This window comes from uncultured Maritalea sp., from assembly GCF_937139385.1.
GTDB classification, from domain to species: domain Bacteria; phylum Pseudomonadota; class Alphaproteobacteria; order Rhizobiales; family Devosiaceae; genus Maritalea; species Maritalea porphyrae_A.
The window spans coordinates 1-50,033 of the sequence record NZ_CAKZPW010000154.1; the positions used below are offsets into that span (position 1 = coordinate 1).

39 protein-coding genes and 2 pseudogenes are annotated in these 50,033 nt (G+C 50.0%); 7 read left to right on the plus strand and 34 right to left on the minus strand.

Translation table 11 applies throughout. From position 1 onward, the window contains the following. From Q0231_RS06340 to Q0231_RS06430, 19 genes and pseudogenes are all read right to left on the minus strand, one after another. Positions 1 to 244: pseudogene (locus Q0231_RS06340) on the minus strand (hypothetical protein); the annotation flags it as partial. Further along, positions 237 to 1,781, minus strand: a complete 1,545-nt coding sequence (locus Q0231_RS06345) for a hydantoinase/oxoprolinase family protein (protein WP_299346464.1) — start codon at positions 1,779 to 1,781, stop codon at positions 237 to 239. The pseudogene Q0231_RS06340 and the gene Q0231_RS06345, both read right to left, overlap by 8 nt. A gap of 2 nt (positions 1,782 to 1,783) precedes the next feature. Next, on the minus strand, positions 1,784 to 3,490 hold the full coding sequence (locus Q0231_RS06350) for an ABC transporter ATP-binding protein (RefSeq protein ID WP_299346467.1): 1,707 nt from the start codon (positions 3,488 to 3,490) through the stop codon (positions 1,784 to 1,786). Next, positions 3,487 to 4,371 carry an ABC transporter permease gene (locus Q0231_RS06355; protein ID WP_299346469.1) on the minus strand — a complete coding sequence of 295 codons (885 nt, stop codon included), beginning with the start codon at positions 4,369 to 4,371 and terminating at the stop codon, positions 3,487 to 3,489. The genes Q0231_RS06350 and Q0231_RS06355 overlap by 4 nt, the downstream gene beginning before the upstream one ends. Beyond that, on the minus strand, positions 4,368 to 5,390 hold the full coding sequence (locus Q0231_RS06360; protein WP_299346472.1) for an ABC transporter permease: 1,023 nt from the start codon (positions 5,388 to 5,390) through the stop codon (positions 4,368 to 4,370). Before Q0231_RS06360 ends, Q0231_RS06355 begins: the two co-directional genes overlap by 4 nt. Positions 5,391 to 5,469: 79 nt before the next feature. After that, positions 5,470 to 7,011: a LuxR C-terminal-related transcriptional regulator gene (locus Q0231_RS06365; protein ID WP_299346475.1), complete on the minus strand. Its 1,542-nt coding sequence runs from the start codon at positions 7,009 to 7,011 to the stop codon at positions 5,470 to 5,472. A 289-nt stretch (positions 7,012 to 7,300) separates the two neighbouring features. Continuing rightward, a complete protein-coding gene (locus Q0231_RS06370) occupies positions 7,301 to 8,851 on the minus strand; it encodes a hydantoinase B/oxoprolinase family protein (protein WP_299346478.1) in 1,551 nt (516 codons plus the stop codon). Positions 8,852 to 9,059: 208 nt separating this feature from the next. After that, positions 9,060 to 9,866 (minus strand): aspartate/glutamate racemase family protein, encoded by an 807-nt coding sequence (locus tag Q0231_RS06375; RefSeq protein WP_299346481.1) that lies wholly within the window; start codon positions 9,864 to 9,866, stop codon positions 9,060 to 9,062. Then, positions 9,859 to 10,677 (minus strand): aspartate/glutamate racemase family protein, encoded by an 819-nt coding sequence (locus Q0231_RS06380; RefSeq protein ID WP_299346484.1) that lies wholly within the window; start codon positions 10,675 to 10,677, stop codon positions 9,859 to 9,861. The genes Q0231_RS06375 and Q0231_RS06380 overlap by 8 nt, the downstream gene beginning before the upstream one ends. A 4-nt stretch (positions 10,678 to 10,681) precedes the next feature. After that, entirely contained in the window at positions 10,682 to 12,349 is a 1,668-nt protein-coding gene (locus Q0231_RS06385) for a hydantoinase B/oxoprolinase family protein (RefSeq protein WP_299346487.1), read from the minus strand. Further along, a complete protein-coding gene (locus Q0231_RS06390) occupies positions 12,346 to 14,430 on the minus strand; it encodes a hydantoinase/oxoprolinase family protein (protein WP_299346490.1) in 2,085 nt (694 codons plus the stop codon). The genes Q0231_RS06385 and Q0231_RS06390 overlap by 4 nt, the downstream gene beginning before the upstream one ends. Further along, positions 14,427 to 14,921 carry a GAF domain-containing protein gene (locus Q0231_RS06395; protein WP_299346493.1) on the minus strand — a complete coding sequence of 165 codons (495 nt, stop codon included), beginning with the start codon at positions 14,919 to 14,921 and terminating at the stop codon, positions 14,427 to 14,429. Before Q0231_RS06395 ends, Q0231_RS06390 begins: the two co-directional genes overlap by 4 nt. Next, positions 14,918 to 15,724, minus strand: coding sequence for an ABC transporter ATP-binding protein (locus Q0231_RS06400; RefSeq protein WP_299346496.1), 807 nt, complete (start codon positions 15,722 to 15,724; stop codon positions 14,918 to 14,920). Before Q0231_RS06400 ends, Q0231_RS06395 begins: the two co-directional genes overlap by 4 nt. Next, positions 15,721 to 16,593 carry an ABC transporter ATP-binding protein gene (locus tag Q0231_RS06405; protein ID WP_299346498.1) on the minus strand — a complete coding sequence of 291 codons (873 nt, stop codon included), beginning with the start codon at positions 16,591 to 16,593 and terminating at the stop codon, positions 15,721 to 15,723. Before Q0231_RS06405 ends, Q0231_RS06400 begins: the two co-directional genes overlap by 4 nt. Further along, the gene (locus Q0231_RS06410) at positions 16,590 to 17,423 is read right to left on the minus strand and encodes an ABC transporter permease (RefSeq protein ID WP_299346501.1); all 834 of its coding nucleotides are present in this window, start codon (positions 17,421 to 17,423) and stop codon (positions 16,590 to 16,592) included. Before Q0231_RS06410 ends, Q0231_RS06405 begins: the two co-directional genes overlap by 4 nt. Then, a complete protein-coding gene (locus tag Q0231_RS06415) occupies positions 17,420 to 18,448 on the minus strand; it encodes an ABC transporter permease (RefSeq protein WP_299346504.1) in 1,029 nt (342 codons plus the stop codon). Before Q0231_RS06415 ends, Q0231_RS06410 begins: the two co-directional genes overlap by 4 nt. Positions 18,449 to 18,520: 72 nt before the next feature. Further along, positions 18,521 to 20,104: an ABC transporter substrate-binding protein gene (locus Q0231_RS06420; protein ID WP_299346507.1), complete on the minus strand. Its 1,584-nt coding sequence runs from the start codon at positions 20,102 to 20,104 to the stop codon at positions 18,521 to 18,523. A 23-nt stretch (positions 20,105 to 20,127) separates the two neighbouring features. Then, positions 20,128 to 20,745 carry a cupin domain-containing protein gene (locus tag Q0231_RS06425; protein WP_299346510.1) on the minus strand — a complete coding sequence of 206 codons (618 nt, stop codon included), beginning with the start codon at positions 20,743 to 20,745 and terminating at the stop codon, positions 20,128 to 20,130. Positions 20,746 to 21,068: 323 nt separating this feature from the next. After that, positions 21,069 to 21,443 (minus strand): annotated as a pseudogene (locus Q0231_RS06430) (ATP-binding protein); the annotation flags it as partial. Between the two features lie 547 nt (positions 21,444 to 21,990). On the opposite strand from Q0231_RS06430, the gene Q0231_RS06435 reads away from it, so the two are divergent. After that, the gene (locus Q0231_RS06435; protein WP_299346513.1) at positions 21,991 to 24,417 is read left to right on the plus strand and encodes a DUF4238 domain-containing protein; all 2,427 of its coding nucleotides are present in this window, start codon (positions 21,991 to 21,993) and stop codon (positions 24,415 to 24,417) included. Between the two features lie 187 nt (positions 24,418 to 24,604). Here Q0231_RS06435 and Q0231_RS06440 read toward each other — a convergent pair whose 3' ends face one another. Next, positions 24,605 to 24,748: a hypothetical protein gene (locus tag Q0231_RS06440; protein WP_299346516.1), complete on the minus strand. Its 144-nt coding sequence runs from the start codon at positions 24,746 to 24,748 to the stop codon at positions 24,605 to 24,607. A 176-nt stretch (positions 24,749 to 24,924) separates the two neighbouring features. Here Q0231_RS06440 and Q0231_RS06445 point away from each other — a divergent pair, with 176 nt between their 5' ends. After that, the gene (locus Q0231_RS06445; RefSeq protein WP_299346519.1) at positions 24,925 to 26,439 is read left to right on the plus strand and encodes an ATP-binding protein; all 1,515 of its coding nucleotides are present in this window, start codon (positions 24,925 to 24,927) and stop codon (positions 26,437 to 26,439) included. Positions 26,440 to 26,445: 6 nt separating this feature from the next. On the opposite strand, the gene cobT is transcribed toward Q0231_RS06445, so the two are convergent. Further along, positions 26,446 to 27,477 carry a nicotinate-nucleotide--dimethylbenzimidazole phosphoribosyltransferase gene (cobT, locus tag Q0231_RS06450; protein ID WP_269392184.1) on the minus strand — a complete coding sequence of 344 codons (1,032 nt, stop codon included), beginning with the start codon at positions 27,475 to 27,477 and terminating at the stop codon, positions 26,446 to 26,448. Positions 27,478 to 27,541: 64 nt separating this feature from the next. Here cobT and Q0231_RS06455 point away from each other — a divergent pair, with 64 nt between their 5' ends. Both Q0231_RS06455 and Q0231_RS06460 read left to right on the plus strand, forming a co-directional pair. Next, a complete protein-coding gene (locus tag Q0231_RS06455) occupies positions 27,542 to 28,390 on the plus strand; it encodes an adenosylcobinamide-GDP ribazoletransferase (RefSeq protein WP_299346522.1) in 849 nt (282 codons plus the stop codon). Between the two features lie 28 nt (positions 28,391 to 28,418). Continuing rightward, complete coding sequence (locus Q0231_RS06460) at positions 28,419 to 29,108, plus strand: TIGR02281 family clan AA aspartic protease (RefSeq protein WP_299346525.1); 690 nt, start codon at positions 28,419 to 28,421, stop codon at positions 29,106 to 29,108. On the opposite strand, the gene dusA is transcribed toward Q0231_RS06460, so the two are convergent. After that, entirely contained in the window at positions 29,105 to 30,103 is a 999-nt protein-coding gene (dusA, locus tag Q0231_RS06465; protein ID WP_299346528.1) for a tRNA dihydrouridine(20/20a) synthase DusA, read from the minus strand. The two genes, Q0231_RS06460 and dusA, sit on opposite strands and share 4 nt — an antisense overlap. 109 nt (positions 30,104 to 30,212) lie before the next feature. Between dusA and Q0231_RS06470 the strand changes: the two genes are divergently transcribed. Next, positions 30,213 to 31,322 (plus strand): DUF4147 domain-containing protein, encoded by a 1,110-nt coding sequence (locus Q0231_RS06470; RefSeq protein WP_299346530.1) that lies wholly within the window; start codon positions 30,213 to 30,215, stop codon positions 31,320 to 31,322. A gap of 9 nt (positions 31,323 to 31,331) precedes the next feature. Here the strand turns inward: Q0231_RS06470 and Q0231_RS06475 are convergent, their stop codons facing one another. From Q0231_RS06475 to Q0231_RS06520, 10 genes are all read right to left on the minus strand, one after another. Further along, the gene (locus Q0231_RS06475; protein ID WP_269392189.1) at positions 31,332 to 32,363 is read right to left on the minus strand and encodes a LacI family DNA-binding transcriptional regulator; all 1,032 of its coding nucleotides are present in this window, start codon (positions 32,361 to 32,363) and stop codon (positions 31,332 to 31,334) included. A 13-nt stretch (positions 32,364 to 32,376) separates the two neighbouring features. Further along, positions 32,377 to 34,086: a trehalase family glycosidase gene (locus Q0231_RS06480; RefSeq protein ID WP_299346534.1), complete on the minus strand. Its 1,710-nt coding sequence runs from the start codon at positions 34,084 to 34,086 to the stop codon at positions 32,377 to 32,379. A gap of 3 nt (positions 34,087 to 34,089) precedes the next feature. Then, positions 34,090 to 34,902 carry a carbohydrate ABC transporter permease gene (locus Q0231_RS06485; protein WP_299346536.1) on the minus strand — a complete coding sequence of 271 codons (813 nt, stop codon included), beginning with the start codon at positions 34,900 to 34,902 and terminating at the stop codon, positions 34,090 to 34,092. Continuing rightward, positions 34,895 to 35,830 carry a sugar ABC transporter permease gene (locus Q0231_RS06490; protein WP_269392192.1) on the minus strand — a complete coding sequence of 312 codons (936 nt, stop codon included), beginning with the start codon at positions 35,828 to 35,830 and terminating at the stop codon, positions 34,895 to 34,897. The genes Q0231_RS06485 and Q0231_RS06490 overlap by 8 nt, the downstream gene beginning before the upstream one ends. A 24-nt stretch (positions 35,831 to 35,854) precedes the next feature. After that, positions 35,855 to 37,084 (minus strand): sugar ABC transporter substrate-binding protein, encoded by a 1,230-nt coding sequence (locus Q0231_RS06495; protein ID WP_299346540.1) that lies wholly within the window; start codon positions 37,082 to 37,084, stop codon positions 35,855 to 35,857. Further along, the gene (locus Q0231_RS06500) at positions 37,081 to 38,250 is read right to left on the minus strand and encodes an ABC transporter ATP-binding protein (RefSeq protein WP_299346543.1); all 1,170 of its coding nucleotides are present in this window, start codon (positions 38,248 to 38,250) and stop codon (positions 37,081 to 37,083) included. The genes Q0231_RS06495 and Q0231_RS06500 overlap by 4 nt, the downstream gene beginning before the upstream one ends. A 188-nt stretch (positions 38,251 to 38,438) precedes the next feature. Continuing rightward, complete coding sequence (locus tag Q0231_RS06505; protein ID WP_299346546.1) at positions 38,439 to 40,397, minus strand: beta-galactosidase; 1,959 nt, start codon at positions 40,395 to 40,397, stop codon at positions 38,439 to 38,441. A gap of 195 nt (positions 40,398 to 40,592) precedes the next feature. Continuing rightward, positions 40,593 to 41,285: a gamma-glutamyl-gamma-aminobutyrate hydrolase family protein gene (locus tag Q0231_RS06510; RefSeq protein WP_299346549.1), complete on the minus strand. Its 693-nt coding sequence runs from the start codon at positions 41,283 to 41,285 to the stop codon at positions 40,593 to 40,595. A gap of 63 nt (positions 41,286 to 41,348) precedes the next feature. Then, a complete protein-coding gene (locus Q0231_RS06515) occupies positions 41,349 to 42,101 on the minus strand; it encodes a LuxR C-terminal-related transcriptional regulator (RefSeq protein ID WP_299346552.1) in 753 nt (250 codons plus the stop codon). Between the two features lie 474 nt (positions 42,102 to 42,575). After that, positions 42,576 to 43,712, minus strand: a complete 1,137-nt coding sequence (locus Q0231_RS06520; RefSeq protein WP_299346555.1) for a helix-turn-helix transcriptional regulator — start codon at positions 43,710 to 43,712, stop codon at positions 42,576 to 42,578. Between the two features lie 249 nt (positions 43,713 to 43,961). On the opposite strand from Q0231_RS06520, the gene Q0231_RS06525 reads away from it, so the two are divergent. Continuing rightward, entirely contained in the window at positions 43,962 to 47,435 is a 3,474-nt protein-coding gene (locus tag Q0231_RS06525; RefSeq protein ID WP_299346558.1) for a DUF4214 domain-containing protein, read from the plus strand. Between the two features lie 75 nt (positions 47,436 to 47,510). Here Q0231_RS06525 and Q0231_RS06530 read toward each other — a convergent pair whose 3' ends face one another. Together Q0231_RS06530 and Q0231_RS06535 are read right to left on the minus strand one after the other, a co-directional pair. Further along, entirely contained in the window at positions 47,511 to 48,050 is a 540-nt protein-coding gene (locus Q0231_RS06530) for an OsmC family protein (RefSeq protein WP_269392200.1), read from the minus strand. A 189-nt stretch (positions 48,051 to 48,239) separates the two neighbouring features. Continuing rightward, a complete protein-coding gene (locus tag Q0231_RS06535; protein ID WP_299346561.1) occupies positions 48,240 to 48,632 on the minus strand; it encodes a DUF2513 domain-containing protein in 393 nt (130 codons plus the stop codon). A 311-nt stretch (positions 48,633 to 48,943) separates the two neighbouring features. On the opposite strand from Q0231_RS06535, the gene Q0231_RS06540 reads away from it, so the two are divergent. Further along, positions 48,944 to 50,033: tryptophanase (locus tag Q0231_RS06540; protein WP_299346564.1), on the plus strand; the 1,090-nt coding region annotated here is incomplete at its 3' end.

Here is a 50,033-nt window from a genome sequence, read left to right on the forward strand (position 1 = left end):
CTTTGTCCACCATCTCGCTGGGTGCTTTGGCGTAGTTCCACATTTCGCGACCGACCAGAATACCTGAGTTGAAAGGTCCGCCACAGATGATTGAAGTGCCTGCCGCCTGGCATGCCGGGAATAATTCATCCAATGGTGTTTGTTCCAGCAATGTGTAACGTCCGGCTAGCAAAAACGCATCCCAATAGCCAATTTCAAGCGCGTCCAAATCCTCCAATGTAATTTCGCGCAAAATATCAGTCATGCATGGACCCCACAACTTTTAGGCGGATGCGAGTGGCATCGCCGGGCAAATAGGCCAGTGGTACGTCTTCTTGGTCCAGCAATTCAATGCTATCGGGTTGCGCGCCAGCAGCAATCGCTTTTTCAGTTGCTTCTTTTCTAGCCTGCGCCAATGCGTCTTCCCGCGTGATCTTGGCAAGAGAAAAAATGCGGTCAACTTCGCCAGAGATTTGACCAATAGCGGCACCAACGGCGTTAGCGACTGAAAAATGTTCTGGCCGAATAACCCTGAGATCACCGACTTGCTCGGGCATTAATATCGAACCGCCGCCAACAGCAAGGATCGGTATCGGCGCGGGGGATACGCGCATCCGCTCGACCGCGTTCACGATCATTTCATCGATTTTAGCTTTAGCCGCGTGCAGTTTGTCAGCACCAATTGATTTGGCTTGGTCGACATCGCCGATCTCCTCCAGCCCGAGCCCAACAACCACATCGGTTGTTGTTGTGGTCTCGCCACCAAAGATTAGGGCCTCTTGCAAGATGCGATAGCCGACAGATCGAGGCCCAACGGTCATGGCATCCCCATCGCCCTCAATAATGGTTCCACCACCCAAGGCAATCGAATATACATCCGGCATACGGAAATTTGTGCGCACACCACCGACATCAACGGTTGTGCTTGCTTGGCGAGGGAAACCTTTCACAAGCGCACCCACATCTGTGGTCGTGCCGCCCACATCCACAACAATGGCGTCGGTCTCACCTGAGAGGAAAGAAGCGCCCCGCATGGAATTGGTCGGGCCCGAAGCAAAGGTAAGAACGGGATAGGCCTGCACGAAGTCACGGTTCATCAGCGTGCCGTCGTTCTGCGTTATGTAGTAGGGGCAGGACAGCCCAACATTTTCAAGCGCATCACCAAACGCCGCCACCGTTTTCCGAGACAGGCCACGCAGTGATGCGTTCATGATGGCGGCATTTTCACGTTCAAGAATGCCCAAACGGCCAATTTCAGAGGAAAGTGTGAAATCGGCTTGCGGCAATCTTTCTTTTAACCGCTCCATGGCTATTTTTTCCATCTTGTCATTCACAGGTGAAAAGACAGAAGAAATCGCAATGGAATTAATACCAGCTGCGCCGATTTCGGCGGCGATCGTGTCCAACTCAGTCATGTCCAATGGACTGATTTCGCGCCCATCAAATTCGTGGCCTCCCTTTGCCAACCAGAATTTTCCGCCAACTGCATCGCGCATGTCGTCGGGCCAATCGACCATCGGGGGCAGACATTGGGCAGCAGGCAAACAAAGACGTACCGCAGCCGTGCGTTCCATATGTCGACGTTCAACAACCGCGTTTACAAAATGCGTGGTGCCGATCATCACTGACGAAACTTGATCTTTGGGCACGCCCGATTGTTCGAGCGCTTTGGTAATGCTCTCAGCAACGCCCCCCATTACGTCCTCGGTTGTGGGTGATTTCACCCCGGCAAGGATCGCATCGCCATCCATAATTACGGCGTCGGTATTTGTACCACCAACATCTACACCAATCCGAAACATCACTATCCTCCAAGTGCCGTGGTGGGATTAAGCACCGCCGCACGTTCTTCTTTACTAATTTTGGGTTTTTGCGCTTCTGCGGCGTCCGTTGTAACGGGAATAGCTGACAGCAACGCACGCGTATAAGAGTGCTGAGGTGTATCAAAGACTTTATCGACGGCGCCTTCCTCAACAATGGCACCGCGCCACATAACGCCAACGCGATTGCAGAAATTGCGCATGAGCGATAGGTCGTGGCTAATAAACAGATAGGTTAGATCGAACTGCTCGCGCAGCCTGTGCAGCAGCTCAATCACGGTCGATTGTACGAGTACATCCAACGCACTTGTTGGCTCGTCCAGCACCAAAATGCGTGGATTGACTGACAAAGCCCGGGCGATTGCCACCCGTTGTTTTTGCCCGCCAGACAGCTCGTGCGGATACATGTTCGCCATGTCTGCTGGCAAATCGACCATTTCCAGCAGCTCAGCGACGCGCGCGGAAATCTCTGAGGACGCGTGGTTAGTAAACTTTAGCGGCACCGCGATTTGATCGGCGATGGTCCGGCGCGGATTTAACGACGACCCGGGATTTTGATAAACGATTTGGATAAGCTTGCGAAAATCTGTCGTGCCTGCGGTCTCAGCAACATCTTGTCCGTCAATCCGGATCAGACCCTGTGTTGGGCGAATAAGCCCAAGGGTCATTTTGGCCAATGTGGTCTTACCCGATCCACTCTCACCTGCGAGACCGAAAATATCGCCAGAATTCACGTCAATGGACACATTATCGACGGCTCTATGCACGGTTCGGTGTTGATTGAAAAAGCCCGATCGAGCGTGAAAATCCTTGGACACACCCTGAATTGAAATAGCCGCAGCAGGATCAGTCTTTGTGTTTGTCACCGTGTGTACATCGGGGCCGTAAAGCGGAGGCACCGCGGCCATCAACTGTTTAGTGTAGGCATGCTTAGGCGCCCTAAATATTTCATCACGAGGGCCTGTTTCAACGATACGGCCTTTATCCATGACATAGACCCTGTCGGCCATTTCACGCACGACGCCAAGATTGTGGGTAATCAGCAAAAGAGATAGCCCCTCTTCGGCGACCAACCCGTTTAGGAGCCCAAGAATCTCATCTTGCGTTGTCACGTCTAGCGCAGTGCCCGGTTCATCTGCGATCAACAAACGGGGTTTATTCAATAGTGCCATCGCAATCAGCACCCTTTGGCGCATGCCGCCCGACAACATGACGGGATAACTGTCCAGAACGCGCGCCCCGTCAGCAAGTTGAACCTTTGAAAGCGTGTCCAAAATATGCGCTTCTCGCTCTGCGCGGCTTTGGGATCGACCGAGCCGGATATCTGCATATCGCACGATATCGTCCATTTGCCGTCGGATCGTCAGAACCGGGTTGAACGACAGCATCGGGTCTTGAAGAATGATCGAGATACCGGTGCCTTTAAGCTTGTTGCGTTCCACCTTGTTTAGATCAATTAATGAGCGCCCGTCGTAATTTATGCTTCCGCTTTCGATATGACCTGGCGGCATTGGCAACGTGCCAATTATGGTGCGCATGGTGACGGTTTTACCGGACCCTGATTGTCCAATCAGCGACACGCGTTCCCCTTCGCCAACACTGAGCGAAACATCATCTAGCACCCGCCGATATTGGCCATAAGCGCGAAAACCGATGCTAAGTCCTTGAATATCTAACAATGGCGCATTCATACTTCTACATCCATCATGTCACGTAGCCCGTCACCCAATAGGTTGAAGCCAAGGGTGGCAAAAAGGATCGCTAGGCCGGGCATAACGGCCTGCCACCACATCTCCGGCATGTATTCTGACCCGGTGGCAACCATTGTGCCTAAGTCGGGTGTCGGGGGCCGGATACCAAGGCCGAGAAAAGAAAGAGAAGCCCCGAACAGGATCACAAAACCAGCATCCAGCGAAACTTTAACCGCAATGGCGGAGATGCAATTGGGCAGCAGTTCGCGAAAGAGAATATGAACATGGGAGGCCCCGGCCAGCTTGGCGGCCTCAACGTAGTCTTCGTTCATCTGACCTTTGACGATCCGGTAGATCAAGCGCGTGTGCCAAGTCCACCACAGCAAAGTAATCGCAATCATCGCGTTGACCAGGTTAGGTGACAAAACTGCAGTAATCGCCAACGCCATCGCCAGCGGCGGCAAGGCCAACATCACATCGGTAAAGCGCATGATGATCGTTTCGGTCCACCCACCGAAGTATCCGGCGACAAGTCCCAGAACCACACCAAACGGCACGGCTACACCCAAAACACCAACCACAAGACCAAGCGAAACTCGGTAGCCAAAAAGCACACGAGAGAAAACATCGCGACCGACATTATCGGTGCCCATCAGATGGTCCCAACTTGGGGCCTGATGACGGTTGCGGAAATCAACCATCGAACCGGCACTTTCGGGCGATGGTGCAAGCAGAGGTGCAAAAACGGCTGCAACAATGACACAGATCACAATAATCGCGCCAAACAGTGCCGCCGGATTGCGTGTAAACCGATACATCGCCATTTGTCGCGACGTTAACCCGCGGGTTGCGTTGCCAATTACTTCGTTTGCGCCGCTCATTTGCTGTCCTCCGAATTCAGCCGGTGACGCGGATCAAGAATGCCAAGTATGGTATCAATTACAAGGTTTGCGATCACAAAGAAAACACCGGAAAACAGCACAACACCGATCACTGCATTAAGGTCTTTTTGTAAGATTGTCCGCACGCCATAACTGGCAATGCCGGGCCAAGAAAACACGAACTCAACAATAAAGGCGTTGCCAATGAGTGAAGCAAATTCAAGTCCTAGAATGGTGAGTGGTGCGACAGCCGAGACGCGCAACATATAGCGAAAAGTCACCACGCGCTCCGGGATGCCGTAAGCACGCGCGGCTTCTACAAAATCTCGGCTCGAAACTTCAATCATGGCCGCACGGGTGATCCTGACCACCTGGCCAATACCTGCTGCTGCCAATGCGATAGAGGGCAATATCAAATGCCGCAATGCATCTCCAACCACATCCCATCGCCATTTTAGAACACCATCCACGAGTAAGAGGCCCGTAATATCGGCGTTAAAATCGACACCGCCGTCAAGCCGCCCTGTGATGGGCAGGAACCCCCAATAGTGGGCGGCCAACAGTTGCAAAATGATCGCCAGCACGAAGCCAGGCGTTACTACGCCGATCAAAGAAAAAATCCGCGTGACATTGTCCAACCAGGTGTTTCGGTATGACGCCGCCAATATGCCGAGCGGGATGGAAATAACGATTTGCAGTATGATCGTGAACAGGACCAGTTCGAACGTCGCCGGTAGCGCGGCCATAATGTCGTCGAGCACGGGGCGCGACGTCAATAGAGATTTGCCAAGATCACCATTTGCAAGCCCATGCAGATAGGTACCCAGTTGAACGAGAAAAGGCTGATCTAGACCCATTTCAACCTGCAGTTGCAGAACCTGCTCTGGCGTAGCCTTGGGCCCCAGTGCAATCCGTGCCGGATCGCCGGGGACAATGCGCGCAATCACAAATATTAGAATAGCCAAACCAAGCAAAACAAAGAACAATGATATGCTTCTGCGAAATAAATACGAAACCATCCAGAACCTCCACAATCAACTTAGCGCCGCAAACTGTGATAGAGATATTGGAATAATGGATAGTTTTATTCCAAGTAGTCTAGTTTTTATGATTTATCTGAATTAACATAAATTTTTCAACAAGTTCACCTCGTTTTTTGACTCCAAATACTCGATAGAGGTGGGCAAGATGATACTTAATCGTCGCCTCGCTAACGGCCAAAGAGCGAGCAATTTCCTTGTTGCTCGCACCTGATTGCAGCGCTGTAACAACCCTGTACTGGTGGTATGTGATGTTAAGGTCTCGCAAACCCGCTGGCATCCAATAGCTGCGCCGAATAATATCAACGGTACGTCGTGCCAGCCGTGCAAGTTGAATATGCCCACGTGCAAACCGACCCGAGGACAAGCGCGCGCCAATTCCAGTTAGCACGTCGCGATGCTCTATAAACGGCGCCGCGTGCGCTTCTTTGACGGCGAGCCAAAATGCTTTTTCAACCAACCTTCTGCGTTGATGTCCAGCCTCTTGACGGGCGTGTTGCAAAGCATCGACTATGCTCGTGCGTGGAGAGGAAAATTCTACCTCCGTTCCATCGGGCTCCATTTCTTGAGTTGCGACTTCACGCAAGAGCGTTTGCCCGATTGGGCTATGCAATTTCTGAGGATCCAGGGCCATCGCGCCAACTTCAGCGTCGCCCAGCCGACCATCCAGCCGATCAATTGAAACCTCTAAAGCTGCGAGCACTTCTGTGACCCCGCCATGACGTTCAGTGTAGCCAGTCCGTAGTTTTTCCAGTTCGGCTAGTGCGGTGTTTCGCCCTTGCAGAAAAAACACACTTTTCACGGTAATTCTAGCCAGTTGTACGTAAATTGTTGCCCAGCTATCGTGGGCCAAAAGGGAACGCCGCAGCGTTTCCGCTCGCGCAGGGATATGTTCAAAATGTCCGGTTTCGTAGTCGAGCGTTAGCTGGATTATCTCAATAATGGCCTCTTCATTTCCGTATACTTGGCCTGACGCGCGAAACAGCTGTATTCCGAAGTTCAAGTGACGCCGAGCATCGCGCAGTCGCCCTTCCATGATGGAGAGATCTGCCAAATGTAAATGTATGAAATGCTCTAAATACTGGTGGTTTGCGTCTCTAAAAGCGGTGATGGCGCGAGTACCGGCTATGCGTGCCTCTTCAATGCGCCCGTGTTGAACAAAGAAGGCCAACATACAATTGTAGAACAGGCCCTCAAGCAAGGGGTTGGCAAGCGGAAGTCGCCGCTCAATATTGATCCATTTGTTCAATTGTTTGGTGCTCACCGGGTCACCCAGATGAATAGACATAAAAAGAGCAAACAAATCAGATTTGAACGTTCGTTCAAAGATCAATTCAGGATCATTTAGAAGGGCCATTGCCCGCCCGGCTCTGCCATGCTTGGCTAGATAAATCATGTATGCGCCAAGAAACGATTCATGTTCACGCCATAAGCCTTCAGGCATGACCGAAAGAATCTTTTCAAGGTTCTCATAGCCGTGAAAAAGTGCAAAAAGTTCACCTCCGGCGCCCTCAAATAGGCCGATACCAAGATCTCTCTCCCCGGCCTCAAAGGCACACAAAATGTCGTTTGTAATGCCGGTATCGGCAAGGTTGCACATAGTTTGAACCCTATAACTGTTGTCCTGTTAGTCAAGTATAACCGTCATTCCCACTTTCAAGATGCACCTCCCCCCCACAGAAAAAACAGTCAGTCGTTGGCTCCAACTTAGACAAAGAGGGTTTGGTCGATTAGAACAAGCAGATGCCCACGTTTTGCGCATCTGCTCAGTTACATGTACTACCCTGAAGACGGACAGTCTGAGCACGGCGCGACGCAAATCTATCAGGTGGGGCTGCTACGGGCACACATAAACTGGGCGGTAGAGCAGAGCATCTAGATCGTCAAAATCAATTTGAATTGCCGCCATTCGCGCTTTGAATGATCACGCGATCACCCGTAGTTAGTTTCAAACCACTCACAAACTGATAGCGTTCCGGCTCGCCTGTTTTCCTCACAACTGTCAGGGAATTTACCCCACCCGGAGGACAACTGTCTTTTGACCAAACCGGAATTCTTGCACGTGTATACCCAGCAGAAAGTATAGCATCCGCCCGCAATTCGTATTCTAGTCGAACCCCATGACCGCCAGAATATCCATTGCGGTACTCGGCACGCTCGGCCAAGCCTTTTTGGACAACATTCAAACCATAGCGTGCTTCACAGATTTCAACAGGGCAGTTAAAAGTGTCGCCATGACTGGTGGAGAACATCGCCGACATGCCGTCGCGTTCCGACGTCGCGCCCCATCCACCCATCTGCGGTTCTACCATCGTGTAGTTTCGTTCGAAATCAGGATGAACTCCTGCAATAACCGTTCCAAAAATTGATGAAAAGCTTCCAGCCGGAAGGCGTTCAGGAATGGCCTTTGCCATGCATTGCCAGAGTAAATCAAAAAGGCGAATGCGTGTTTCAAAATAGTACCCTTGCGGCGCTGTTGGGCCGGCATGAAAAATGGTTTTTTCTTTTGTCAGCACGCGGAGTGGTGCGAATGACCCGGCATTTGCAAACCTTTCAGGATCTGTTAGGGCCTTAAAGATCATTTGACAGGAAATAACAGACCCGTCCCGACTTGTGTTATACGGCCCATCTAGCTCGATTGGATTGTCGCGCAGATCCACCAGAAATTCATCGTCCGTTATGGTGATTGAGCTTCGCCAAATGGCACCGTCATCTTGCTCTTCTTCGATTGCAAAAGTGCCTTTTGGCAATCCTGCTAGCCCCTCTTTTGAGCGTGTTAACGCAGTGTCATAAGCATCCTCTATTGCCTGGAGGACCGCAGCTGTACCGTAAGTTTTGAAAAGACTATTGATTTGTTTTTCTGCACTTCGGCTTGCTGCTAGTTGTGCCCAAAGATCACCCTTCACAAAATCCGGCAAACGGGAATTTACGCGAATAATGTCAAAGACCCCAGCAATCTCACGGCCTTTTTCAATCAAGCGTACGCACGGAAGGCGAAGTCCTTCTGCAAAAATTTCGGTAACATCGGTCGCCATGGAACCAGGAACTTTGCCACCGACATCCCCCCAATGCGCGATAGAGGCAGTCCAAGCCACGCACTCACCGTCAAAAAAGACGGGTTTTGCAATTACAACGTCATTTAGGTGCGTCACACCACCAAAGTTTGGATCGTTGGTGACGAACACGTCGCCTTCAGCGATGGTTTGTCCATGTTTACCAATGATGAACTGAACAGCCTTGTCTAAGACACCAACGAATGTGGGGATTCCAGCGCCCGAACTTACTAAATTGCCAGTTCCATCCATTATTCCTGTTCCCACGTCGAGCACCTCATAAATAATGGGGCTCATCGCCGTTTTGCGCAAAACTGCGAACATTTCATCGGCCGCCGCAGTAAGTCCGGCTTGTATTACAGAGATTGTAAACGGGTCACATGTCATAATTCTACCAAATCAGTGGGAGTTCAGAAAGAGGTTCAGGGCCATCGGCTCGTTGGAAAACGAATTCCTGGAGCCGAAGACCAAATTGACTTGGCAAACACACTCTTGGTTCTATTGAAAGGACAATAGTTTCAGCCAATTTCGTTTCGGTGGGAGCAGATATATAGGCTCTTCACGGCCTTCAATGCCAAGGCATACTGCTCACAATTTAGTTGGCTTCCACGATGATGCGGTTTCCAAAGATGTTTGAACTATCAAATACACCGATTGTAGCCATTTCCTCTTCTGAGGGAGATTCACAAGACCATTTTCGACTGGGTATCCAATTGCATTTTGTCTTCATCTCAGCCGCGTATTCCGCTTCTTTTAGCGCTGCGATGGAAACATCTATGACAGGAACACCAAGGTGTTTTTCTAACGTTTCATGAAAGCCAATTTCCATCGTGCATCCTAGTATGACGGATTCTGCATGACCTTTCTCAACAGCCTCCTCAGCGGCACCTGTGAGCAATTCATTGGTTCGTTTATGATCAGTCTGGAAGTCGTCAACCCCAAGATTGACATCGTAAAAGCCGGCGCAGGCGGTCTCAAAGCCATAACCGTTGACGGTGGATTTCATTTGATCGACCCACTTTCGTCGACCCACAATAACACCAAAACGATTGGAAAGATTAGTCGCTAGACGACAAGATGCGAGACAAGGAGCAGTCACAACCATATTACCTGAAATTTCACGTGCATCATGCAGGGCAGTGTCATAAAAACAGCCTATCGCGAGCGCATCGAAACCTTCTCGCGCAGCCGCCCGCGTCGCCCGAATAATACCCGCGGTGACCATTGCCTCATAAGAGCGAAACTCGATATGAGTGAACGCTCCCACGGAAGCGTCCAGCGAGGTAATGTGCACTTCTGTGCCAGGCTGTTTGTACTTTTTGGCCATATCGGCAAAAACCTGGTCATACGAAGATGTACCAACTGGGTTCAAGTACATTATTTTTCGCGAGGTCTCAGACATTTTTTTCTCCTAGATTTTGAGCTGGAATAACAATGCGGTTTCCAAATGGATTGCCTTGATCAAAAATTTTCAAGACCTCCAATTCTGATTCAGGGGGGGCTTCACACGACCATTTTCTGCTTGGTTTCCACCCGCAGTCTTTTTTCAAGTTGGCAAGATTTTGTGCGCGTCTAAACGCTGCAATTGCAGGATCGAAAACCGGAACGCCAAAATCTTTCTCGAGTTCCTTGTAAAAACCGATTTCCATCGTACAGCCCAAAACGAGAGCCTCGGCATGATCATTTTCGACAGCGATTCGCGCTGCGTCCTTCAAACATCGCGCCGTCACGTTGTGGTCCTTCTGAAATTCGGTTACCCCAAGACCTGCTGGGTAGAATCCCGTCAGTCGGCGACCATATCCATTATCGTGAACGGTGGAATGCATCTGATCTACCCATTTCTGTCGTCCAACAATTATGCCAAACTGATTGGACAGGCTTGATGCAATATCGCAAGAGGCAACACATGGTGCGGTGACAATCATATCGCCGGAAATCTCTTGTGCTGCTTTCAAGGCCGTATCGTAGAAACACCCGATCACCAGTGCATCAAAACCCTCGCGTGCGGCTGCTCGTACGCCACGGATGATATGAGGCGTAACCATGGCTTCATAACTTCGAAATTCGACATGGTTGAATTTACCCGCCTCATCAGGCAAGCACGTAACATGCACCTCCGCAGAGTAGTCCTTGAATTCTCTAACCATATTTGCAAAGAGTTCGTCATGGCCAGGCCGATGGGCCACGGGGCTAAAGTACATGATTTTTGTCATCAATTCAGCCCGCCACATAGCCGTAGATGCTTGCGGCATCGCTATCAGATAACAGCCCGTTTTTGACATCCAATGCTATGGCAGACTTGTTGCGATCTTTTGGATCGCCAAACCCTCCCCCGCTTGCGGTCACGACCCGAATTACATCATCCTTGCTGACGTTAAGTTCTGAAACAAACGAATAGTTTTCCACGCTCCCATCAGTACGAACAACGTCAATATAATTTCCCGATCCTTCGTGTCCGCCGTCCAATGCCCAAGGTTTAACTTTGGATCGTGTATATCCAGCAGTTAGAAAACCATTGTCCGTGCGGATACGATACTCAAGGATCAAACCTTTTCCGCCCGCATATTGTCCTTCACCGCCTGGTTGCGTGTTCAATGCCATTTTGTCGATTATGAGGCCATTACGAGCCTCTGATATTTCAGCGGGCGTGTTGTATGTCTCACCGTGGAATCCTGAGAATATGCACGGATTTCCATCACGTCCCTCCCATGCGCCCCATCCACCAATTTGCGGTTCAATAATGGTATATTGACGACCGGTGTCAGGGTGTGTTCCACCAATGAATGTGCCACAAATAGAAGCGAAGTGCCCGGCTGGTAGCCGGTCAGGAATGTGAGGGGCGAGGCATCGCCAAATGAGATCATAAACCCTAACTTCGGTTTCAAAATAGAACCCGATTGCTGCAGGCTCTTGCGCATGGAAAACAGATCCCTCTCGGGTAAGAACTTTTAGCGGCCGGAAAGAGCCATCATTTGCAGGGGTTTGTGAATCCGTAATAGATTTGAACACCATCTGCGCGCATATCATGGTCCCGTCGCGACTGGTGTTTGTGGGTCCGATATCTTGGTCTGGGTTATCTCGCAGATCGACGACAAAATCTTCGTCCGTAATCGTGACCTTTACATTGAATACCCGTCCATCGTCTTGATCTTCGTTCAGCTCAAAGGTGCCTTTGGGTAGGTTTTTGAGTTCCGTTAAAGCAGCCTTCTCACCGAAGGACATAAACCCCTCCATGGCTCTTGCGAATGTTTCGACACTGTATTTCTCGGCCAACTCTTCCAAACGCTTTGCGCCGACGCGAACAGATGCGATGGCCGCCCAGACATCACCTAAAAGAAAATCAGGCATTCTAGAATTGACCGTAATAATGTCCATTACTGACTGCTCAGTGTTGCCTTCGCTTATCAGTTTTACAGCTGGTAGGCGCAGTCCTTCTTGAAAGATCTCTGTTGCTTCGCCAGATAGTGACCCTGGCGCCATTCCACCAACGTCTGAATTATGCGCGATGTTGGCAGCCCACGCTATCAGCCTGTCACCTGAGAAAACAGGCATGGCAAGAACAAGATCATTCAAATGCGTAACGCCACCATAGTAAGGATCATTCGTAATAAAGACGTCACCAGGCTGGATACCACCATCGTAGCCAAATTTGTTCAAAATCACCTGAACAGATTTATCTAGAACACCGATAAACGCAGGTATACCTGCGCCTGAAGAGGCAATCTTTCCCTCTGCATCGGTAATGCCTGTACCCATGTCGAGTACTTCATAGATAATTGAGCTCATCGCTGTTTTGCGCATAGCAGCAAACATTTCGTCCGCGGCCGCTTGCAAAGAGTTTTGGATTATTTCCAGGGTGATTGGATCGTCTTGGACCTGTGTCATTGGACACCTCCATTCAACGTGATGTGAACGTTACGATATGCGTCTATGGCGACGGCATTTTGAGGATGAATTACGATTGTCGTACCGCTGTCTTCAATGACGGCAGGCCCAGAAAACTCCATGCCAGGCTCCAGACGCTCACCGTCATAAATCGACGCGACATGTTTGCCTTCGAGCGCGTAGTTGACCTCGCGTGTGCCCTTTCGTGCTGGTGAAGCATCGGCGTCACCCAACACTTCCGGTTTCATCTCCAATTTGCCGACTTCTGCTTTCGCGACCAAATGAATGCCCACCATTTCGACCGGGGCGTCCAGTCGATAGGTATATTCCCGTTCGTAGGCCTCGTGGAAATCATCGGCTATCTTTTGCAACGATGCATCGCTAATGGTGCCATTTTCGAGCAACACTTCCGTGGTGTGCTCTTGGTTCTGATAGCGAAACTTTCCATATCGCATGAACGTCACCTGATCTTGAGAGACGCCTTCTGCCCCAAACGTCTGTAGGGCTGATTCTTCCGTTTCATTAAAAATGGCTTCAATTCGGTTACCGGTGCCTTCGGCGAGCTCCATCAGCCGCGTCACAAAAAAGTCTCTGCGTAGATCTGACATCATCATACCCCACGCAGAGAAAACTGCGGCAGCAGCAGGTACAACAACTTTTTTTACTTGCAATTCCTGCCCCAAAGCAACGGCATGCATAGCACCCCCACCGCCAAATGCCAGCAACGTGAAATCCCGTGTGTCAAACCCACGGTTCAATGAAACCAGTTTCAGCGCATTGACCATGTTGTTGTTGGCGATCCGCACAATGCCTTCCGCCGCTTCGTCGACAGAGACACCAAGTTTGTCGCCAAGCTCCTTCAGTGCGTGCCCCGCAGATGTCATGTCCGCATCGATTGCCCCGCCACAGAAATAGTCTTTGTTTATGCGGCCAAGCCACAGATTAGCATCAGTCGTCGTCGCGCTCTTGCCACCTTTGCCGTAAGCAGCAGGTCCAGGCAATGCACCAGCAGATTGAGGCCCCACGTGCATCTTCCCGTAATCATCCACCCACGCAATCGAACCACCGCCGTTGCCAATCTCCACTAGATCAACAACAGGTACCATAATTGGATATCCAGCAGACTTCCGCGATCTCTCAATCCAGTAGTCCGTCATGATGCGTACTTCACCGTTTTCAATGAGTGAACATTTTGCGGTTGTGCCTCCAATGTCGAGCGCAAGAACGTTGTTTTCGCCAATCAAACGGCCAAGCTCTGCAGCGCCCCAAAAACCAGAAGCAGGGCCACTCTCAACCATAGTGATGGGTGTTTTGGATGTCGCTTCCAACGAATCTACGCCACAGTTTGACTGCATGATATATGGGTTGTTTTTCAAACCGCGCGATTTTAATCCTGCGTCTAGTTTAGCTAGGTAGCGGGCTGCAACTGGCTGCACATAGGCGGAAAGAACGGCTGTGTTTGTGCGTTCATACTCGCGCCATTCCCGTGTGATTTGGTGAGACGCCACGACGGACACTTCAGGCCAAAGTTTTTGTACCTCTGCAAGAACAGCTTCTTCATGTGATGTATTGGCATAAGAATGCAGCAAACTAATCGCAATGGCTTCCACACCTTCTTTACGGAAGTCCTCAAGGATAGAAGGAAGAACTGACAGATCTAAAGGCTCTCGTTCTTTGCCTTTGTAACTCATGCGTCCAGGCACTTCTTGTCGAAGGAAACGCGGCACGAAGGGTTTTGGTTTTTCGTAATGCAAGTTGAAGAAATCTGGCCGGTTTCCTCGCGCGATTTCCAGAACATCTCGGAAACCTTCTGTCGTGATTAGGCCAACAGCAACGCCTTTACGTTCAGTCAACGCATTGATCACCACTGTCGTGCCGTGTGCAAAGTAATCAATACTGGACGCTTCAACATTCCCCTTTTCAAGTACGTTCAGAACGCCGTTCTCAAAATCGGGAGGAGTCGTGTCGGATTTAGAGGTGATCACGCGCGAAACACCTGTTTCAGTATTAGTCTCAAAGCATACAAGGTCGGTAAATGTACCGCCCACATCTGTTGCCACCCGGCGGTTTATCTTGCTCATGATTGCTTTCCTTTCGTGCGCGACCGTTCAGCCATGAGAATGGCGAGGGTTCCTGCGGTCTGAAGTGTTTTTGCTGCCTTGACACGTTCGGCTGTGAAGTATCCGGCCTTATCCAAGAGGTTTAGTGTGCCCCGAAGTTCGCCTTCGATCACGATCGGTAGGTTCAGAACACTCTCACACCCTAAAGATTGGATGAGTTCATAATCCGGAAAAACCTCGGCTATCTCATCAATGGAATTTGCGACGAATGTCTCATGCCTGTTGTGAACAACTTCGCTCCATTTATCGTCACGCAACGGCTTTTCACCTGTCGTCGGGTATGCATCTGGCATATTTGTGTAGCAACGAAATGCGACTTTTCGATCATGGAGTATTTCCGTGATTGTGAAGAGACGTGCGCCAACCGTGGATTGAACCAGGTTGTCGATGGATTCGAATGTCACTCTGGGTTGTTGTTTCTCTTGTGCAACGGCTGAAATGACTTCATTCACGATGAAATCTCCTGTGTTAGTTTTGTCCTAAGTGCTAGCTCTTCATCGGCCACCACGGGAACTGCGGCAATTAGTTGTCGTGTGTATTCTTGTTGTGGGGATTCAAAGACATCTTCGGTTTTGGCGCACTCAACCAACTGCCCCGCCTTAAAGACAGCGACACGATCAGCAACATTGCGAACAACTGATAAATCATGGGTAATAAAGAAGTAGGTCAATCCCTTTGCCCTGCGAAGATCGTTAAGCAACCGCAACACCCTTGATTGAACCAAAACATCGAGGGCAGAAGTCGGTTCATCCAAAACTACTAGCCGTGATTGACACGCAAGAGCACGTGCAATTGCGACTCGCTGTCTCTGCCCACCAGACAACGAACTTGGCGAGCGCGTGCGAAACTCAGCTGGCAAAGCGACGTCTTCCAACGCTTGCTCAACCAACTCCCAACGTTTACGCTTCTCGCCAATACCGTAAACGTCAAGTCCTAGCCGAACTGATGCGCCAACCGAACGTTTTGGGTTCAATGAAGAGAGTGGATTTTGCTGAACTAATTGAATAGCGCGCCGATGCGATAGTTCACGTTTTGCAGGTAAGGATTGACCGTCAAACTCAATTTGACCGGATGACTGAGCATAAATTCCCAAGATCATATTGGCTAAAGTGGTCTTTCCGGAACCGCTCTCCCCAACAATTGCAAGGCATTCACCTTCCTGCACGCAAAGCGACACATCATCAACCGCAATGACTTCACTGGGACCCGCGCCAAAACCTTTGCGGATGTTTTTCAATTCAAGAAGCGCGCTCATGGGCCAACCTCATCATGGAATACAGAAGGTGCGAGAAACGCCACACGATCATCTTCGATTTCGGGAATACCACCACCAGTCAAACGTGGAACTGCTGACATCAGTGCCTGGGTATATGCGTGACCAGGTTTTTCAAAAATAGTCTTGGTTGGACCACTCTCAACAATGTTCCCACGATAGATGACATAAACCCGATCCGCGAATTCTCGTACTACGCCAAGGTTGTGGGAAATAAAGAGTACCGATGTCCCACTTTGTTCAGTGAGATCTTGCATCAACCGAAGCGTTTGAGCTTGCACTGTAACATCGAGTGCTGTGCCAGGTTCATCTGCGATCAATAAGGCTGGTTTGTTGGCCAATGCCATTGCAATGACAACGCGCTGATTCATTCCGCCCGAGAGCTGAAACGGAAAGGCGTTCAGTACACGCTCATGATCGTTGATCGAAACTGACACTAGAAGTTCTGCAGCTCGAACAAGCGCCGCTTTGATTTCAAGCTTGGGCGTGCGGCGACGTAAAACCTCTACAAACTGATCTCCAATTGTGAAAACAGGGTTTAACGAAGATGTTGGGTCTTGAAAGATCATTGACATGTCAGTGCCGCGCAATGCCTGCCAGTCGGATGAGTGCATAGTGTTCAAATTCTGGCCATTGAACTCAAGCGCGCCTTTGATTTTCGACGTCCGAAGTTCTTGTAGCAGACCAAGAATAACCCGAGCTGTTACAGACTTGCCAGATCCGCTTTCGCCGACCAAAGCGACCCTTTCACCTTTTTTAATCGAAAGCGAGATTCCATGCAGAACTTTTGAGGTTCCAGTATATCCACGAAAACTAAGATGAAGGTTTTCAATTTTGAGAACATTTGTCATTGGTCTGCCCCTAGAATTTCCCTCAGTACATCTCCGACAAGATTGAACCCAAAGACTGCAACCAAAATAGCCAAACCAGGGAACACAGTTAGCCACCAACTATCTGGCAAATACCGCGCACCTTCGGCAACCATCGACCCTAAATCAGGGGTTGGCGGCTGCACACCAAGTCCAAGGAATGATAGGGAAGAAGCAATGATGATTACGAAGCCAAGATCTAAAGTCATCTTTGTAATAATCGCTGGCAAACAATTCGGTAGAATTTCGCGGAACGCTGTATGCCATGCTGAAGCACCTATCACTTCTGATGCTAGAACATAGCCTTCTTCGCGTTCAGATCGGGCAATATTATACACCAGTCGCGCATACCAAGGCCACCACATGGCCGTAACTGCAAGCATTGCGTTCATTAGGGTTGGCTCAAGCACACCCATCATCGCAATGGCAAGGACTAGAGGTGGTATCGACAGAAAAACGTCGGTTAATCGCATGAGGACAAATTCTACCCAGCCGCCAAGATAGCCTGCAAGCAAGCCAACGATAGCTCCAATTGGTGTAGCAATCCCGAGCACCACAACGCCAAGGACGAGTGAAACACGGTAAGCATAAATTAGTCGGCTAAACAGATCCCGGCCAACAAGATCGGTGCCCATTATGAACTCTGCGCTTGGTGGCTTGTTGGCGTGTAGGAATTCAACAACGGCGCCCTTATGTTCAGGAAAGGGAGCAATGAAATCGGCAAACACCGCTAGGATGACAACAAGAGAAATCAAGGCAACACCCAAAAGCGAGAGTGGGTTACGCAGAAGAATAACAAGAAAGCGTTTCATGAGGAGTCTCTCGCTGAATGGCGAATTCGTGGGTTTATGAAGGCGATCAGCAAGTCCACGACTAGATTGACGATTAGGAATGTTGCGGAGATGATAAGCACGGTACCGATGATGGCATTAAGGTCTTTGCGCAGAATAACCGCTACGCCATAGCGCGACAGACCTGGCCAAGCAAAGACAGCCTCTACTAGAAACGCGTTGCCCAGTGCCGCGGCAAAATCCAAACCGATGATCGTTAACGACGGTATTAGGGACGGCTTAAAGGCATACTTGGACGCAATTCTGCTGGCTTTGAAACCATAAGCCTGTGCCATTTCGATATAGGGCTTGTCGTAGGTCTCAACCATATTTGCCCGCGTGAGTCGCGCGGCTTGCCCAATCCCAGAAATAGCTAATGCAAATGCAGGTAGGATCAAATGCCAAGCTGCATCGCCAAAAGCTCTTATGTTTCCGACTAATAAAGTATCAATGAACAAGAAACCGGTAATGCGTTGAATATCATACGAATCCGCGATGCGACCGGCGATCGGAAAAAATGGCAAATAGAACGCGAACAACAGCATTAGAATTACAGCCCAGACAAAACTGGGAGCAGAGACACCAAGCAGTGTTACAATTCGGATAACGTTATCGGGCCAACGGCCGCGATATCGAGCAGATACCATACCTAGTGGCAAACCAATGCAAATCATCAAAATGCCTGCCGCTATGACCAGTTCCAATGTTGCAGGAAGAAATTCCACGATATCCTGCACAACAGGTCGGTTTGTATAGAGTGATTTGCCGAGGTCACCCTTAAAAAGATCCGCGACAAAATATCCATATTGTACGAATATTGGCTCATCAAGATGAAGCTCTTGCCTCAAATCAACGACTTGTTCTGGCGTTGCGTTCGGACCAAGGGCAATTCGAGCCGGGTCGCCTGGAATAACCCTCGCAATTCCAAATATGAGCATCGAAACACCGATGAGGACAATCACGGATATACCAAGACGTCGCATCAGCAAGTGGAGTACAGGAGACATCGTAACTAATTTCCTTGGAGGTTGAGTGCTGGGCTGGAGGGAGCCGACCCAGCACTCCGGGTTAGGTTTGTGCTATTCAGACATTTCCATCAAACGGAAACTAAAGCCTAAACCATCTAAGCCAAACGCTTTGGAAGGATCGCTAAGCGCCGGAACTTTGACACGATGACCTGCTGCAAACACCGACTGACGGTCAAACCCGTAGATCGTCGGTGCGATCGCCATTAAGCGGTCGTTTAAAGCCGAGTACGCAGCTTCACGTCCGGCATCGTCACTTGCAGTGCGGCCTGCGTCGAGAGCCGCGTCAACTTCGGCATCATTTAAGTGCTCAGGCGATTGCCACGTACCTGATAGACTTGAGTGATACATTCCATAAAGAAGGGTGTCAGGATCGCCCGTAACAGCATTCACAAAGATTTGACTAATGTTAGGTGAGTTCTCTGGTTTAGCAACTTTCTCGGTAAACAACGCCCATGGCACTTTTGTAATCGTGGATTTAATGCCGATTTCTGCGAAATTAGATGCCATAAGAAGAGCAAGGCGCTCCTCAAGCGGAACTTCTGCGATCCAGGTGATTTCAAGGTTGAATTCAGCAGGATCATACCGACAAGCGGCAAGATATTCTCGGGCGGCGTCCAAGTCACGAACCTGCACCACCGACTGATCTCTGGATCCAAACATACCTACTGGGATTGCCCCGGTTGCGGGCGCTCCTGATGATACGTCGTCAGTTATCGCAACCATTTTAAGGGCAATTTCATAATTGAAAGCGTTGCTCAACGCCAGTCGGCAGTTCACATCATCCAATGGGGCGCGAGTTGTATTCATCTTGACATAGAATGCGCCCGTCCCGCTTTCCGTCAAAAGTTGCGCGCCACCCATTGCCAATGAACCCATTACCTCTGGTGGAAGCCATTGAGAAGAAATGTCATGCTCACCTTTCGCAATAAGCGCGCGAACAGTCGCAGCTTCAAGACTGTAACGTAAACGAGCTTCGTCTGGCGCTGCATCTGATACGCCCAAAAAGTAATTATCACTTTTTGCCATTACTGTTTCTTCTTGCGGGTTGTGAGTTTTAACCACATAGGCACCTGTGCCTGCGCCGTGACCTGAAAGATAGGCTTGACCCCAATCACCCATTTCACCGTCGCCTTCACCCAGATTGGCCACTACCAACTTCTTGTCCAAGATCGGCAAACGCACCAATGATGCAACAAACGGCGCATATGGCTTTTCAAGCTTGAATTGAACTGTGGTCGCATCAATCGCTTCAGCTACAACTCCATTAAATAGATGAGAGTGGCCAGCGCCCAGCGCTTGCATCCGCCTGAGCGAAAAGACGACATCGTCTGCGCTCATCACATTGCCGCTTTGGAATTTCACGTCATCACGTAGCTCAAAAGTATAGTTGGCGCCATCCACCGACCAAGATTTGGCAAGGTGCGGGGAATGTCCGGGCGCGCCCTGAGTTGGCAAAACAAGAGTATCATAGACGTTGAACATCAAAATGCTATCGGCATAATCCGATGCTTTCGCAGGGTCGAGCTCGCCTACGGCGACCTCGTCTATTCGAAGTACCGTTTCGGCCAGCGCCGGAACTGTCAATACGGTAGCCGCTAGCAGCCCCGCAAACAGTTTTGTTTGCAAGTTGGTCATTTTTTTCCTCCCATGGAATTTGGTTAGTTTGCTATATTTAATTCTCTATGTATTGGGTTGATCGCTTCTTCTCCAAAAACATCCATCGTTCCACACCACAAAATTGAAACCGCCTTGTTTGTGTGATTCCACGTCGAGTGCTGTCGTGATGAATCAAAATGCAGCGTATCGCCCGCTTTTAAAACAGTGCGTTTTCCCTCAAGTTCAACAGTTACTTCCCCTCGCAAGACGAAAAAGAGCTCTTCGCCATCATGAGATATTGGCTCTGCACGGTGCCCCGGCGGCTCATGAATAATCACCGATCGAAGACTGCTCCCTTCGAAACTTGTCGAAATTCGTTCGTATGACAATGGTCCTTCGCCCACTCGAAAACTAAGACGCTTTCCGAACCGCGTAGCCTCCTCTACATTCAAAGGTTGATCCACAAAATGCGACATCGGGTGCCCCAATACTCCTGCAATTGCGGTCAGGGATGAAAGGGATGGAACTGTAAGATTTCTTTCAACTTGTGAGATAAAACCAACGGATAATCCTGCCCTGTTTGCCAGCACCTGCATGGTCAACTTTTCTTGCTTTCTACACGCCCGAATTTTTTCACCAAGTGACATTATGGCGTTATTCGGCGTTATTTTTTTTACCATGACTAAAATTGCCATCCTTTTTGTTCGAAGTCAAGCTTTACCTATACTAAAATTTGATCCCGACTTTGACGAAATTGTTTGACTAATCGAGTTTAGATGTAATAGCGCATTCTAAACTGCGATCTCTTCCTTTGTCAGAGTACTGGGATCACTTGGCTTCCGCTCGTATGCTTTCCAATATTTCATCGTGTATTCTTCAACCTACGCTGTCAATGGAGGCGTAAAAGTCAGCCAGTGGAGCGAAGCAAAAGCAGGCCATTTTAGAGCGCGCCTTTGAACTTGCGACCCCCAAACAGCAAGCACGCTCGAAGGCGTGTCGGCCTTTAGGCCAACGGCCCTCTTGTGTTCAATTTTAAACAGCTTTGCTTGAGGCGACAACTTTCCCCATTCATCTCGAGGATGTTTACATGGTGGGTGAGACGATCCAGCAATGCGCCCGTTAGGCGTTCTGTACCATAGGTTTCTGTCCATTCGTCAAACGGCAGTATACTGGTGATCTACGTTGATCCACGCTCTTAACGCTGCGAGATCAGCTCGAAGAGAAGTTCTCCGCCTGTTTTACTGAGCGGCACAAACCCTAGCTCATCATTGATCAGGAACTTCACTTTAACCAGTTGGCGTTGCAGCCGCAGCAACCGTTTCTCGTGTCTGGTTTCCATCAGTTCATGCACCAAAGATGCGGCGGTGACAAAGCAGACGGGGGACACATGCCGCTATCCAAAAATGGTACCAGCTCGGAGAAAAGTGATTCTTTGTCGCCGCCAGCGATATACTGAAAAAAGCCCGCCTTGCTAGTTTCTTTCCGATAGAACCCCGGCCGCCAAGATGCTCTCCGTGGCGGGTAAATACATCTCCGTGACTAGCGTCGTCATCGAGTCCTACAAGATTTATAGGGTGGATGAGTTCCATAGCGCACATATGGGTGTATTCGGTCGAGTTGCAATGCCAGTGGCATCAGGTAATTAAGCACCAAACGTACCAAAGCGGCAGCTCGGTCTGGTGTTGCTGCGGCAGGAACTGTGCTTCTAGCTGTGCCGGGATTCGCACCCAGCTCTTTTCTACAAGTCAGAAATTTAGATTTCCTCACATTCGCCGCTCCTACTCAGTTCTGAGTTAAGCTTTGCGTTTGTTTCCCCCTTCTGCGCAAGCTACAAAATAGCTTATTTGAGTCTGCCGTCCTTGTTAGCTAGAACGGTACTTATTGGTGCTGTCTCGGTGGCTGCCACGTGGAGCTTTAGATAGTCTATGTCGGTAACAAGACGAAACCACTACATTCCTCAGTGGCATCAAAAACGTTTTTTCTCCGACACAAGGAATACCCTTTCCTATCTCGATTTAAAACCACCACTCCATCTCAAAGGGGACGGCAGTCAAACACCTGGAAATTCGTTATTTCCCGCACCGACAACAAGGGCTTTTGTCGAACACGATCTGTATTCAACCTTCTTCGGGACTGCCGTGAACGACGAGGTCGAGCGGCGGTTGTTCGGGGACATTGACGCTCGTGGTGCAGATGCCATACGTGCGTTTTCTGGCTTAGATCAAGCTGTATGGCACTCCAATTTCGAGAACCTGTTCGAGTTTCTCGACATTCAAAAACTACGAACACCCAAAGGCCTTGCCTGGCTACGCACTCAATATCCTGAGCTTTCTCAAAATGAACTCATGCAGGAAATGCAGGGTCTTAGCATGCTCAACGTCACGACTTGGACCACCGGAGTTCGAGAAATTATATCGGCCGAACATTCAGACACCAAATTCATACTGACAGACCATCCAGTGACCATATACAACCATGCTATACCGCCAAATGATGCTCGAAACGAATTTCCAAACGATCCTTCCATTGCGCTGAAGGGTTCGCAAACGATCTACCCGCTCGGGCAAGACCATTGCCTGATCCTCACCAACCTCGAATACGCTCAGAACCCTTCAGTCAACGCACTAAATAAGAAAACGTTTGCTCGAAGTTTTCAACAAGCCATGGTGTCCACTATCAACTTCATACGCACGCGGCATCTAACCAAAGAGCAGGTGATAGAGGTGAACTTCATCGCAAAGGCCCGAGCGCACAGGTACATAGCCGCAGGCCAGAACGAATGGCTCTTTCCTGAAAAATTGGTGACCAAGCCGTGGCATGAATTACGTTCGACCCTTTTACCACCCGAACATGAGCTGCACCAATTTGGCGGTGAATTGTATGTAGGCTACGAGGACGGCCGGAGCGATTATCAAGATCAATTTGGCAGGTCCGAGAAACCTCGACCTTGGCTGATCAAGGTGCCCCCGGCTCAGCCACTTAAGAATAAGGACCTCTGTCCGTGTGGCTTTGGGTTGTCATTCTCTCATTGTTGCAAGCAAAAGCCAACTCATCTTAGGACCAGTTGGACCGAGAAGAGCATCAGGGAGCGGAATCTGATGTTCATGAATGGAATCGAGAACCTTCTCGATCTGGGTGGCAAAGACTGGGATGACCTCCGGAGGGAAATGACAGATGAAAAGATCGTCAAACTTTATCGTATCTATGAGGGGCTATGGCCTCGTGAAACTGATTTGTTGTCTCTGTTGCCAAAACCGGACGGCACATTTCGATCGGTCTACACTGGCTCGCTACATCCCAAACTCATCTCCGAATTTGCGCTCGGAGCCTCGGTGTACTTCGGCGAGATTATTATGCAGCATCCGTTCATCAATCCGATGTCGCTGGCGAAGGACAAACGCCCCACAGAGGATCCTCACGCATACCGTGGCGAAGTGCTGAAGTCGCTGCTGGCCTTCCTGAGTATCTTCCCCTTAGTTGAAGCTGGCCGAGTTCATCTCATCCCCGACCCCTGGGACTTCGACTTGCACCTACGCAACCAGACGATGAGAATGGCCGAAGCACGTCGTGCTCAATTTAGCTTCAACCCCAAAGACGATGCAAGGATGAAAGCGATCTTCGATGAAGACCTGGATCGCATGATGCTAGGGCTGCCGAATGAGGCATTGCTTTCGCAACTTGCCCAAGCGCCGGGGTCAGAGCAATTTACCGATCCGGAACAGGTGCTCGAGTATATCGCCCAAGTAAAGCTGGCTGATCCCTTAGCAGTTCTCCAAGAGAATTCGGTTGGAACCGGCGGCCAATTCGATATCATAAAATTGATCCCGAATTTTGAGATGTCCATGTATCTTGCCCAAGCGACGGGGGCACAGATTCTGACTGATAGTCCGTTTCGTTGGAAGGAATTGCGAGCGGCGTTGAATCGCAGGTATCTAAGTACAACACCTGCATTGCATGATCTGCAGACCACCATTCAAGCTACGCCTTTTTGTTTTCCCCTTGGCGATGAGGCAATATGGCAGTTTAAGACGACCCAAGCTTTCTCCAACATCGCGTCGGTGTTTGACGGCGCATTCAAATACCTACAGAACCGTAAAACCGACGAAAGGAAACCAAACTTTGAACTGCAGCTAGCAGCCAGGTTCCAGCGAGACAAGCGTGGAGTCGACGTCGCTTTGGAAAATGCTAGCGTTCCCCATGCATTGGGCAAGGTGACCAGCATATTTCGACTAGGTGGCTTTCAAGACAACACCGTAAATCGGCTTCTCCTGATGTCGAGTTCTGAACACCACCTTCAGTCGGTGCCAATGGCCACGTTTGTAAGCCGCCTGCCTTCTCGCGCGCCCGACTAGTCTCTCACCGAGTAACAGCGAATGTCCGCTTCCCGTCATTTGCAGCGATCTGTTGATTCTTGAATCTGATCACTTTGTTTACACACTGGCCATTATCGCCCCCCTCGCCCGCAAGGCTTAACACCCCTCCGATCCATGCTGTCTACGGGGCATTAATCCTTGCTCCTCAGCGTCACTTTTCGAGTGTTTACTGACGGATCAGATTGAACCACGAGATAAACTTGCCAATAACTCTGATCTTTTGACCGTCTATTTGCAGACTATCCCCATCAACAACTCGGGCCAAGCCTTTGACTTCTCTTGTGTTCTTCTGGTCGGCGACGACAACCATCCATATCAGTGCCCCGCCAAATAGGAGCGCCATGGTCATCTTGGCAAAAAATTGCAGAATTTTGTAAAAACGTTGCAACCAAACTGATCCGTAACGAGAGATTAACCAACATTGGCTAGTCTTTTGATAACAGAGAATTGCGCTAAGCGCCGGACAATTTGTGAGTATTGCGTTTCATGTCCACAATATCAGCACGAGATCAGGCAGGTTCTGCCCGTTTGGGGGCGTCGCGTTCGCGCCACCGAACGGTTAGCGACGCGCGCCAACGACTGACCTCTAGTTCTGGCACAAAAGCATCCTATGATTTTGAGTTACTAAGCGAATATGCAAACACCCGCAACTCGGGTGCCTGGGGCATGCCGGTTTTGGTGATCGCACTTTCGTTGTTGGCGCTTATCTGGGTGGAGCCACTGGTGGTGGCCATTTGGGCTGGCGCGGTGGTGTTGACCCATTTTGGTGTTGTTTTAACTTGTCGTCATTTTTTGAATTCAGAAAAGAGCGAGTTTGAAGCGAAACGGCATACAACCACTTTTATCATTATTGAAGCCTTCTATGGCCTTGCTTGGGCCAGCCTAGCCATTTTTCCCATTATGAATCAGAGCCAAGATGTTCTGGTCATTGAATGGGCGATATTGATGGTGGGTATTGCTGCAAATGCGATTTCTAGCCGAGCGATCCCGTCTGCGACCTTTGCAAACTCCCTACCCGCTATTCTGGCTGTGGGTGCAACATTGGTCCTTTCCGGTGGTATACTAAGTTATGCACTGGCGGTCTTGGCCATTGGTGGCGGCGTATTCTTCAACTATCTGGCGCGCACTCTGCACAGCTCTGCCTTAAAGACTATCGAACACAGAGCGGAAAAAGACTCTCTGATTTTTGAACTTGAAGAAGCCAAGTTGATGTCAGACGAAGCGCGGCGCGACGCAGAACAAGCCAATATCGCCAAGTCACGGTTTTTGGCGACCATGAGCCACGAATTGCGCACCCCCTTGAATGCCATCATCGGCTTTTCAGAGGTCATGAAGTCTGAATTGTTGGGCCCAATGGAAAACCCGCAATATAAAGATTATGCGGGCGACATTCATGCATCGGGAGAACATTTGCTCAACCTCATCAATGAGTTGCTAGATTTATCACGCATTGAAGCGGGCAAATACGATTTGAACGAAGAAGCAATTTCGCTGGTCGATATCGGTGAAGACTGTCGCCGGATGTTGGAAATTCGTGCCCGCGCAAAAAGCGTCGAATTGGTAGCCGAATTTGACTACGACATGCCCAAACTTTGGGGCGACGAGCGCGCCATTCGCCAAGTTTGCCTGAACCTTTTGTCAAATGCCATCAAGTTTACACCTGAAAGTGGACGCATCATCTTCAAAATTGGTGCTGGCGAAGATGGCACACAAATTATGTCTGTGCGCGACAATGGCCCAGGCATCCCTGAAAATGAAATCGCGACCGTATTGTCTTCATTCGGTCAAGGATCATTGGCCGCAAAAACCGCAGAACAAGGCGCGGGCCTTGGTCTTCCAATCGTTCAAAAAATCATGGAATTGCATCAAGGGCGTTTCGATTTATTCTCGAAACTACGCTTTGGAACCGAAGCCATCGCAAGCTTCCCGAAATCTCGGGTATTGAATGCGATGGCCCCGGTGGTCAAAAAGACCAAACTTGAAATCTACAAAAAAGCGTAAGCCAGTTTAGCTTGCAGATTTGCCCGCAACGGCGGCTTCTTCAAAAGTCGCCATGTTGTTGTGAACGTGCAAGGCGGTTTTAACCACTGAAGCGGCAATGGCTGCACCAGATCCTTCACCCAAACGCATGCCCAAATCAAACATTGGTTTTTTGCCCATTTTAGCAAGGACGTCACCATGCGCCGCTTCAGCTGATTGATGCGCGAAAATGCAATGATCAAGAGCCATGGGGTTCGCCGCATATACAACGGCTGCAGCGGCAGTTGCCACATAACCATCTATAATCACAGGTATTTTGTTGTGTCGAGCCGCTATGATGGCGCCCACCATGGCAGCGATTTCGCGCCCACCAAAACGAGCAAGGGCGTCAAACGGCGTATTGAGATGTTCCTTGTGCAGTTCCAAGCCCCGATCGACGGCGGATGCTTTGCGCGCTAGACCCTCATCATCCACGCCAGTGCCGCGCCCTACCCATTCGTCACCTGTTCCACCAAACAATGCGGCATAGATTGCTGCAGCGGACGTCGTATTGCCGATCCCCATTTCACCAATACACAATAGATCAGGTTTGCCGGCAATTGCTTCCATGCCGTATGCCACCGTCGCGGCACAGGTTTTATCGTCCATTGCTGCTTCTTGGGTAAAGTCGCCCGTGGGCAGTTCAAGCGCCAATTCAAACACGCGCAAGTTCAACTCGTGCAGTGCGCACATTTGAGAAATCGCTGCGCCACCATTGGTAAAATTGGCCACCATTTGAATGGTCACTTCAGGTGGAAATGCGGAAACACCTTGTTTGGTTACGCCATGATTACCCGCAAAAATGGCAACCATTGGGTTGTTCAGCGTGGGCTGGCCACTTTCCTGCCAACGAGCCAAATGCTCAACCATTTTTTCCAATTCACCTAGAGAACCTGCTGGTTTTGTCAATTGTGCGTCTCGCGCACGCACTTCATCCACAGCTTGTTCGCTGCCCAAAGGAAGAAGTGCCAACAATTCTTCAAAATCGGCAAAAGGACTTTTTTCTGATGGTTGGGACATGCTATCGACTCTTAGCTCTAGTTAATGGGGTCGCTCTTCTTACCCCACCCATGAGGAAATGCAATTGACCAAAAGCCCTAAAGTGTCTGCACCCGAACCCAGAAACGACAATCGCGGCAATGGGTCACAAGACCAGACGAAAACCAATGTGGTGGATGCAATTCTGTTGGGCTTGCGGTTTTATTCTCGTTTGCCGACCGGAGAAACGGGCCATGATCGATTTGATTTTGCGGCCATGGTGCGACCATTGGCGTTCCCCAGTTTGGTCATTGGCGCTGGCCCCGCGTTTGCGTTGTTGTTTTTGACAGTGCTTGGCATGCCCTCGCTCTTTGCAGCAACCATAGCGCTCGGATTGTGGGCTGTGATTACTGGCGCCATGGCCGAAGACGCCTTCGCCGACGCGATGGATGGTCTTTTTGGTGGCCAGACGGTGGCGCGTAAACTGGAGATCATGCATGACAGCCGCCATGGCACTTATGGCACTTTGGGCATTGTTATTCCTTTTGCGCTGAGGGTGTTTTGCCTTGGCGCATTGGCAGCTGCTGCACCGCTTGCCGCCGCGGCAATTTGGCTTGGCTCAACGGTGCTCGCGCGCTCTGGTGCGACTTGGATTGCCCATCAATTGCCCCCTGCCCGTGCCGACGGCATTTCAGCACAAGCGGGCAGTTTGCCTGCACGATCATGCTATTTTGGCATAGGACTGGCGGTATTTGTTTCATTCTTTTTGATGGTGCCGCTTGGCGGTCTGGGGCGATGGATCGTTGGGATCGCATTTGCAACCATTGCTTTGATCTTGTGGCGACAATTGTTGGTCAAAATAATTGGCGGCCAAACAGGCGATACCATCGGTGCAGCCCAGTTAATACTTGAAATTGCCATATTGTCTTCCTTTATGTTTGGTATGGGGCAATAACCGCGCAATTCGCGCTACCAAGGAGACGATGATGCTTTTCATCGGCATGGCCCTGATTGTTTCAGTGGCGCTGGCACTTTTGATTTCCGCAGATGTTGGGGCCATGATTGGGCTCGGGCAAGACCAGTTTGGTCAATTGGTCATTCTTGTGGCTGTGTTGGTGCTGGTTGCCGGCGGCAGCTTTGGCCGACGCATACGTTTCAACGAAATGCTCTCTGGTGCCATCTTATGGGTTGGCATATTTGCGCTGGCGATATTTGGTTATAGTTTTCGCACCGAACTCGAGCAATATGGCTCCCGGTTTTTGTCCGAACTGAACCCGGGTTCCGCCTATGTCAGCGAATCGGGCGACGTCGTGCGCTTTCGCCGTTCGATGGGCGGATCATATCTGGTTGCTGGTGACGTGAATGGCAGCAAGGTAAAGTTTATTTTTGACACCGGGGCAACATCGGTTGTTTTGACCTTTGAAGATGCTAAACGTGCGGGAATCGATATTGAGCGGCTGCGCTATAATGTGCCCGTTAGCACCGCCAATGGAGAGGCAAAAGCGGCCTTTGCGACCCTAAATCGCATTACAGTTGGCAATATCGAACGCAACAATATCCCAGCCTTTGTTGCACAAGATGGTTTGCTGGACACAAGTTTATTGGGCATGAGCTTTTTAGAAACGCTCACGTCTTACACGGTTTCAGGCGACGCTCTGGAATTGCGTGACTAGCTGGCTTTTGCCAATGCCACCCCGGCAATCAAAATTTCAAATGCCTCAGCAATCAATGCGGGGCTGGCACCCGGTTTTACGGCCTCAACAGTGAGCAATTGGCGATAGCGGCGCGCGCCGGGTTTGCCAAAACCAAGGCCCAACATGTGGCGCACAATTTGATTCAATTTTGCGCCCTTAGTCATTTGAATTTCAGCATAATTCATCATCACTTCACAAAGTGATTCAAGCGAAATTGACGCGGTCTCGTCATTGAAAAACTGCTCATCCACATCGCGCAACAGCCCTGGGTTATGGTAAGCGGCGCGGCCAAGCATAACCCCGTCCACATGCTGCAAATGGGTGTGACATGCCTTTAGTGTTTCAATGCCGCCATTGATCATTAGTGGCAAATCGCCCACATGCTTTTTGAGGCGATAAACCCGGTCATAATCAAGCGGAGGCACCTCGCGGTTCTCTTTTGGCGAAAGGCCTTTTAGCCACGCTTTGCGGGCATGCACATAAAGAGCGTCAACTTCCGCCTCGAGCATGTGGTCAACGAAAATGCGCAAGTCATCTTCGCTGTCTTGATCATCGATTCCGATGCGGCATTTAACCGTTACGGGACGATCTGTTGCGTCGCGCATGGCGCGCACACAGTCCGCAACAAGCTCTGGCTCAGCCATCAGACACGCGCCAAACTTGCCAGATTGCACGCGGTCAGAAGGACAGCCAACATTGAGGTTGATCTCGTCGTAGTTGAACTTTGTGCAAAGGGTAGTTGCGGCAGCCAATTCCTTTGGGTCAGACCCACCAAGTTGCACAGCTATTGGGTGTTCAACATTGTCATCATAGTTGAGCAACCAATCTGCGCCGCCCCTGATCAAGGCCGCACTGGTGACCATTTCGGTAAACAGCAATGTTTGGCGCGACAGCTGACGATGGAAAAACCGGCAGTGGCGGTCTGTCCAATCCATCATCGGGGCAACTGAAAATGTCCTTGCTTTGGGGTCCAAAACTTTTACCTTGGCGTTTAGTGATCACAATTGTGCCGGGTTATAGAATGAATGCGCTGCAAATGCAGCAGTTTTTTGACCACGTTGCTTGTCGCCCGGGAGGCAACTTATGCTCAAGAGCTTATTTGAAGCTGGAATCAATGCGGTTTTTGGGGAAAACACCGTGCAAGACGCACTTTTGCGCCTTCCCTTAGCATCCCCAGTGCATGTCTTGGCGATCGGCAAAGCTGCAGCTTCAATGATGCAGGGCACTGTTCGTGCTGAAATAGAATTTGAAACTGCGCTTCTGATTACAAAGAACGGGCACGTGGACCGATCAAAATTTGCGCCAAATATTGAGATTATGGAAGCGGCGCACCCGCTGCCTGATCAATCCTCGCTTGAGGCGGGGGCCAGGCTTTTGCAATGGATCAAAGCGCTCCCACAAAACTCTACCCTGCTTTTTCTTGTTTCCGGTGGCGCGTCATCATTGGTGGAAGTCCTTGTTCCCACGGCCACGGTTGATCAGCTGGTGTCGCTCAACAAAAAAGCGATGGCCCAAGGGCTTGAGATAGGTGAAATCAACAAGCAGCGCAGCGCCATTTCCGCGATTAAAGGCGGCAAATTACTTTCACACTTTGGTGGCCGACAGGTCTGCACTCTTTACATTTCAGATGTTAGAAACGACGCCATTCAAACCGTTGGCTCAGGCATCGGATCAAGCCCGCTCGCGGCCAACTTTGCGTATGAGTGCCATTTGGTTGGCTCCAACGCACTTGCGCGTGACAAAATCGTTCTGGCTGCACAAGGCCAAAATGTTCATGTTGTGGAAAATGAAGGGCTTTTGTTCGACGATGTGACCGCCTTGGCCCCAATGTTGGCCCGACGGGTCTTAGAAGGCCCAAGCGGTCTATATGTCTGGGGTGGCGAAAGCACAGTGCAATTGCCGCAAGTGCCCGGGGTTGGTGGGCGCAATCAAAGTCTTGGTTTGCTGTTCGCAAAGGAAATCGCCGGACAGTCGGGCATAAATGGGCTGTTCACTGGCACCGACGGCACCGATGGACCAACCCCTTTCGCGGGTGCCCTTGTAAACGGATCAACTTTTTTTGCGCAGCCCGGCGCACAAACAGCCTTAGACACAGCGGACAGCAGCACATATTTAAAGAAATGCGGCGCGATATTCGAAACGGGACCAACGGGCACAAATGTGATGGACTTAGCTTTGGTGTTTAAAGATTAGTTCAGCATCTCATTTTGTCAAAACGTCTGCGCTGCGTTCAATAAGATCCGGCACAAACAGTTTTTGCAGTTTTTCAGGGGCCTCGCCGTCGAGCAACCGCAGCATAAACCGACCTAGCATTTCGCTGGGCTTTGAAATGGGCAAATAGCATGTAGTGATTGGGGGCGTGAAATATTGCGACACTTTGAGATCGTCGGTTGCGATCACCACAGCGTCTTTGCCGTGCACCAGTCCGCGCACATGAAAGCCAGAAAGCACCCCGAGAGCCGTTGCTTCGTTTGCGCAAATATAGGCCGTTGGCGGCTCGTCCAGCGTCGACATTTCAAACAATTGCTCCCGCCCAAATGCCGCCGTTAAACGACCATTGGCCATCAACGCAGGGTCTAATGGTAAGCCAGCGCGCTCTAATGCTTTTTTGTAGGCGTTCATACGTTCTTGGGCGTACATCAACTCAGCGTTAGCATCGAGCATGGCCAGGCGTTTGTGACCTTTGGCGATCAAACGATCCACACAGATTGCAATTATTCGGCTGTTGTCTGTATCCACGAAGGCATGCGGCTGCGACACGGCGCTTGTTCCATAACTCACAAATGGAAAATCTTGGGCTTGCATATATTTGATGCGTTCATCTTGGGGTCGCGTGCCCGAAATGATAATGCCATCCGCTTTGCGGTTGACCACAATGCGTTTGATGGTTTCCAAGCTCTCTTGAAAACTACCCACTTGATATTGCACAACACGATAAGGCGAATGCTCAATGGCATGGTTTAGGCCGCTGATCAGATGGGTATATCCCACGCCGCCCCATTCATCATCTTGAGGCGACGCGATGATGGTGACCATGGCGATTTGATATGTTTTACCTGTGCGCAGTTGCACGCCGCTGATGTTGAGTTCAAACCCAAGCTTTTTTGCAACATCAAGAATTTTGTCTCGTGTGACGGGACGCACTTGGTCAGAGCCATTCAAGGCTTTTGAAACGGTTGCCGTCGACAGGCCAGTTTCTTTGGCGATGGTCTTAATGGTTGGCCGAGGCGACATATCAACTCTCAATTCAGGACCCGTTCTGGTTAGCTAAAATTTCGCGTAAACGCAAATAGACAGCCGAGGTCCAAGCAAATGCCGGGTCGCGCAACCCTGCTCCGTCTATGGCGTCAAAATTCTCAGCCATGCCGGAAGTCTCACAAAGGTGAGTGAACCTGTTTGCCACCTTATAAGCAAGCCGTGTTGCATTTTGCGCCATCAACCCGTCAAAAAGCAGCATTGTTGTTGGGGCCCAGATCGGGCCGCGCCAATAGCCATCCGGTGTGTAAAACGCACTTGATGGATTTTCGGTGGCAGGCCCCCAATTCGTCAAAATCCCTGACGATTCAAGTTTTGCAAGGAGTGCATTTGCTATCTCCTTCGGTAGTTTTTCACCCAGGAGTAGCGGCATATATTGGATGAGACTGTCACCCGGCAGTGGCGTATGCGGGTCAGCTTGTTTGCGCGCGGTGAATGTTTCACCGTTCCATAGTTTTTCGACCAACAAACCGATCAACTGATCTTCAATCGATCGAAAGTTTTTTGCGGCGGCATCGTTACCATTTTGCTGATGCATTTTGCTGATTGTTCGCGCAGTTAATGCCAAAAACGTTGGCAGATCAGGCCCTTCGACGGGACCACCTTGCGCAAAAAAGCTAGCATTGTCCCACCCGCTGTCATTGCCGTGCGCGTAGCTTGGCAATTGGGTATTGTCAGCTCGTGTGTTGGTCAGCCAATAGGAAAGCTGGCGTTCAAGCTTTTCGCGCAAATAGTCTAGCTGATCCTCGTTGAAGGCTTCAGGGTTTCCACCCATGATGTGCTCTATCGCCCAACCATGTACGGGCGGCTTGGTGAAGGCAAAAGAGGCCCCCTGATCATGCACATAATCGGGCAATAATCCGCTGTCGTCTTGCTGGTCGAAAATGACGGCAAATTGATCGAATGCCAATTGGGGATGACGTTTGGCGACGCCAATGGCTGAAAATGCATTGTCCCAACTCCAAATGTTGATCATTCGGTTTTTGGACATATAGATCGCTGGGGCGCTGAGTTGCCCGCCTGCGGGCACGGTATTTGCCCAAAGTAGGTAAGAAGCGAGCTTTGCTGCCTCCGCCATCTGCTCGGCGCCACACCAGCGCGCAAATTCCCGCTTTGCGCTGGCTCGTGTTTTTTCAAAGCTATTGGCTGGCATATCTGGACACAGCCGACGATGCAGAATTATTCGCCCCTCAAGTTTTTCTCCAGAAAAGCATATGGCTACATTTTGGGCGTGGTCCGTGCGCCATTGGCCATCCACGCGCACAGCGCCCTCAAAGGCCTCTGGCGTCAGTTTTAAGTTTTCGCCGGCTGCCACCACACAATCACGACCATCATGCGCCTTAAACGCATAATCATAGCGCGATCCTTCCAAGCAAAAGCGAACCTCAACATACTCTGCTTTAAGGTACAGCACTTCACCTTCGCCAATTGCAAAAGCGGCCTTGCCGATCTGAATTTCCCCTCGCATCAGCGTAACATCCAAGGCCCCAGGGGAAACTGAAAATTGGGGATCGAGCGCAATTCCCTCTGCGTCAAAGAACTCAAGCCGGCAAAGATTGCCAAATCTGGGGCGTTCATCACCACCAGCCACAAAACGCAAGAAACATTGCTTCTCACTATCATTGGCCGATCTTATCATCGACAGCGTGGTAAACCTTTGGTGGCGTGAAAAGGGAACCTTTGCAAAATCAAACAGCGCCATGCCTTACCCTTTCACAGACGAACCAATTGCCCCATTCATAATGTAGCGTTGGGCGAAGAAGAACAGGATCAAAGGTGGAATACACAGAATGACAGTGATCGCTGCGATTGAGGTGATGTCGGTTTCGTGCAAGCCTTTGAACATGGATAGACCAAGCGTCAGCGTATATTTGGACTGATCATTTAAATAGATCAGCGGACCCAAATAATCGTTCCATGCGTTCATGAAATGGAACGTACCCACCAGCACCAAAGCAGGCATCATCAGGGGCAAATGAATGCGCCAATAAATCTGCCATGAATTAGCCCCATCCATTCGAGCGGCCTCATCAATCTCCACCGGCACTGTCATGATATATTGGCGGAGTAGGAAAACAAAAAACGCATCGGCAAAATAAGCTGGCACAATGAGCGGCTTAAGCGTGTTGATCCACCCAAGCATATTGAACTCCATATAGAGCGGGATCATCTTTACGTCCCATGGGATCATCATGGTGGACAACAAAAGGATGAAAATCGCATCGCGCCCCTTAAAATGAAACCGTGCAAAGCCGAACGCCACCAACGAACTTGAAAGCAATTGCCCAAATGTTGAGAGGACCACCACAATCAGCGAGTTTTTAAGATAGATATCAAATGGTTGTTTAAACCAGGCCGTGGCAAAATTCTCCCATTGCAACGCATTGGGCCAAAACACTGGGGGGTATTGGTATAGCTCGGGAATGCTTTTTACAGCGGTTACAAAGGTCCAGTAGAACGGCATGATGAACAAGGCGGATAGAAAAATCAGTACGCCATAGGTAAGGGCTCTAACCATCTGCATTCTCCTTGTTTTTCATTTCGCCCTCATAATAAACCCAGGCAGAAGACGACTTCATCACGAACAATGATAGGGCCAAGATTATCAGGAACATGACCCAAGAGTTTGCCGCAGCGAACCCCATTTCAAAGTGCTTGAAGGCGTTGTCATAGATATACATGGCGAAGAAGTAAGTGCTTTCCAGCGGACCACCGCCAGTGAGCAGCAGCGCAATTGTCAGCTGCTGGAATGCGGCAATAATTGAGGTGATGAAGGTAAACAACAACATGGGGGACAGCATGGGGATGGTGATGAACAGCAGCCGCGCCCACGCCGGCACCCCAGATATTTTTGCCGCTTCATAAAGCTCTTTCGGGATTGATTGCAGCCCCGTAAGCAAAATCAACATGGTGCCGCCCAGCCCCCAAAGAGAGGCCACAACGATAGCCAAGAGTGACCAACTTGGGTCCCCCAGCCAGTTTGGCCCCTCTATCCCAGCAAGGCCTAGGAGGAAGTTCAAAATTCCATATTCATGGCTATAAATCCAAGCCCAAATTGTGACCAATGCCACGCCTGAAATAACGCTTGGTAAGTAAAAAATTGTGCGGAAAATACCGCTGCCTATTACTCGTTGATTGAGTAGAACAGCCAGCAATAATCCCAAGATAATATTGAAGGGAACAAAGAACAGACCGAACTTAATTGTAACCCAAAGACTGTCCCAAAAAAGCGGGTCCTGAGTCAGCATGATCTCGTAGTTTTCAATACCAATAAAGGTACGTTCCCCAACGACTGGCCAGTCGTAAAAACTCATGACCAGCGAGAAAAGAAGGGGCCCCAGCGTGAAGGCCAGGAACCCCAGGATCCAAGGGGAAATAAACAGATATGGAGTCAGCTTTTCGAGTGTTCGAGAACGCTGCGCTGCACTATCGGGATTGGTGCCCATATCATTACTCCCCCTTGGAATGGCTTAGTTTAGATGCCGTGCAGAGCGGGCAACAGCATCGTCCAGATTGGTCTTTGCATCACCTTTTCCGAGCATTGTCGCTTCGATTGCACGCTCGAGGTTGGTTTGAATTTTGCCCCAATTTTCATGCTTCAAGAACGCATTCGTCTCGCGATCGGATACCGCCAAAATGTCAAAGAATGGCTTGAAAACAGGATCGCTTGTCATGTTGAGTTCTTCAGCAACACTTGTGCGGATTGGCAAATCGTTGGTGCGCAATTTAACCGCAGCTGGTGAGGAGAAGAATTTCACATATTTCCATGCGAGTTCCAGATTCTTGCCGTCCTTGGCTACCGACATTGCTGATGCAGGCACAGACGAGTGAACCGGTTTATCGCCAAAGGATGGAAGGTGCGCGACCCCGTAGTTGATGCCAGCAGCTTCGATGCCAGCTTTGGACCACATGGCGCTCTGGAACATGGCGATTTTGCCACCTTTAAACAAAGCAGATGAAGATGAATTTTCGCCAACACCGACCAAAACCGCTTCTTCATTTCTCGCCATTTCAGCGAACATGTCCAAAACCTCAACGGCTTCGGGACTGTTCATGAAACCATCGATTGTCTTACCGTCTTGTGAAATAAATCGTGTGCCATTCGACCACAAGAATTGTTCAAAATCGAAAGGATCAGGCTTTGCCGACACAGCAATACCGTAGGTTTTGCCTTCTTTGTCTCGGAACTTAGCTGCTTTTTCGCGCAAGTCGGCCCAGGTCCAGCCTTCTTTTGGCTCTTCAACGCCGGCAGCTGCAAACATGTCTTTGTTGTAAAAGACAACATGGGTGGTGAACCCAGCAGGCATGCCATAAGCTTTTCCGTCAATGCGGGTGGTGTTTATCAACGCTGCTGGAATGTCGCTGAGGTTCATTTCTTCCGCGTCGCGTGCCATCAAATCGTCTAGTGGCAACAATGATTTGTAATATTTGGGGTAATTCCACATATACATGACATCTGGCGGGCTGCCCGCGCCAAATGCTGCGATGAGTTTTTTGTCGTATCCATCAGCATAAGATTCCACTTGAACCTTTACCCCTGGATTTTCGGCTTCAAACAGCTTCGCAATCTCATATTGGATTTCCAGATTCTCTTCGCCGTTCCATGTGGCAAAGCGGATCACGTCTTCTGCGACGGCCGTTCCGCCAATCGTGAGCGCTGCAACTGCTGACGCGAGCGCCAGCTTTTTTAAATTCTTCATTGGTCCTCTCCTCTTCCTGTCGCTTGTTGCGACCCTTTTTGCCGATCAATGAGTGATCGAGTCTCCGCATCCAAAGCACGCGGAATTGCCTCCCCTTCAGGATTGAAAATGTGACAATGCTGAGCAGGAAACCTCAAATGCACCCGGTCATTGGCGACCACTGGGTGGGTGCCACGGGTGATAACTGTGAATTGCTGGCCGTCATCTAAAGTCAGATGCACTTGGCTTTCTGTCCCCAAACGCTCAACCAAAACAACCTGTCCGTGAACGTGCGCATCTGCTTCACTGACGAATTCGATATTGTCAGGACGAACCCCAAGAGTGTGTTGTCCGGCAGAGGGCTCTTTGAGCTCGCTGCGCATTTCCACTGTAATGGGCAAACCTAAGGATTGACCGCTAATCTCGATTTGCCGCGCACCGACCGTTCGAGCATCAACTTTGAGGAAGTTCATTTTTGGTGAACCAATAAAACCTGCAACAAACAAGTTTTCTGGTGCATAGAACAATTCTAGCGGGGTTCCGAATTGAGCGACTTTACCTTTGTCCAAAACCACAACACGGTTGGACAGCGTCATCGCCTCCACTTGGTCGTGGGTCACATAGATCATGGTCACACCAAGCCGCTTATGCAGGTTTGCCAGCTCAACACGCATGGTCACCCGCAGGCCCGCATCCAAATTGGAAAGCGGCTCATCTAGCAAAAACAACTTGGGGTCGCGCACAATTGCTCGCCCAATGGCCACACGCTGGCGCTGACCACCTGAAAGCTGTTTGGGGCGACGTTTCAGCAACTCAGTTATTTGCAGAATGCGCGCGGCATTTTGCACCCGCTCTTCAATTTCGCGCCTTGGGACACCATTAAGCGACAAGCCAAATGACAAATTCTTATAGACACTCATGTGCGGGTAGAGCGCATAGTTTTGAAAAACCATCGCAATATCGCGTTTAGCTGGCTGCAACGTGGTGATGTCACGCGCCCCAAGGGTTACGGCACCCGCATCAATTCGTTCTAGCCCTGCGATCGAACGCAACAGGGTGGTTTTGCCACAACCGGATGGCCCCAAAAAGCTTACAAACTCTCCGTCTGCAATTTCCAGATCCACACCCTTAAGCACGGGTACATCACCAAATTTCTTGTGGAGCTGATTTATTTGCACGCCAGCCATTTATCACCCTCTTCCCTTAAGGCATTGCCAGAAATATAAACGTTTAACTTTTCAAGTAAAGTCCTCATTCAATTTCTTTTAGAATTTCTTTACATTGATTGGTGCTCAATTCGCATGATGTTCTGTCACCCCCTCAACGCACATACGAGCCGAGTGATATAAGCGGGAAAGCGTGGCCAACACGCTCGCTATGCTGACCAGATTGCTACGTCATATGGTGCAAGTTCATGCCCACCGACAAAAAACTGCGTGTTTTTTGGCACGTCAAGCTGTGCCGCCTGGTTGGCAAAATTGAAGGCAAACATCAGATTCCCCCGTCGAGTGATCCTTAAATTCGATGATGTTTTTGAACTTGCCGCCACACCTGCCCACCCGACCAACTTGGTCACAAGGGCATCGAGCAGCTCAGCGCTAAAATGGGTCGCCCCATACCAACATTTCTCACTGCCCACGAGCGCAGGCGATCCATCTCGAAAGTCCGATTGGAATGTGGCTAGCACCTTGTCGCCGGTCACTATTTGCTCGCGCCAATTGGTGACCTTACCCAACAAATCACCAATTTTTACGCGGTCACGGCCATATGGCGGCAACGATTCTACGCGCGTGACTTTGACGTCAAGCAAGCGCGAAAAGCTACCCGGCGGCAGATGCGCAGGTATGTGCATATCTTTAGATTTACTGCCTGTGCGGGCGCCCAAATAAACCTTGGCGGCGCATTTTTCTAACTTGTCGACAAAGTCATGATCGTCGACAATCATGTCTGGCACCACCACCAATTTGTACCCATCAAGGTCTGAATGTGGACCAACGATATCCACGTCAATATGCTGCCGTGAAAGTGCCGCGTACCAGTCCATCGCCACACGAGAGCTGGAATAGTCTTCTCCCTGGGGCAACGCATCGGCGGCCCATCGCGAGGGATAGTCAAGAACCAGCGCAACTTGCGCTTGCTGCCGCGCGCCAACTTCAGGCAATTTCGCAATTTCATGCGCCACCTGGGTGACTTCAATAAATGCCTGATCTGGCTCATTATTTGGCAACAATAGTCCAGCATGGAACTGTTCTTGCGCGAACTTTGATTGCCGCCAGCGGAAGTAGCAGACCACATCTACCCCATGCGCAAAAGCCAACCACGTCCAAAGCCTTACCATGCCATCCTGGGGCGATTGATTGTGCTTCGCCCAATTCACAGGGCCGGGCTGCTGCTCCATAATCCACACGTTTCCGCGCCCCACCTGGCGGTATAAGTCATTGTTGAAGGCTGGCTGATCAGGAATGCCTGTGCGCAGGCGCTCAGCCTTTTCATCCTCATCCATTCCCGAATAGACCAAAGCCCCCATGGGGTAACTATCCCAAGAAGCAAAATCGATATCCTGTCCAACCGCGTAGTGATCAAAATCTGTGTTGTGCCCCATGAAGTTGTGCGTAATGGGCCTGCCCGGCGACAGGTCGCGCAGCACATCGACTTGCGCCTTATTAAAACCCACCACTTGGTCAGATGAAAAACGATAGAAATCCAGGAGATGAGTTGGGCTCGGCTCTTCCACCAAGTTGTTTGGCAACTCAATTTGATTGAATGACCGATAGGCCATCCCCCAAAAACATGTACCCCAAGCCTCGTTCAACTTATCGATGGTTTGGTACCGATTGCGCAACCAATCTTGGAACGCCAAATGCGCACTATTCGAATAGCTATAGATCGTATTGTGGTCGCCATACTCATTATCGATCTGCCAAGCGCAAACATATTCGTTTTCGCCGTAACGACTTGCAAAATCTGTGGCGATGCGCACCGCATGCTCGCGATATATTTTACTTGAGAAACAATAGTGCCGACGCGCCCCAAACTTGCGAACATTGCCGTTTTCGTCGACCGGCAAGATCTCTGGGTGCTTATCGATCAGCCATTTTGGTGGCGCTGCGGTGGGCGTACACATAACAACTTGCAGACCCGCCTGCCCTAGCGTGTCGACTGCACGGTCAAGCCACTCCCAATTGAATTCGCCTTCAGCTGGCTCCACCAATGACCAGGTGAATTCCGCAATACGCACCCAACTCAGTCCCAACGACACCATTTTGCGCGCATCATCTGCCCACATTTCTTCGGGCCATTGTTCGGGATAATAGCAAACACCAAGTTCCAACATATACACACCCAATAAAGACTAACCGCCACCTTTTCCAACGGCAGCGGAATCATTTTCTCTAAAACTTTATCGCACAACACCTACAAAATATAAACGTTTATATTATTGTGTGCGGTTGTGTTTATGATCAAACGCCCAAGAAAATTATGCGTGATTTGAGCAAAGGATACGAAATATGAGTGTAGAAAAAAGGGGTTAGAAGCACCGACAGGCGCGAACAAACTCATCAAATAACGCAATATTTGAGGCGTCATTTGTAAGCTTTTCGGGGTGCCACTGCACACCGACGGCAAACTTGTGGCCAGGGAGTTCGATTGCTTCAATAATGCCATCTGGCGCGCGCGCAGAAACGACAATATTGTCTGTCACGCTAACGAGCGCTTCGCGATGAAATGTATTCACATCAATTTGCGATGCCCCAACAATTTGACTTAGCTTGCTGCCCGCTGAAATGCTAACGGGGTGCATGCGACCCGCTTCATCGTGTGGCATTGCTCCCCGCTCCGTCGTCAATAAATCCGGCGTCATCTTTGCGCCGTTCAGACAACCAAGCAACTGCATCCCCGCACAAATGCCCAACACCGGTTTATCAAGCGACAAAAAGCCCTCGATCAGCGCCTTTTCAATCGCCACCCGACCTGACGGTGGCGAATTGGACGTTAAATCACCAGCGTAACATGTATCCGCATAGGCAAAACGACCACCGGGACAAAGCAGACCATCCGAAAAGGCAATAACATCTGCTAGAATTTGCACCTCATATGGCACACCAAACGGCAAGCCACCAGCACGCACAATTGACGTAAAATAACCTTTTCCCATCGCATATTGGTTACCGCCCGAACTTGTGTTCTCATCCATCAGTACAGCAATATGCGGTTTGGTCATTTTGTTGCCCCGGCTCCCTCTTTTAAGCGCCATTTTGTCAATGGTGTGGCTAAACGCACTTGATTACAAGCGCTGTAGAAACGCCATGAGTTCAATTTGGCTCCTTACCCCCAACTTCGCCATCGCCGCCTTCATTTGGTTGCGCACCGTGTGAATGCTGACTTGCTTTTCTTCCGAGATTGCACGCAACGGTTTTCCTGCGGAAAAGCCATCAATGACTGCTGCCTCAGCAAATGTTAGCGAAAACTTGGACTGAAGATTCGCGAGCGCATTGTCATTGGGTAACTGCCGACCAATCGTTACCAACAGCGCAGGCTCGCCAATCGAAATTGAAAATGGAATTGGCGGATCAAATGGGTCCAGCTTTGCCATACGCACCTCGTACGGCCCAAGCGCCACATCAACGTCCAAACATATTCGTGAAACATTGGGCGCGTTTTCTTTAAGCCCCTCAAGGGCTGTGCGGAACTGCAACGCACAATTAACATCAACAAACCGATCTGCGCCGCCCAGGCCAGTGGCGATAATCTTATTGTCATCAAGAAAGCCATGCGCTGTTTCATTGGCATAGATAAGGTTTGCCTGAGCGCTCACAACAAGAACTGCTGAAACGCCTTTTCTGGCTTGTCCTTGCATTCCGGCGAGCCTATCGAACTTGTCTTGACCAACAATGGTGGACATTGAAAAGGCTTGGCGAATGTGCGGCGCCAAGGCTTTAACTGTATCAACCCAGTTATCATTGACTTGATCTTTGTCGATGCGACGAATGTTTGCGCCCAGAACAACTGCTCGGGCAGAATTTCTGGCGACAACCATAGCGAGTCCCTTCAGTATGTCCTCTTGGGGCCTCAACCACTCGTTGTAAAACATGGACTGCTCTACTCTTCGACGTCCTAGCACATCATCAGACTCCCAAACTCTGCCCATTGCCAGGGTAGGCATTGAAGAAATCCATAAATCATGGCGGCAGTAGTGTTCATTGTAGTTATCAAAAAACTCTGGCGCTAAGTTGGGTGTAACTGGGGAAAATGGCACCTGTGTTTCATGGCCTACGGCAATCATATAGGATTGAGATACGCCGGTAATATAGGAAAGTTTCGAAACGAACTCAGACCATTTCGAATGATCGAGTGTTGCCTGATAGACTACGTTGGTAAGTTCTGAAAATTGATTTAAGTTCATCGCCATAAGTGACAAAGCCTAATGAAACTGACGTTGAGATCGCCAAACTTGTTCACTTTGGTTCTATTTAATTTTCTCCAGGTCTTCATTTAGCCTTCCTACCAACGTTCACAGATCTCGCAGTTTGCAAACCAACTGAAGCTGACTTTTGACACCGAGTTTGGACATCGCCGATTTAATCTGATTGCGCACCGTATAGATGCTTACTCGCCGACCATCTGAGATTTCTCGCAGAGTGCTGCCAGCACAAAAGGCGCACACAACCGACACCTCAGCCGCCGAAAGGTGATGTTTGTGGCGTAACACCGCGTCGTTTTGCGCCTCGGAGCGCAGCGGCGACAGCGCAACGAGCAGATGTGGACTGTTTAAAGTAAATGGAAATGGCAAGAGCGGATTCGACGGCGAAATGCGCATGATGCGCATCTCAAATCCGCCGATTGTTGGGTCAAATGATGTTTGGTGCTGAGATATATTATGATCTCGTCGTCGCATGCTGTCCAGCGCGCAACAAAGCGCTATATTCAGATCTATCGCATTGAACCTGAAGCGGCTGCTCATAGACCAACGAACAGGCCCACCCCCGTTCAGCAGTTGCTCACCTTTTGTGTTTGCGTATCCAAGATTAGCGTTTTCGTCGATAATGAAGATTGCAGATTTGTGTGGACCGAGCGAAGGGCCCGTTGTGCCAATATCTGATAGGCTTTGGTCTGCAACAATGCGATTGAATTCAAATGCGTGACGAATATGAGGCTGTAAAATTCTCAAAGCATTCAACCATTTGGCTTCGAGTTTTTCCGTATCTTTGCGCCGGATATTGCCACCAAGCATGATGGTTCTGCTGCCGCTCTTGAACAGCATTACACCACCGCCAGCGCATACATCTTCTTGCGGCTTAACCCAGTCATTGTAGAACTCAGTTCGCTCCAGCGCTTCAAGTCGCATCATATCTTGAGAATGGACAACTTCACCTTCATTGGCCTTTGCAAATCCAGGCGCCCACGCGTTTCTTTTGTAGAAGTGTTTTAAATAGATATCGATCGCTTCATCGGAGTAGCCATGACCGATCATATTTAGCGTGAGGTTCGATTGCGTATCAAATCCAAACATATGGGTCTTTAAATCACCGGTGTGTTTTGACAATGCCGCGATGAATTCTTGCCACTTTGAACTATCCAACGCCGCCTGAAACAATACTTCAGTTACTTGCGAGAACTGATGAATAGTTAAAGGCGCTTCGAATTTCATTTAACCAATCTACAAATAATTGAAAAATCCTTAATCCATAGTCTAACTGGATCATGCGCAAATGCAATAGATGCGCAATCCTCTCTTTATGGCTGTTTTGCTTTGTTCTCGGCGATCGCTTCACGTGTGAACTGAATAAAAACGGCTGCCTACATGACTTTTGCCACACAACCTCAGGTCGCACCCGCGAGTGTTCTGAGCAAGTGAGTGGCAAGTTTGATTTTACTTTTAATACCTAGGGAGGCAAATATGTCCGTAGAATTACTTACAAAACTATATGTTGGATACTACAATCGCGCACCTGATCCAGTAGGGTTAGAGTATTGGGAAGGTCAACTTGGAAGTGGGATGAGTGCGTCACAAATCGCGCAATCGTTCTCTGTGCAGGAAGAATCGAAGGCAAACTATCCATATCTTGCTGATCAAGACGCGAATGATGCCCAAGCATTTATCGCCAAGATCTATCAGAACCTTTTCAACCGCGCACCAGACCCTGAAGGGCTGGAATATTGGACGGGCCAGTTGGAAGGCGGTTACCCCATTGGCTCATTCATTCTTGCGGTGATTAACGGTGCCCGCAATACAGAAGATGGCAACGACAAAACCATGCTCGAGCAAAAAGTGAGTGTGGGCATAGCCTTTAAGGACGCTGAGACCGGTAAGGACAATCCAAACGTCATTGCCGATGCAAAAGATGTGATGTCGGATGTAAACCACACGGATGCGTCGGTTAAGATGGCACTTGGCAAAATCGCGGACGGCGCAAGCGGCGCGACAACGGTTTTCAACGGTAGTGATCTGGGTGACATTGAAGATGGCACCCTGCTCTATGATGGCAACAAATTCACCAACAACCAACCGGGTGAACAACCAGAAAGCATATTGGTGACAAATGGCGCCGATTTTGAGATGTCTGGTATTCTTGCACTGGGCGGCGCCAAATCTGAACTCACAGTACGTGGGGATGGGTCTTCCGCAAACTTCAAAGCAACATTTAACGATGATGATCGCTCCGATTTTGGCCGATTTTCTGGTGATCACTCAACAGTCAACGTTGCCGACGGCGCCACACTGACATTTGGCAAAGGTGTGAAATTTGGCCTCTTGAGGACCGAAGACGACGCTGGAACAGCGGGCGGCGCATCAACTGCCGAACTCAACATTCTTGGCGGCGGTAAGGTCTTTATCGGCGAAACCGCAAAATTTGCAGACGATGGGGAAGACGATGGCGGCGACAAAACCGCAACATCCAAAGTCGATATTCTCATCCATGGTGAAGGATCCTTGCTGGATATTGATGATCAAGTCAGAGCAGGCGGTTCTGGCGGCGATGTCACATTTGACATTCGAAGTGGTGGCAAGTTGGATGTTGCGAATGACTTCCGTTTTGCGCGCTCGACTGACTACAATCCAGACATCGGGGGCAAAGGCGCACTTGAAGTTCGCGGCGCAACGTCTTCAGTTGAGGCGGGCCGGATAAAGTTTGCACTGGACAAAGGCGCTGTTGGCAGCATCTTTGCGGATGATGGTGCAACCATTCAAACTGAGCGGGTGGACGCTGGTGGAATGGGCGGCAGCGCCAGCATCAAGCTAACCGATGGCGCGAAAATCATTGCAGAACGCTTGGACGTTGCAAATGGTTCTGGGTCCACTGCTACGGTAGATGTCCTTAGAGGTGCCAAGATTGAATTGAGCGATAATCTATCAATCGGGCAATTCAACAATGGGTATGCCGATGATGAAGGTATCTCGCTCAGTGTCCCCGATGGTGCAACCAAGGTCGATTTCACAATTGCTGACGGCGGCGTCGTATCTGTTGCTGGGCACATCAATGCAGCGGCGCGATGGGAGTTGGACGAAGGCATTGTGGCTGGAAATGAGAGCGCGGAAGTGAACCTGACCGTGAGCGGCCAAGGTTCCTTGCTCGAATCTAAATCCGATTGGTCGAACTTCGGACTATCGAAGAACGGCGTTGCAAACGTCAAAGTATTGGACGGTGCCAAGGCGATACTTGGACAAGGTGCAAACTTTGGTCAAAACTCAGACAAGCACGATCAGTTTGGCGGCGAAGGCAATCTAACGGTCTCAGGCACTGGCTCAACAGTCCAATTCATTGAAGATAGCAATAAATCAATGAATTTTGGCAGCGGACAGAACGCAGTCGGCACGCTCACGGTGTCAAACGGTGCCCAAGTCGACCTGCAGCAAATCGAAGCGGGTCGGGAGGGCGGTGCCTCTACAATTACTGTTTTAGACAATGGCATGTTGAACCTAACTGAGTTGACCGCGGCAAAGTTTTCTGGCTCGAGTGCAACAATCAACATCTCCAACGGCGGCATGATTGAATTGGAGAACCGCCTTGATCTCGTCAACTTTGCATTTGGTGACATCTATGATGACGGGGGCTCGGGTTTTGGCATTGCCAATGCAGCATCAACTGCCAACCTCAACATCACAAACGGCGGCGTTCTAAAACTTGGCGCACATATTGATGCGGCAACCCGCTGGGAAAACAAAGAAGGCGTGGATGTTGGGACCGAAAGCGCGCTTGTTAACATCAACGTTTCAGGTGCTGGTTCAAAAATTGAGTCTGCCAGCAACACGAGCTACTTTGGTGTGTCCAAAGATGCTGTAGCCAACGTGAATGTTACGGATGGTGGTTCCATTGTGTTTGGTGAAGCTGCTGTGTTTGGCGATGCTGCCGAGAACTTTGATTTAAAAGGTGGCGAAGGCAATCTAACTATTGATGGTCCTGGATCAAGCGTTAGCATTGTTAACGACGGTAAGGCGAAACTAGAGTTTGCAAATGGCGAAAACTCCGTTGGCACACTGACCATGACAAACGGAGCGAGCATTGTTCTCGACGCCATGAACAGCGGAAGCCCTAGTATTATCCTGGCAAGACAAGAAAGCTCAAACGCTACGATGAAAATTTCGGGTGCAGGCACATCTGTCACGCTGAAAAATGACAATCCGCGTAATCTCCCGGATCAACCAGACAGCGAAAATGGTCGCCTTGAAATTGGCCGCGCCGGAAAAGCGGTTGTTGAAATCACCGATGGTGCGAGCTTCACCAACACTGAGAACGGCTTGATCTGGATTGCGGGTGAAAAAGGTGGCAGTGGTTCGCTAACTGTCAGTGGCGAGGGCACGACGTTCAACTATGGTGGTTCAATGGTCGTTGGTAGTTATCAAGGCGATAGCGAAGCGATCGTCAATTTTACCAACGGTGCCACGATTAACAACCTAGGGAGCTACCAATCAGCTGGCGGTCAAATTTTGGACGGTATCTACCTAGATGAACATAACGGTACAATACTCACTATTGACGGTTCAGCCAAAGTGAACAGCGATCTTAGCATGGAGAACGGCAACTTCATCGTTTCTGCGGCCATTGAGACCGTCAATTTGAACGGTGCCCTCAACCAAAATGGCGGCGAGATTGATCTGCAGATCGCAAGTACAACGTCGCACGATAAGTTGGTGACCACGGGCAGTTCGACACTAAAGGGTGAGTTAAATATCGCTTTTGAAAATGGCTTTGCCGGTGCTGCTGGGGATAGCTTTGAGCTGTTCAACGCCACATCGTTTGAAGTTGGGGGCGATTTTAAGCTGGATGTGTCCGGTTTGGGTGCGGGTCTGGACGCCCAGCTACAGGTGAGCGGCACCGTCGCTTCGCTTGTGCTATTTGATAGCCAGGTCGCGGACTTCGCTATTATCTAGTCTCCCTAGGGCCAGACCAACACGCCCGCGCTCCCTCGGCGAGAAGGAGCGCGGGCTTTTATATGCGATACTGAATTATACCGGGCAAACTTTACCGGTTAATGGGATGCCGCGTGAAACGGTCATGGCGTTGGGGCTAAAATCAACGGCGCTGCGCTCAATTTCGGCCAAGTCTTCAAGCGAAGCATCTGAATCAATATGGATTTCATATTGAATGCCAGACATTTCCACTTTTGCGTCGTCGCGCAGGTTCAAAAAGCCAGCCAAATCCAAGCCGCCTGTCACTTTAACGTTCAGGCTTTTGATTTCGATTTGTTTGATTGAGGCGTGCACCACAAAACCAACCATGATGCAGGCACCAACGCCCGACATTAGGAATTCTTGTGGTGTTGGGCCTTTGCTTTCCCCTAGCAATGCTGGTGGCTCATCCACAACCCAAGAAAAATCGCGCGGGATTTCTTCACCGCCCACATTCATGGGCAATGTGGTGACATTGGCGCGCACGCCAGACTGCCAATTGAGATTTACGCCATAGGTGGCGATGCCGGCTGATGGGGTTTCGCTGATGGCGGCTTTTGCGCCCTCAAGACCCTCTAGGTCGATATTATTGAGCATGATATTCCCTTCAAACTCGCTTTGAACATGAATTGGCGCACCAGCGCTGCGTTTAAGCAAAGCGCAGGCGTGCTGCACCACGCACAGAGCATGTTGTGAAGGGCTTCGTCCCGCCATCTCAAGCAGATGTGAGGGCCGGTTTCAACAAACCGCGCCCCTTCTCTACTTTGTGAAGGCAAGGTTCATTTTCTAATCAGCGGAAATCGCATTGCCCGCAGGGATTAGTTTCAACTTCTCGTTGATTTCGTGTAACGCCAATCGAAAGAGCGCTTCAAGCGGCAATGTGTGGCCACTTTCTTGCTCACGCAAACGCACCCGCGCCCAGATCGCATCATCACGCACCGCATCCAGAAAATCATGGCCATGCCAGGTGAGCGAATGGGGATACCAAGGCGCTGAATTGTCAAACCCATGGCCTTCAATCGCGTGGATCAAATTGCCCTCATGCATCATGCGCACGTGCTGAAAAATCGTGACGTCATCATAGTCTTTATGGGGCAAATGGATGGTGCCCGGCTCATCGTCCACAGAGTTCTCAATCGCAATCAAAATGGTCCGCACAAGATCCATATTCCGCTTCATAAATCACCCACTCCTTTTGCCCTAACGGGGTTAAGGATAGGGAATTTTGCGTAGGAGTGCTTTGCGGTGGATCAAGTGCCACCCCCGCGACAAACCACCTCACCTACCTAACGAGAATTGACAAATATCAATAATTTACTCATCTTCGATTTATGGCCACTTGCTCTCGCCCATAAATCTAGAGGCGATCAAGGGATGAAATGCCACGGGTTAGCTCGTGGTTGTCTCTTGAGGGTAAAGGTGGAATCCCAAAATCCCCTCAGCGAAAACACCCACGGGCTCAATGTAACAATTGATACGTGGAGATACACATGACACATCACTCATCAACCAACGAAGTTTGGGCCGAGCCGTTTAAGATCAAAATGGTGGAGCTTTTGAAGGTCACCACCAAGGAAGACCGCGAAAAGGCAATCGTTGAGGCGGGTTACAATACGTTTTTGCTGAAGTCGGAAGATGTTTACATCGATTTGCTGACAGATAGTGGCGTTGGTGCCATGTCTGACCGCCAGTGGGCGGGCATGATGATGGGCGACGAAGCTTATGCGGGCAGCGCCAATTTTTATCATCTGGAAGCGACGGTACAAAAATACTATTCGTATAAATATGTGGTGCCGACGCACCAAGGGCGCGGCGCGGAAAACATCTTGTCGCAAATATTGATCAAGCCGGGTGATTATGTGCCGGGCAATATGTATTTCACCACCACGCGGTTGCACCAAGAATTGGCAGGCGGAAAATTTGTAGATGTGATTATTGACGAAGCGCACGACCCTGCGTCCACGCATCCGTTTAAGGGCAATGTGGACATCGCAAAATTGGACAAATTGGTGGCCGAAGTTGGTGCCGACAAAATCCCTTATGTGTGTGTTGCTACAGCGGTGAACATGGCAGGCGGACAGCCTATATCTATCGCCAATATGAAGGCATTGCGCACATGGTGTGACAAGCATGACATTATGGTTGTGCATGATATGACCCGCGTTGCCGAAAACGCGTATTTCATCCAGCAGCGTGAAGACGGATATCGCGAAAAATCAATTGCTGAAATCGTGCATGAAATCTGCTCACTGACCGATGCGGCCACCATGTCTTCAAAGAAAGACGCGATGGTAAACATTGGCGGTTTCTTGGCGATGAACAGCGAGAAGTTCTATGAAGAAGCCTGCAACTTGGTTGTTGTTTACGAAGGTTTGCACACATATGGCGGTATGGCGGGCCGCGACATGGAAGCTTTGGCCATCGGCATCACAGAGAGCTTGCAAGATGCGCATATGCGGGCCCGTGTGGGCCAGGTTGAATATTTGGGCAATCGCTTGATTGACCGCGGTGTGCCGATTGTCAAACCGATTGGCGGGCACGCGGTGTTTCTTGATGCGCGGGCCATTCTGCCGCACATTC

Bases quoted from the DNA above. Each gene is read 5' to 3' on its own strand.
- Q0231_RS06405 (WP_299346498.1), bottom strand. From the start codon at position 16,593: ATGACAAATGTTCTCAAAATTGAAAACCTTCATCTTAGTTTTCGTGGA.
- Q0231_RS06530 (WP_269392200.1), bottom strand. From the start codon at position 48,050: ATGCTCAATAATATCGACCTAGAGGGTCTTGAGGGCGCAAAAGCCGCC.
- Q0231_RS06470 (WP_299346530.1), top strand. From the start codon at position 30,213: ATGCTCAAGAGCTTATTTGAAGCTGGAATCAATGCGGTTTTTGGGGAA.
- Q0231_RS06485 (WP_299346536.1), bottom strand. From the start codon at position 34,902: ATGGTTAGAGCCCTTACCTATGGCGTACTGATTTTTCTATCCGCCTTG.
- cobT (WP_269392184.1), bottom strand. From the start codon at position 27,477: ATGTCCCAACCATCAGAAAAAAGTCCTTTTGCCGATTTTGAAGAATTG.
- Q0231_RS06510 (WP_299346549.1), bottom strand. From the start codon at position 41,285: ATGACCAAACCGCATATTGCTGTACTGATGGATGAGAACACAAGTTCG.
- Q0231_RS06515 (WP_299346552.1), bottom strand. From the start codon at position 42,101: ATGGTTGTCGCCAGAAATTCTGCCCGAGCAGTTGTTCTGGGCGCAAAC.
- Q0231_RS06435 (WP_299346513.1), top strand. From the start codon at position 21,991: ATGTCGGTAACAAGACGAAACCACTACATTCCTCAGTGGCATCAAAAA.
- Q0231_RS06385 (WP_299346487.1), bottom strand. From the start codon at position 12,349: ATGACACAGGTCCAAGACGATCCAATCACCCTGGAAATAATCCAAAAC.
- Q0231_RS06390 (WP_299346490.1), bottom strand. From the start codon at position 14,430: ATGAGCAAGATAAACCGCCGGGTGGCAACAGATGTGGGCGGTACATTT.
- Q0231_RS06415 (WP_299346504.1), bottom strand. From the start codon at position 18,448: ATGTCTCCTGTACTCCACTTGCTGATGCGACGTCTTGGTATATCCGTG.
- Q0231_RS06360 (WP_299346472.1), bottom strand. From the start codon at position 5,390: ATGGTTTCGTATTTATTTCGCAGAAGCATATCATTGTTCTTTGTTTTG.
- Q0231_RS06475 (WP_269392189.1), bottom strand. From the start codon at position 32,363: ATGTCGCCTCGGCCAACCATTAAGACCATCGCCAAAGAAACTGGCCTG.
- Q0231_RS06460 (WP_299346525.1), top strand. From the start codon at position 28,419: ATGATGCTTTTCATCGGCATGGCCCTGATTGTTTCAGTGGCGCTGGCA.
- Q0231_RS06400 (WP_299346496.1), bottom strand. From the start codon at position 15,724: ATGAGCGCGCTTCTTGAATTGAAAAACATCCGCAAAGGTTTTGGCGCG.
- Q0231_RS06425 (WP_299346510.1), bottom strand. From the start codon at position 20,745: ATGGTAAAAAAAATAACGCCGAATAACGCCATAATGTCACTTGGTGAA.
- Q0231_RS06500 (WP_299346543.1), bottom strand. From the start codon at position 38,250: ATGGCTGGCGTGCAAATAAATCAGCTCCACAAGAAATTTGGTGATGTA.
- Q0231_RS06410 (WP_299346501.1), bottom strand. From the start codon at position 17,423: ATGAAACGCTTTCTTGTTATTCTTCTGCGTAACCCACTCTCGCTTTTG.
- Q0231_RS06525 (WP_299346558.1), top strand. From the start codon at position 43,962: ATGTCCGTAGAATTACTTACAAAACTATATGTTGGATACTACAATCGC.
- Q0231_RS06375 (WP_299346481.1), bottom strand. From the start codon at position 9,866: ATGTCTGAGACCTCGCGAAAAATAATGTACTTGAACCCAGTTGGTACA.
- Q0231_RS06535 (WP_299346561.1), bottom strand. From the start codon at position 48,632: ATGAAGCGGAATATGGATCTTGTGCGGACCATTTTGATTGCGATTGAG.
- Q0231_RS06355 (WP_299346469.1), bottom strand. From the start codon at position 4,371: ATGAGCGGCGCAAACGAAGTAATTGGCAACGCAACCCGCGGGTTAACG.
- Q0231_RS06370 (WP_299346478.1), bottom strand. From the start codon at position 8,851: ATGACATGTGACCCGTTTACAATCTCTGTAATACAAGCCGGACTTACT.
- Q0231_RS06520 (WP_299346555.1), bottom strand. From the start codon at position 43,712: ATGAAATTCGAAGCGCCTTTAACTATTCATCAGTTCTCGCAAGTAACT.
- Q0231_RS06440 (WP_299346516.1), bottom strand. From the start codon at position 24,748: ATGGTTGTCGTCGCCGACCAGAAGAACACAAGAGAAGTCAAAGGCTTG.
- Q0231_RS06445 (WP_299346519.1), top strand. From the start codon at position 24,925: ATGTCCACAATATCAGCACGAGATCAGGCAGGTTCTGCCCGTTTGGGG.
- Q0231_RS06480 (WP_299346534.1), bottom strand. From the start codon at position 34,086: ATGGCGCTGTTTGATTTTGCAAAGGTTCCCTTTTCACGCCACCAAAGG.
- Q0231_RS06380 (WP_299346484.1), bottom strand. From the start codon at position 10,677: ATGACAAAAATCATGTACTTTAGCCCCGTGGCCCATCGGCCTGGCCAT.
- Q0231_RS06365 (WP_299346475.1), bottom strand. From the start codon at position 7,011: ATGTGCAACCTTGCCGATACCGGCATTACAAACGACATTTTGTGTGCC.
- Q0231_RS06350 (WP_299346467.1), bottom strand. From the start codon at position 3,490: ATGAATGCGCCATTGTTAGATATTCAAGGACTTAGCATCGGTTTTCGC.
- Q0231_RS06505 (WP_299346546.1), bottom strand. From the start codon at position 40,397: ATGTTGGAACTTGGTGTTTGCTATTATCCCGAACAATGGCCCGAAGAA.
- Q0231_RS06490 (WP_269392192.1), bottom strand. From the start codon at position 35,830: ATGGGCACCAATCCCGATAGTGCAGCGCAGCGTTCTCGAACACTCGAA.
- Q0231_RS06495 (WP_299346540.1), bottom strand. From the start codon at position 37,084: ATGAAGAATTTAAAAAAGCTGGCGCTCGCGTCAGCAGTTGCAGCGCTC.
- Q0231_RS06345 (WP_299346464.1), bottom strand. From the start codon at position 1,781: ATGTTTCGGATTGGTGTAGATGTTGGTGGTACAAATACCGACGCCGTA.
- Q0231_RS06420 (WP_299346507.1), bottom strand. From the start codon at position 20,104: ATGACCAACTTGCAAACAAAACTGTTTGCGGGGCTGCTAGCGGCTACC.